General features: G+C 71.9%; 64 protein-coding genes (2 of these 64 running past the window's edge). 11 read left to right on the top strand and 53 right to left on the bottom strand.

Translation table 11 applies throughout. The annotated features are described in order from the left end of the window. The 22 genes from BLV05_RS08205 to BLV05_RS08105 all read right to left on the bottom strand — a co-directional run. On the bottom strand, positions 1-314 hold the 5' portion of the coding sequence (locus BLV05_RS08205; RefSeq protein ID WP_052762882.1) for a hypothetical protein. 106 nt of this gene lie to the left of the window's left edge; 314 of the gene's 420 nt are visible here — the first part of the coding sequence; it begins with the start codon at positions 312-314; its stop codon lies beyond the left edge, outside the window. Positions 315-316: 2 nt separating this feature from the next. Then, positions 317-1,204 (bottom strand): peptidoglycan recognition protein family protein, encoded by an 888-nt coding sequence (locus BLV05_RS08200; RefSeq protein ID WP_046771219.1) that lies wholly within the window; start codon positions 1,202-1,204, stop codon positions 317-319. A gap of 125 nt (positions 1,205-1,329) precedes the next feature. Beyond that, positions 1,330-2,016, bottom strand: coding sequence for a glycine-rich domain-containing protein (locus tag BLV05_RS08195; RefSeq protein ID WP_052762883.1), 687 nt, complete (start codon positions 2,014-2,016; stop codon positions 1,330-1,332). A gap of 7 nt (positions 2,017-2,023) precedes the next feature. After that, complete coding sequence (locus BLV05_RS08190) at positions 2,024-2,674, bottom strand: glycine-rich domain-containing protein (protein ID WP_052762884.1); 651 nt, start codon at positions 2,672-2,674, stop codon at positions 2,024-2,026. Positions 2,675-2,711: 37 nt separating this feature from the next. Beyond that, positions 2,712-3,392, bottom strand: coding sequence for a glycine-rich domain-containing protein (locus BLV05_RS08185; protein WP_052762885.1), 681 nt, complete (start codon positions 3,390-3,392; stop codon positions 2,712-2,714). After that, positions 3,389-5,377, bottom strand: a complete 1,989-nt coding sequence (locus BLV05_RS08180) for a hypothetical protein (RefSeq protein ID WP_152690950.1) — start codon at positions 5,375-5,377, stop codon at positions 3,389-3,391. Before BLV05_RS08180 ends, BLV05_RS08185 begins: the two co-directional genes overlap by 4 nt. A gap of 158 nt (positions 5,378-5,535) precedes the next feature. Then, on the bottom strand, positions 5,536-8,247 hold the full coding sequence (locus BLV05_RS08175) for a hypothetical protein (RefSeq protein ID WP_046771222.1): 2,712 nt from the start codon (positions 8,245-8,247) through the stop codon (positions 5,536-5,538). A 40-nt stretch (positions 8,248-8,287) separates the two neighbouring features. Then, positions 8,288-8,686, bottom strand: coding sequence for a hypothetical protein (locus tag BLV05_RS08170; RefSeq protein WP_046771223.1), 399 nt, complete (start codon positions 8,684-8,686; stop codon positions 8,288-8,290). 77 nt (positions 8,687-8,763) lie between these two features. After that, positions 8,764-9,177: a hypothetical protein gene (locus BLV05_RS08165; RefSeq protein ID WP_197683581.1), complete on the bottom strand. Its 414-nt coding sequence runs from the start codon at positions 9,175-9,177 to the stop codon at positions 8,764-8,766. Then, positions 9,174-9,692, bottom strand: coding sequence for a hypothetical protein (locus BLV05_RS08160; RefSeq protein WP_052762886.1), 519 nt, complete (start codon positions 9,690-9,692; stop codon positions 9,174-9,176). The genes BLV05_RS08165 and BLV05_RS08160 overlap by 4 nt, the downstream gene beginning before the upstream one ends. Positions 9,693-9,694: 2 nt before the next feature. Then, on the bottom strand, positions 9,695-10,150 hold the full coding sequence (locus tag BLV05_RS08155) for a hypothetical protein (RefSeq protein ID WP_046771224.1): 456 nt from the start codon (positions 10,148-10,150) through the stop codon (positions 9,695-9,697). Further along, complete coding sequence (locus BLV05_RS08150) at positions 10,150-10,887, bottom strand: hypothetical protein (protein WP_046771225.1); 738 nt, start codon at positions 10,885-10,887, stop codon at positions 10,150-10,152. The genes BLV05_RS08155 and BLV05_RS08150 overlap by 1 nt, the downstream gene beginning before the upstream one ends. A gap of 1 nt (position 10,888) precedes the next feature. Then, a complete protein-coding gene (locus tag BLV05_RS08145; RefSeq protein ID WP_046771226.1) occupies positions 10,889-11,341 on the bottom strand; it encodes a hypothetical protein in 453 nt (150 codons plus the stop codon). Beyond that, the gene (locus BLV05_RS08140; RefSeq protein WP_152690951.1) at positions 11,341-11,712 is read right to left on the bottom strand and encodes a hypothetical protein; all 372 of its coding nucleotides are present in this window, start codon (positions 11,710-11,712) and stop codon (positions 11,341-11,343) included. Before BLV05_RS08140 ends, BLV05_RS08145 begins: the two co-directional genes overlap by 1 nt. An 8-nt stretch (positions 11,713-11,720) precedes the next feature. Further along, on the bottom strand, positions 11,721-12,761 hold the full coding sequence (locus BLV05_RS08135; protein WP_046771228.1) for a hypothetical protein: 1,041 nt from the start codon (positions 12,759-12,761) through the stop codon (positions 11,721-11,723). Beyond that, positions 12,758-13,540 (bottom strand): hypothetical protein, encoded by a 783-nt coding sequence (locus BLV05_RS08130; protein ID WP_046771229.1) that lies wholly within the window; start codon positions 13,538-13,540, stop codon positions 12,758-12,760. Before BLV05_RS08130 ends, BLV05_RS08135 begins: the two co-directional genes overlap by 4 nt. Positions 13,541-13,549: 9 nt before the next feature. Further along, positions 13,550-13,915 carry a hypothetical protein gene (locus tag BLV05_RS08125; protein ID WP_046771230.1) on the bottom strand — a complete coding sequence of 122 codons (366 nt, stop codon included), beginning with the start codon at positions 13,913-13,915 and terminating at the stop codon, positions 13,550-13,552. 15 nt (positions 13,916-13,930) lie between these two features. Continuing rightward, positions 13,931-14,110, bottom strand: a complete 180-nt coding sequence (locus tag BLV05_RS35635) for a hypothetical protein (RefSeq protein WP_152690952.1) — start codon at positions 14,108-14,110, stop codon at positions 13,931-13,933. After that, a complete protein-coding gene (locus tag BLV05_RS08120) occupies positions 14,097-14,666 on the bottom strand; it encodes an SAP domain-containing protein (protein WP_046771231.1) in 570 nt (189 codons plus the stop codon). The genes BLV05_RS35635 and BLV05_RS08120 overlap by 14 nt, the downstream gene beginning before the upstream one ends. A 7-nt stretch (positions 14,667-14,673) precedes the next feature. After that, entirely contained in the window at positions 14,674-15,174 is a 501-nt protein-coding gene (locus BLV05_RS08115) for a hypothetical protein (RefSeq protein WP_046771232.1), read from the bottom strand. An 85-nt stretch (positions 15,175-15,259) separates the two neighbouring features. Further along, positions 15,260-16,663, bottom strand: a complete 1,404-nt coding sequence (locus tag BLV05_RS08110) for a phage major capsid protein (RefSeq protein ID WP_046771233.1) — start codon at positions 16,661-16,663, stop codon at positions 15,260-15,262. Further along, positions 16,660-17,574: a head maturation protease, ClpP-related gene (locus BLV05_RS08105; protein WP_152690953.1), complete on the bottom strand. Its 915-nt coding sequence runs from the start codon at positions 17,572-17,574 to the stop codon at positions 16,660-16,662. Before BLV05_RS08105 ends, BLV05_RS08110 begins: the two co-directional genes overlap by 4 nt. Before the next feature lie 29 nt (positions 17,575-17,603). Between BLV05_RS08105 and BLV05_RS08100 the strand changes: the two genes are divergently transcribed. Genes BLV05_RS08100 through BLV05_RS08090 form a run of 4 tightly spaced genes read left to right on the top strand, consistent with a single transcriptional unit; the run spans position 17,604 to position 20,989 of the window. Continuing rightward, complete coding sequence (locus BLV05_RS08100; protein WP_046771234.1) at positions 17,604-17,999, top strand: terminase small subunit; 396 nt, start codon at positions 17,604-17,606, stop codon at positions 17,997-17,999. Beyond that, positions 17,950-19,596 carry a hypothetical protein gene (locus BLV05_RS08095; RefSeq protein ID WP_052762888.1) on the top strand — a complete coding sequence of 549 codons (1,647 nt, stop codon included), beginning with the start codon at positions 17,950-17,952 and terminating at the stop codon, positions 19,594-19,596. Before BLV05_RS08100 ends, BLV05_RS08095 begins: the two co-directional genes overlap by 50 nt. Continuing rightward, positions 19,593-19,739: a hypothetical protein gene (locus BLV05_RS35630; RefSeq protein WP_157524218.1), complete on the top strand. Its 147-nt coding sequence runs from the start codon at positions 19,593-19,595 to the stop codon at positions 19,737-19,739. Before BLV05_RS08095 ends, BLV05_RS35630 begins: the two co-directional genes overlap by 4 nt. Next, a complete protein-coding gene (locus BLV05_RS08090; RefSeq protein WP_046771235.1) occupies positions 19,736-20,989 on the top strand; it encodes a phage portal protein in 1,254 nt (417 codons plus the stop codon). The genes BLV05_RS35630 and BLV05_RS08090 overlap by 4 nt, the downstream gene beginning before the upstream one ends. 429 nt (positions 20,990-21,418) lie before the next feature. On the opposite strand, the gene BLV05_RS08085 is transcribed toward BLV05_RS08090, so the two are convergent. The 18 genes from BLV05_RS08085 to BLV05_RS08010 all read right to left on the bottom strand — a co-directional run bounded on the left by BLV05_RS08085 (position 21,419) and on the right by BLV05_RS08010 (position 31,070). Then, positions 21,419-21,688, bottom strand: coding sequence for a hypothetical protein (locus BLV05_RS08085; protein WP_046771236.1), 270 nt, complete (start codon positions 21,686-21,688; stop codon positions 21,419-21,421). A 420-nt stretch (positions 21,689-22,108) separates the two neighbouring features. Next, on the bottom strand, positions 22,109-22,825 hold the full coding sequence (gene tas / locus BLV05_RS08075; RefSeq protein WP_046771238.1) for a TIGR-Tas system RNA-guided endonuclease: 717 nt from the start codon (positions 22,823-22,825) through the stop codon (positions 22,109-22,111). Positions 22,826-23,104: 279 nt separating this feature from the next. Beyond that, complete coding sequence (locus BLV05_RS08070; RefSeq protein ID WP_046771239.1) at positions 23,105-23,563, bottom strand: hypothetical protein; 459 nt, start codon at positions 23,561-23,563, stop codon at positions 23,105-23,107. Then, complete coding sequence (locus tag BLV05_RS08065; RefSeq protein WP_046771240.1) at positions 23,560-23,820, bottom strand: hypothetical protein; 261 nt, start codon at positions 23,818-23,820, stop codon at positions 23,560-23,562. Before BLV05_RS08065 ends, BLV05_RS08070 begins: the two co-directional genes overlap by 4 nt. Further along, entirely contained in the window at positions 23,820-24,029 is a 210-nt protein-coding gene (locus tag BLV05_RS08060) for a hypothetical protein (protein ID WP_046771241.1), read from the bottom strand. Before BLV05_RS08060 ends, BLV05_RS08065 begins: the two co-directional genes overlap by 1 nt. Further along, positions 24,022-25,212, bottom strand: a complete 1,191-nt coding sequence (locus BLV05_RS08055) for an HNH endonuclease (protein ID WP_083421288.1) — start codon at positions 25,210-25,212, stop codon at positions 24,022-24,024. Before BLV05_RS08055 ends, BLV05_RS08060 begins: the two co-directional genes overlap by 8 nt. 5 nt (positions 25,213-25,217) lie before the next feature. Further along, a complete protein-coding gene (locus BLV05_RS08050; RefSeq protein ID WP_046771242.1) occupies positions 25,218-25,850 on the bottom strand; it encodes an Lsr2 family DNA-binding protein in 633 nt (210 codons plus the stop codon). Next, positions 25,840-26,241: a putative metallopeptidase gene (locus BLV05_RS08045; protein WP_052762890.1), complete on the bottom strand. Its 402-nt coding sequence runs from the start codon at positions 26,239-26,241 to the stop codon at positions 25,840-25,842. The genes BLV05_RS08050 and BLV05_RS08045 overlap by 11 nt, the downstream gene beginning before the upstream one ends. Next, the gene (locus BLV05_RS08040; protein ID WP_046771243.1) at positions 26,241-26,816 is read right to left on the bottom strand and encodes a hypothetical protein; all 576 of its coding nucleotides are present in this window, start codon (positions 26,814-26,816) and stop codon (positions 26,241-26,243) included. Before BLV05_RS08040 ends, BLV05_RS08045 begins: the two co-directional genes overlap by 1 nt. Next, positions 26,813-27,166, bottom strand: coding sequence for a hypothetical protein (locus BLV05_RS08035; RefSeq protein WP_046771244.1), 354 nt, complete (start codon positions 27,164-27,166; stop codon positions 26,813-26,815). Before BLV05_RS08035 ends, BLV05_RS08040 begins: the two co-directional genes overlap by 4 nt. A 106-nt stretch (positions 27,167-27,272) precedes the next feature. Continuing rightward, positions 27,273-28,754: a ParB/RepB/Spo0J family partition protein gene (locus tag BLV05_RS08030; protein WP_052762892.1), complete on the bottom strand. Its 1,482-nt coding sequence runs from the start codon at positions 28,752-28,754 to the stop codon at positions 27,273-27,275. Continuing rightward, on the bottom strand, positions 28,751-28,948 hold the full coding sequence (locus BLV05_RS36480) for a hypothetical protein (protein ID WP_046771245.1): 198 nt from the start codon (positions 28,946-28,948) through the stop codon (positions 28,751-28,753). Before BLV05_RS36480 ends, BLV05_RS08030 begins: the two co-directional genes overlap by 4 nt. Continuing rightward, positions 28,945-29,499 carry a hypothetical protein gene (locus tag BLV05_RS36475; protein ID WP_046771246.1) on the bottom strand — a complete coding sequence of 185 codons (555 nt, stop codon included), beginning with the start codon at positions 29,497-29,499 and terminating at the stop codon, positions 28,945-28,947. Before BLV05_RS36475 ends, BLV05_RS36480 begins: the two co-directional genes overlap by 4 nt. Continuing rightward, positions 29,496-29,717 (bottom strand): hypothetical protein, encoded by a 222-nt coding sequence (locus BLV05_RS08025; RefSeq protein WP_046771247.1) that lies wholly within the window; start codon positions 29,715-29,717, stop codon positions 29,496-29,498. Before BLV05_RS08025 ends, BLV05_RS36475 begins: the two co-directional genes overlap by 4 nt. Beyond that, the gene (locus tag BLV05_RS35625; RefSeq protein WP_157524216.1) at positions 29,714-29,851 is read right to left on the bottom strand and encodes a hypothetical protein; all 138 of its coding nucleotides are present in this window, start codon (positions 29,849-29,851) and stop codon (positions 29,714-29,716) included. Before BLV05_RS35625 ends, BLV05_RS08025 begins: the two co-directional genes overlap by 4 nt. Next, positions 29,848-30,342, bottom strand: coding sequence for a hypothetical protein (locus BLV05_RS08020; protein ID WP_046771248.1), 495 nt, complete (start codon positions 30,340-30,342; stop codon positions 29,848-29,850). Before BLV05_RS08020 ends, BLV05_RS35625 begins: the two co-directional genes overlap by 4 nt. Positions 30,343-30,516: 174 nt before the next feature. Next, positions 30,517-30,831, bottom strand: a complete 315-nt coding sequence (locus BLV05_RS08015) for a hypothetical protein (protein ID WP_046771249.1) — start codon at positions 30,829-30,831, stop codon at positions 30,517-30,519. Then, positions 30,828-31,070: a MerR family transcriptional regulator gene (locus BLV05_RS08010; protein ID WP_046771250.1), complete on the bottom strand. Its 243-nt coding sequence runs from the start codon at positions 31,068-31,070 to the stop codon at positions 30,828-30,830. Before BLV05_RS08010 ends, BLV05_RS08015 begins: the two co-directional genes overlap by 4 nt. Before the next feature lie 100 nt (positions 31,071-31,170). Between BLV05_RS08010 and BLV05_RS08005 the strand changes: the two genes are divergently transcribed. After that, a complete protein-coding gene (locus BLV05_RS08005; protein WP_152690955.1) occupies positions 31,171-31,461 on the top strand; it encodes a helix-turn-helix domain-containing protein in 291 nt (96 codons plus the stop codon). A gap of 102 nt (positions 31,462-31,563) precedes the next feature. Then, the gene (locus tag BLV05_RS08000) at positions 31,564-32,703 is read left to right on the top strand and encodes a L,D-transpeptidase family protein (protein WP_197683580.1); all 1,140 of its coding nucleotides are present in this window, start codon (positions 31,564-31,566) and stop codon (positions 32,701-32,703) included. A gap of 262 nt (positions 32,704-32,965) precedes the next feature. Here BLV05_RS08000 and BLV05_RS07995 read toward each other — a convergent pair whose 3' ends face one another. The 8 genes from BLV05_RS07995 to BLV05_RS07960 all read right to left on the bottom strand — a co-directional run bounded on the left by BLV05_RS07995 (position 32,966) and on the right by BLV05_RS07960 (position 41,697). Beyond that, the gene (locus BLV05_RS07995) at positions 32,966-33,607 is read right to left on the bottom strand and encodes a sortase domain-containing protein (RefSeq protein WP_046771253.1); all 642 of its coding nucleotides are present in this window, start codon (positions 33,605-33,607) and stop codon (positions 32,966-32,968) included. Then, a complete protein-coding gene (locus tag BLV05_RS07990; RefSeq protein WP_046771254.1) occupies positions 33,604-34,428 on the bottom strand; it encodes a DUF4397 domain-containing protein in 825 nt (274 codons plus the stop codon). The genes BLV05_RS07995 and BLV05_RS07990 overlap by 4 nt, the downstream gene beginning before the upstream one ends. Positions 34,429-34,437: 9 nt before the next feature. Next, entirely contained in the window at positions 34,438-36,336 is a 1,899-nt protein-coding gene (locus BLV05_RS07985) for a hypothetical protein (protein ID WP_046771255.1), read from the bottom strand. A 219-nt stretch (positions 36,337-36,555) separates the two neighbouring features. Further along, a complete protein-coding gene (locus tag BLV05_RS07980; RefSeq protein ID WP_046771256.1) occupies positions 36,556-37,296 on the bottom strand; it encodes an anti-sigma factor in 741 nt (246 codons plus the stop codon). Further along, positions 37,293-37,886, bottom strand: a complete 594-nt coding sequence (sigK, locus tag BLV05_RS07975; RefSeq protein WP_082155611.1) for an ECF RNA polymerase sigma factor SigK — start codon at positions 37,884-37,886, stop codon at positions 37,293-37,295. The genes BLV05_RS07980 and sigK overlap by 4 nt, the downstream gene beginning before the upstream one ends. A 119-nt stretch (positions 37,887-38,005) precedes the next feature. Continuing rightward, positions 38,006-39,331, bottom strand: a complete 1,326-nt coding sequence (locus BLV05_RS07970) for a cryptochrome/photolyase family protein (RefSeq protein WP_046771257.1) — start codon at positions 39,329-39,331, stop codon at positions 38,006-38,008. Between the two features lie 14 nt (positions 39,332-39,345). Further along, positions 39,346-40,032 carry a fasciclin domain-containing protein gene (locus BLV05_RS07965; protein WP_083421287.1) on the bottom strand — a complete coding sequence of 229 codons (687 nt, stop codon included), beginning with the start codon at positions 40,030-40,032 and terminating at the stop codon, positions 39,346-39,348. Positions 40,033-40,086: 54 nt separating this feature from the next. Next, positions 40,087-41,697, bottom strand: a complete 1,611-nt coding sequence (locus tag BLV05_RS07960) for a molybdopterin-dependent oxidoreductase (RefSeq protein ID WP_231948778.1) — start codon at positions 41,695-41,697, stop codon at positions 40,087-40,089. A 182-nt stretch (positions 41,698-41,879) separates the two neighbouring features. On the opposite strand from BLV05_RS07960, the gene BLV05_RS07955 reads away from it, so the two are divergent. Then, positions 41,880-42,476, top strand: a complete 597-nt coding sequence (locus tag BLV05_RS07955; RefSeq protein WP_052762310.1) for a Uma2 family endonuclease — start codon at positions 41,880-41,882, stop codon at positions 42,474-42,476. A 46-nt stretch (positions 42,477-42,522) separates the two neighbouring features. Continuing rightward, on the top strand, positions 42,523-46,275 hold the full coding sequence (locus tag BLV05_RS07950) for an ABC transporter ATP-binding protein (protein ID WP_082155090.1): 3,753 nt from the start codon (positions 42,523-42,525) through the stop codon (positions 46,273-46,275). A 107-nt stretch (positions 46,276-46,382) separates the two neighbouring features. Here BLV05_RS07950 and BLV05_RS07945 read toward each other — a convergent pair whose 3' ends face one another. Next, a complete protein-coding gene (locus BLV05_RS07945; protein WP_046767953.1) occupies positions 46,383-47,669 on the bottom strand; it encodes an apurinic/apyrimidinic endonuclease family protein in 1,287 nt (428 codons plus the stop codon). Positions 47,670-47,899: 230 nt separating this feature from the next. On the opposite strand from BLV05_RS07945, the gene BLV05_RS07940 reads away from it, so the two are divergent. Continuing rightward, positions 47,900-48,265 carry a hypothetical protein gene (locus BLV05_RS07940; protein ID WP_152690665.1) on the top strand — a complete coding sequence of 122 codons (366 nt, stop codon included), beginning with the start codon at positions 47,900-47,902 and terminating at the stop codon, positions 48,263-48,265. A 30-nt stretch (positions 48,266-48,295) separates the two neighbouring features. Here the strand turns inward: BLV05_RS07940 and BLV05_RS07935 are convergent, their stop codons facing one another. Continuing rightward, on the bottom strand, positions 48,296-48,985 hold the full coding sequence (locus BLV05_RS07935; RefSeq protein WP_046767951.1) for a FadR/GntR family transcriptional regulator: 690 nt from the start codon (positions 48,983-48,985) through the stop codon (positions 48,296-48,298). A gap of 196 nt (positions 48,986-49,181) precedes the next feature. Here BLV05_RS07935 and BLV05_RS07930 point away from each other — a divergent pair, with 196 nt between their 5' ends. After that, the gene (locus BLV05_RS07930; RefSeq protein ID WP_046767950.1) at positions 49,182-50,393 is read left to right on the top strand and encodes an alpha-hydroxy acid oxidase; all 1,212 of its coding nucleotides are present in this window, start codon (positions 49,182-49,184) and stop codon (positions 50,391-50,393) included. Between the two features lie 29 nt (positions 50,394-50,422). After that, positions 50,423-51,271, top strand: a complete 849-nt coding sequence (locus BLV05_RS07925) for a fumarylacetoacetate hydrolase family protein (RefSeq protein ID WP_046767949.1) — start codon at positions 50,423-50,425, stop codon at positions 51,269-51,271. A gap of 118 nt (positions 51,272-51,389) precedes the next feature. Here BLV05_RS07925 and BLV05_RS07920 read toward each other — a convergent pair whose 3' ends face one another. From BLV05_RS07920 to lysS, 3 genes are all read right to left on the bottom strand, one after another. Then, positions 51,390-51,725: a histone-like nucleoid-structuring protein Lsr2 gene (locus BLV05_RS07920; RefSeq protein ID WP_046767948.1), complete on the bottom strand. Its 336-nt coding sequence runs from the start codon at positions 51,723-51,725 to the stop codon at positions 51,390-51,392. Positions 51,726-51,801: 76 nt separating this feature from the next. Further along, positions 51,802-52,386, bottom strand: a complete 585-nt coding sequence (locus tag BLV05_RS07915) for an amino-acid N-acetyltransferase (protein WP_231948777.1) — start codon at positions 52,384-52,386, stop codon at positions 51,802-51,804. Then, on the bottom strand, positions 52,386-53,578 hold the 3' portion of the coding sequence (lysS, locus tag BLV05_RS07910) for a lysine--tRNA ligase (protein WP_407716987.1). Its footprint extends 313 nt past the window's final position; the window shows 1,193 of its 1,506 coding nt (coding positions 314-1,506); its start codon lies beyond the right edge, outside the window; its stop codon occupies positions 52,386-52,388. Before lysS ends, BLV05_RS07915 begins: the two co-directional genes overlap by 1 nt.

Genomic DNA, 53,578 nt, shown 5'->3' with positions numbered 1-53,578 from the left:
TCGTCTCGCAGCGATGTGCCGCCGTTGGGGAGCACCTGGTGGTGCACGGTGTCGACCTTCCCGGCGGTGGTCTCGAGCTGCGCGGCGGTCGCCGACGTGGTCGCCTCGACACCGGCGACGCGCTCCATCAGCCCGGGCCGGGCCTCCACCCCTGGCCGGGCCGGCGTGCCGAGCAGGTCGTCGACGAGCGCGCCGAGCCGCCGCGTACCGCGCCACAGCTTGCGCCCGGCGAAGCTCGCGACGGACAGCGCGATCATCAGGCCGACGATCTGCTCGATCGTGATGCCGGCCAGCCAGTCGGGGAGGTCGGCCACGGTCAGCCCTCGTCGGGCAGGATCGCCCCGGTCTCGATGGCCGTCTTCTTGGCCATGGTGTACAGGGAGTACTCGTCGTCGCCCGCCTGGAACGCGTTGACCGCGTGGGCGACCAGCCCGTTGCGCCGGGCCTCGCGAAGCTCCTGCAACGCGATCAGGGTGCGGATGGCGTCGTTGGAGACGGCCGGGTCCTGGTGCGGGACCAGGCCGCGGGCGAGCACGCCGTAGGTGCCGGCCGAGATGATCTGGACGTCGCCGTTGACGATGTGCACGTACTGGCTGGAGCCGTACTTCTGGATCGTGCCTGTGGCCACTTCGTCCTCCATGGCGTCTGCGGTCGGTGGTGTCGTGGGTGGGGTGGGCTTCCCCGGCGGGGTCGGCCGGCCGTTGGTCAGCGCGATCACCGCGTTGCCGGGGCAGGAGGTCTGCGCGCCAGGCACCTCGCGGTGGCCGCGCACGTCGTTGCGGCCCGGCCACTTGGCCTGGAACACGTCGCGGCGGAAGTCCCAGAACGCCTGGGTCATCGCCGCGGTGGGCTGCTCCTGGTCGCCGAGCACGAACAGCACGCCGATGTACTCGTGGTTCGCGTCGGGGTTCCCGGCGCTCGCGCAGTGGGCGCCGACGCGGGACGAGCCGCGCAGGTCCCACACGCGGCCGGCCTGGTCGATCGCGAAGTTGTAGCCGATGTCCGCCCAGCCGCGATCCTCGACGTGGAACTGGCGCCAGCCGCGCAGACGCCCGGCCACCGCGGCGGCCGTCTCGACGCCGTAGGCGTTGGTGGTGGAGCCGGGCCAGTGGCAGGCCAGGCCGACCAGCTTCGATCCGGTCAGCTGGGCGCCGCCGCGGGCGGTCGGCGTCCACGCCGACCGCGGCATGTAGGTGGTGGTCACGACGCCTCGCCGGGGTCGTCGACGTCGGGGAGGGCCTGGTCGACGTCGTCGCCGCGGCCGTCCTCCTCCGTGAACGGGTCCTCGTCGTCGCCGAAGTCAGGGACGATGGTCATGCTGTGCTCCTCTCACAAGAACGCGACCACGACGACGAGGCCGGCCGCGCCGGCACCGCCGTCCTGGGCCGCTGCCTGGTTCTGGGCGTTGAAGGCGCCCGTGCCGCCGCCACCGCGCGGCGTTCCGGCGCCGCCGGCGCCGGTGATGCCGGACGCGGTCTCACGCTGCTCGCCGCCGAACACCGACGCGCCGCCGCGGCCGCCCTGCCAGATCGTGCCGTCGGCGCCGATACCCGGATAACCCGGACCACCGGCGACCAGCACGTCACCGGTCAGGCCCTCACCGCCGAGCCCGCCCGGCGAGATGTGGATGGGCGGTGAGGCGATGTCCGGGCCGTTGTTCCCGCCGCGGCCGCCACCGGCCACGGCGAACGAGCCGAACGAGGTGTTGCCGCCGGCGCTGCCCGGCGACACCCCGCCCACCCCGCCGGCGCCGCCCGCCCCGATGGTGACCGTGACGGTCGCGGTCAGCTTGTCCGCCGGGACGATCGACTCGGCGTACCCGCCGCCGCCACCGCCGCCACCGCAGGCGGACTCGCCGGCGCCGGTGATCTCCGCACCGCCGCCGCCTCCGCCGCCGCCGACGACCCGCACCCACACCGACCGCACACCGTCCGGCCGTGTCCATGTCCCGCTCGAGGTGAATACCTCGAAGGTCGGCTCGCCCGGCGCGTAGATGACGTTGCCCGCCTGGAACATCAGCGCCTCACATCCAGCTCATGACGATGACGACGCCGGGCGCGCCGGCGCCGCCGGCCTTGTCGTCGGCACCGGCGATCGCGCCGGCGTTCTGCGCGCCGGCGCCGCCGCCGCCGGGGAACATGCCGGGCGCACCCTCGGAGGTGGCGACGAAGAAGTCCGGGCCGTACACGGGCGGGGCGAGCTGGCTGTCGCCGCCGTAGCCGGGCTGGTTGATCACGTCGGCGGCGGAGCGGCCGTTCGCGCCGTCGCCGCCGTGACAGTTCACGTGCCCGCCGGACGCGCCGCCGCCGGCGCCGCCGGCACCAATCGTCGCGGTGGCCGACGCCGGGGACAGGCCACCGCCGCCGCCGTTGGCGGTGCAGAACGCGCCGAAGCTGGACGACTCACCGTCCCCGCCGGCGTTCTGCCCCGCAGCCCCGCCCGCGCCACCGACCCCGACCACGACCGACACCGCGTCCGGGAGCGACGCCGCGGTGATGAGCTCCTCGGAGTAGCCGCCGGCACCGCCGCCACCGGCGACCGCGGCCTGCCCCGCGATGGTCGACTCCGCACCACCGCCGCCGCCTCCGCCACCGATCACGCGCACCCACACGGCGCGCACACCGTTCGGCTTGTACCAGGTGCCGGTCGCGGTGATGGTCTCGATGCGGGGCATCCCCGGCGCCTTCACAACAGCCACGCGCAACCCCCTCTCAGAGGACCGAGATGACGATGACGACGCCGCCGGACCCGTCGCCGCCGGCGCGGGCGGTGCCCTGAGAGGCGGCGTTCAGGCCGCCCGTGCCGCCACCGCCGAAGTTGCCGGCATTCGCGCCGGCGGAGCCCACACCGCTCGCCGCGTCACGCGCCCGGCCAGTGAAGAACGACGACCCGCCCGCACCGCCAGTGCGGATGATCCCGGCCGCGCCCCGCCCGGACGTGCCGTCGGACCCCTGCGTCGACACCAGCGCGCCCGTCGTCGACCCGCCGGTGCCGCCGGCGCCGCCGCCAGAGCCGACCGAGGCGGAGCCGCTTCCGCCACCACCACCGGTCGCGGTGATGAACGAACCGAACGACGAGTCGCCGCCGGCGCTGCCCGCGTTGTTCCCCGCGGTGGCGCCGCCGCCGCCGGTGCCCACGGTCACGCTCTCAGTGGCGGACAGCAACGACGCCGGGATGAAGTCCTCGCCGTACCCGCCGCCACCTCCACCACCAGCGACCGCGGACTGCGCGGCCGCCGTCGTCGCGGCGCCGCCCCCGCCGCCGCCGGCGCCCTGCACCCGCACCCACGCGTAGCGGATCCCGGCCGGCTTGTTCCAGGTGCCGGAGCTGGTGAACACCTGGATGTTCACCGCCGGCGGGGCGGTGATCGGGTCGCCTGCGAGCCTGGTCATAGCGCGTACCTCGGGGTCTTCCAGAGCTGAACCTTGGCGCCGGTCGCGTGGCTCTTCACCACACCGTTGACCGACCGGGTGACGGTGAACGTCTGCGGGCTGGTGGTACCGGAGATGTCCGACACCGTCATCTGCTCACCGCCGATGCCGATGTCGAACGGGACCACGGCGTCGTCGGTGCTCCACAGCGAGACCCCGGCGTCCCAGTCGTCGGCCACCGACAGCGTGGTGGCGGTGCTGTTCACGCCGGACGCGAGCGCGCTGGCGATCGCGTCGTACCGGTCGACGTCGGTGTCGGCGACGGTGAACGCCGACCCGGGGCGGCCGTTGACCCGCACCTGCCACTCGAAGTTCGACAGCAGCTCGGCGTACCCGAGCACCAGCTGCAGCGCGTCGCCGGGCACCCACACCGGCAGGTTCACCAGCGACACCAGGTCACCGAAGCCGAGCTCGGCGATCGCCGCGGTCAACGCGTCGTCGCCGGCGATCAGTGGCCGCGCCAGGTTCAGCGCGATCGCCGGGAACCGCGGCTCGTCGATCGTGCCCAGGTGCAGCGCCCACCCCGCCTGGTCGGCGAGGGTGCCGTCGCTGAGGACGTTGCGGCTGATGCTCCCCTGGTAGCGGCTGACCCCGTCAGGCGGGTCCTGGACGGACATCGGCCCGGACTCCAGCACCGCCCGCGCCGACCCGCCCCCAGGCGACGACGCGGTCACGTCGTTGAGGGTGAACGAGTCGTCCTCGATCGCGGTCGGCACCTCCGACAGCACGCCGTCGGAGTAGTCCAGCTCGAGCGCGGCCGCCTGGTTGTACAGGTCCTCGCGGGTGCGGTAGGCGTAGCCGAGCGCGTCGGCCGGCTCGAACAGCAGGCCGCCGTCCGCGGTCGCGGCGTCGATGAGCGCCGCCGTCAGGCCGCCCGCGCCCTGGGGACCCATCACGACGGTCGCGTCGAGGTCGCCGACGGCGCTGAACGTCAGGCCGTGCTCACCGCACAGCCGCTCCATCCGGCGCCCGGCGGTCTCGCCGGCGTACTGCCGGAACGCCAGCATCGTCTCGTCGATGTCCGGCTCGGTGGCGAACACGAACACGCAGAAGTGGCCCAGCGCCAGCGGGGCGCCGCCGTAGTCCATCTCGTCCTGGTCGTAGTCGACCTTCACGTCGCCCGTGTCGGGCAGCACCTCGCTGCTGCGGGTGCCGGACAGCCGCGACACCCCGTCCACATACACGGTGTAGTCGACGTCGCTGCCGTCCTGGAAGAGCACCATGCGCACGTGGTGCACCGTGCCGTCAGACAGCTCGGGGAGCACACCGGAGTGGGCGAACGGGTTGACGTCGATGCCGAGCGCCAGGCCGACGTCGTTGTCGTTGGTGTTGCCGCGCAGCAGGATGCTCCAGCGCGTCGACGCGCCGGTCGACTTGCCGATGGAGATCCGCAGCCGGCCGAGCTTCTCGGACTTGAACACGAAGTCCATCGCGATCTGCGTGTTGTCGATGCCGACCGTGCAGGTGGCGCTGTACCCGGACGGCGACCCGCCGATCTCCGCACCGTTCGGCAGCGGGGCCAGGTCACCCTCACCGAAGCGGACGTAGCCCAGGCCGGCCGGGGCGAACGGCTTCACCCCGATGACGCCGTCGCTGGTGACGTTGAACGACCGGGTGATCCCGGACTCCGCATCGAGCGGCCAGTAGTTGTCCGGGAGCGACGACTGTGCGTCGATCATGAACTGGCGGAACGACGACAGCTGCACCTCGTTGCCGGCGCCGAGCCGGCGCGTCACGCCGGACGCCTCGATCGGCACCCACACGTCCGTGCCGGTGGTGTCCCACTCCTGCGGCCACGCCGCCACCTCGCCGGTGAACCGGATCCGCTCGGTCGTGTCAGGCGTGGTCACCGTCACCCGGATCCGCGAATTGCGCGCGATCTTCCCGTACAGCGGGCCGACCGGATTGCGCGGGCTGAATTGCCCGTCACGGTTGTTGATGCTCATCGTGCAGCGGGATTCGAGAATCCCGGAATTGTCCTCATTGGTGCGGCCGCGAGTAATGACGATCGAATCGCGCCGATACACCAGGCCCGGGTCGATCGCATTCCACACACCGTCGTAGAACAACTCGACCGTGATCGGCAACGGCGTATCCGGGAACGTCATCGCGCACGCCCCGTCCCCAGCACCAGCTGCACGTTCCCGCCCCGCACCCGGATGTACTTGCGCAGCAGCTCAACCACCAGGTCATCGACCGCCGACCCCGACGAGCGGAACTCCAGCACGATCCTCTGCGAGACGCCGCCCCCGCCACCACCTCCACCGCCGCCACCGCCGAGCGGCGGGCCCTCGTACTCCGGCAGGTCCTCGAGGTTCGTCCACTCCGCCTTCATCAAGGCGATCTGCTTCTTCAACCACGCCGCGTTGGCGTCCCGGTCCGACCAGTGCGCATTGAATCCCGAGAGGTCCATCAGGTGCATGATCTGGTCGTTCCAGGCGTTCATATTCCCGGACGCCTGTTTCCAGGTGAAGTCCTCGTAATAGGTGCCCTTCCCCAGCATCTTCGCCAGCAGCTCTTCCATCGCCATCAGCAGGCCGGCCTCACCCGGCGTGCTCCCCGGCCGCGGGTTGTAGCCCGGCGCGCCGCCGCTGCTGCGGGCCTGCGACTGCCCGGACGGCACCACCCGCGTACCGAACGGCAGCTCCACCAGCTCCGGCCCCAGCTCACCGACCATGACGTTGGCGCCGCCGCGCGCACCCCCGGTCGCCGCGGTCTGACGAGCGCCGACGCCGCCGACGTTGCCGCCGGTGGCGAGGTAGTCCGGGGACAGCGGCCCGCCGGCGAACGCGGTCTGCACGTAGATGGTCGACGACCGGTTGCGGGCGGCGTTGTTGATCGCGGCGTTGGCGTTGTTGATGGAGCGGCTGTCGGCGTGCGCCTGCGCGTTCGCCGTGTACGTGCCCTCGAAGTTGTCGAGGAACCGCTGCACCCCGGCGACACGATCCTGGGCCTCTTTCGTCTTCGCCGCCTCCACCCGCGCGACGTAGTCGCCCGGCACCTGCAGCAGGTCGGTGATGAGCCCCTCGACGTCCTCCTCCGTCATGCCCGCGGCGAGGCCGGCCTCACGCACCTGGGCACGCATGGTCTCCATCGCCGACGACACGTCCTCGGTCGGCTTCTTCTCGTCGATCAGCTTCTGGATCAGGCCCAGGTGCGCGCCGGCCAGGTTGTCGACGGCCTCCTGGTTGGCGCGGCCGGCCTCGGTGTTGATGTCCACCGTCTCGCCGTTCGCGGCGATCGTCTCGGTGGCGGTGGCGAACGCCTCAGCGACGCCGCGGTTGGCGTCACGCAGCGCGAGGATCCCCTCGGCCGCAGTGGTGGCCTGCCCGGCCAGCTCTTCGAGCTTCTCCGCCTGCATCGCGGCGTTGTCGCCGGCCAGCTTCGACGCCCCGGCCAGCTCGTCGGTGGCGGCCGCGGTGTTGACGGCCTGAGCCTCGGCGCCGGCGAGCGCGTCGATGACGGAGGAGAACGCCCGGTCGACGTCGTCGGCGTTCGCGCCGGCGTCGATCAGCTGCTCGCGGATCCGGCCGTAGGTCTCCTCCGCCTGGTCGGCCTGGCCGGCAGCGACCATCGCGGCCAGCGCGTCGGAGATGTTCCTGAAGTCCTGCTCGGCGCCACCGAGGGTGTCCTTCAGCCCGATCACACGCAACGCGTTCTGGTCCCACCCGCTGTTCAGGTTGTGGACATGCCCGACCAGGGCATCGATGTTCGCCGACCCGCCGGCGGTGTACTCGGCGAGCGCCTGCTGCGCCGCGCCCAGCCCGGACACCGACGCCTCGCCGGAGCGGCCGATGTTCTCGATCAGCCCGGCGGCGTCGTCGAGGAACGGCAGCGCGGCACTGATGACCATCAGCCCGCCGGCGGCCTTGGCTACCGCGCCGATCGCGCCGGCGGCCCGCGGGGACTCCGCCCTGAACGCGGCCAGAGCGGCCCGTGCGGCGATGACCCGGGGGGCCAGGAGCAGGAACGCCGCGCCGGCGGTGCCGACCGCCACAGCGACCGCCTGCGCCGGGCCGGGCAGGCTCCCCAGCCAGTCCGCGGCGGCAGCTCCGGCAGTGGCCAGCGCGTTCAGCGCGGGCAGCAGCAGCGCGCCGATGGACTCCTGCAGGTTCCCGTAGGCGACCTTGGCCTTGTCCGCGGCGGTGGCCTGAGCCTCTGCGGTGCCGCCGACCTGGGACTCGATCTCCTCCAGGATGATCTTCTGGGCGCCGAGCACGTCGCCCGACTCGACCATCGCCTTGATCTGTTCCTTCTGCTGCGCGGTGAACGTCACGCCCGCCTTGTTCAGCGCGGTGAGCCCGGCGACGGGGTCGTTGAGCGCCTTGCCCAGCATCTTCGAGGCGGAGTCGATGGAGCCGAAGCCGGCGGCGGACAGGTCGACCGCCGCCGCGGTGGCGCGGTCGAAGACGTCGGCGCCCTCGCCCGCCTCGTTCTTCACGTTCTTGAAGGTCAACAGCAGATTGGCGCCGGTCTGGATCGCCTCGTCGTCGACGCCGGTCTTCTTCGAGATCGCGCCGGCGAGGTTGGCCACCTCCTCTGCGGACACGCGGGCGGCACCACCGGTCGCCTCGATGATCTGCTTGGTGGTGGCCATCACCTTCTCCGACTCACGGGCGCCGGTGATGGCGCCCTTGAAGAAGTTGGTGACGGCCTGCCCGATGGCCTGGAAGGTGCCGGCGGCGAGGATGCCGGTGGCGATCTCCCCGACGCGCTTGGTCGACTGGCCGAGCTTGTCGGTGGTCTGGGTGGCCGACGTGACCGCGGCCTTGGAGTTGTCCTTGCCGGTGATCTCGATGTCGATGACGTTGGTCACGCCGCCCGCCTCCTCCCCGCCGTCGGTGTCGGTGTGCCGGTTACGGCTGGTGCGTCAGCGGCGCCACCTTCAGCGTGGACTCGAGCTCCGCCGCCTCCTGGCCGGCGGCCTTCAACGCCTCGAGCACCTCGCCGTAGGAGGACAGCCACGCCTTGACCAGCTCGAGCTGGAACAGGACGTCGAACTTGCGAAGACCGGCGCGGGTCGGGTTGACCCGGCGACCCTTGATCTCGAGGTTCCAATCGATCAGCGCGTCGGCGAACCCGTCGAGCAGCTGCTTGAGCATGTCCGGGCTGACCGTGGCGATGTCCACGTCCTTCAGCTCGGCGGCCGCAGCCAGGGTGTCGCCGTCGACCATGCGCACGGTGACCTGCGCACCGTCGAACGACGGGTCGGTGAACCGCAGCCGAAGCGTGGTCAGGTTGACCTCGAAGCCCATGGTGAGGCTCCCCTCTCAGGTACAGGCAGGGTCACGGCGGCCGGGATGCCCGGCCGGCCGCCGCGCCCGTCAGTGGGTCAGGCCGTCGCCCAGGTCGGGACCGCGCCGTTGGCGAGCACACCCGGCGCGGTCCAGGTGAGCGAGCCGTCGGCGTTGCGGGTCAGCGCGTAGTCGGTGTACAGCGCCTCGACGGGCAGCGACTGGCCCGAGATGACGATGGTCGTCGTCCGCGCCACCGACGTCGACGGCACCGTCCGCAGCACCATGTGCGAGGCGTCCGAGGCGGCGTCGTTGAACACCCCGTTCAGGGTGATCGAGAAGTCGGCGAGCAGCAGCAGCCGCTCGAACGCCGACTTGTCGATGCCGGTGACGTCCTGCACCCCCCGCGGGGTGGCGAAGTTGAAGTTCGTGACGTCGTTGCGGATGTCCTGCGGGGTGCCGGCGGCGTCGTCGACGTCGAGCGTGGTCCACCCCAGCCCGGTTTCCTTCATTGCGCCGTCTCCTTTTCCATGTTGCGGCGACGGGTGTTCCAGCCGCCGGGGTCGCGCTGGTTCGCGTTCTGTTCCTTCCTGGTGGCCCAGCGGCAGTTGCCGGGCGTGTAGTTCCCGTCGCTGTCGATGCGGTCGAGGGTCATCCCGGCGGGTCGCTCGCCCATGTCGGCGAGGAAGTTCTCGAAGGTGCGCCACCGGTCACAGACCGTGATGCCGCGGCCGCCGTACAGCGGATAGCTGGCGTTGCGCCGGTCGTCGACCCGGCCCAGCATCGACTGCCAGGTCTTGTAGGTGGGCGTCCGCGACCACCCGTGCTTGTAGGCCGACGCTCGCTCACCGGTGTACGACGCCAGCCGGGCCCTGACCTCTTCCGTGTGATGGCGTCCCGACATCGGGTGACTCAGCCGGGCGTTGTGGCCGCTGATGAATCGGCTGACGCGGTTGCGGCGCTGATCGACGGCGGCGTACTCGCCGCAGCCGCACGCGCAGAGTCGGGGCGTCAGGGCGTTGGCCATGGTCAGCCCCTTTCCAGTCGGTCGGCCAGCCCCTGCTGGTGGCTGGCGAAGTCGTCCACGAACGAGGCCGCGGACGTGTGCACCCGCGGGCGGGTGCCGCGCGGGTTGCCTCGGAAGTCGCCACCGCGGACGACGTACAGCGGCTCACGCTCCAGCCGGACCCGGTGCTCGGTGAAGCACGGCTGCCCGGGCAGGAACGTGAACGTCACCCGGCCCAGCGCGTCCACGTCCTCGGTGAACGCCCGACCCGACCGGGTGCGGATGTAGGCGGCCTGGCGCTGACCGAGCTCGGTGCGCTGGTCGACGGCCGTCGCCCAGCCGTGCCGGAACGCCAGACACCCGGCCTCCTCGCAGGTGCCCGCACGGAAGTGTGTCTGCGGGTTGGCGATGACGGCGTAGGTCTTCATCGCGGCCGCCGGCAGCTTCGGGTCGATGATGTTGATGGGCCGCTGCTGCATCAGAACACCACCGCCGTCTCGTTCACGACGACCACCACGGCCAGGTCGACCGAGGTGAAGGTGCCGGTGACCGCGGCGCGGATCCACTGCTCGACGGCCAGGTTCGCTGCCGTCGCGATGCGCTGCGCGCCAACATCGGTCGCCTCAGTGAACGCGCCCCCGGTGATCGCGGCGTAGGCGTCGCCGGCGCCGTCGTCGCTGGACCCCTCGAGCGTGACCGTGACGTCGTCGCCGTCGAGTGCGAGCACATGCAGGAACGCCTGCAACCCGAACGCGCCCGCCGCACCGAGGTTGAGGCCGTCGGTGTCCGCGGCCGCGGTGAACGTCTCCCGGCCGACGGTGAGCTGGCGCCCCCACTGGATGCCGAACTGGTTGGCCTGCGTCTGCAGCGCCGCGGTGAGCGAGCCGTCGGCGTTGCGGGTGGGGTCGTAGCCGATCTGCTTCGCCACCATGCACGCCGCCGGCGAGCCGAGCGCGGTACCGCGGAAGTAGCTGACGACCCGGTCGGCGCGGGGCAGCGTCGACACCGCGAGGTGCGCGTTCTCAGGGTTCCAGAACGCCGTCCAGTCGATGCCGCCGTCGCGCAGCCCGCCCTTGCGCTCGAACGCCGACTTGTCGATGCCGGTCAGGTCGAGCGGGGCCGGGCCGCCGGCGATGCGGCCCAGCGACTGGGTGTCGCCGGAGACGTCGAACCCGTCGACGTAGAGGTTGTCCCCCATGCCGGTCTGCTTGGCCATGTCAGCCCACCTGCTCCCAGACGTCGTTGATGATCATCGGCACGGTGATGGTCATGACCCGGTACTGGGCGTCGGCGATCTTCACGTAGCCGGCCTTCGCGCTCAGCGGCGTGCCGCTCTGGCCGAGCAGGTCGATGCTGCGGACCCGCCCGCCCAGGGTGAAGTCGCCGGAGTAGGCGCCCATCAGGTCGTCCGTGGCGCGCAGCATGTTCGGGTCGATCTCGTCCTCCGGCCGCTCGAGCTGGCGCCCGTAGATCCGGTCCATGAACACGGCCCGCACGCTGGTGCGGTTCAGCCCGGACTGGTTGCGGGCCGGCCCGATGTCGTCGGCCCAGATCGCGCAGTGCAGCCCGTTCCCCGGCGGCGACTGCGGCTCATGGGTGTTGACCCGCTCGAAGTGGCCCAGCGCCGCCGCGTGGGACACCAGGCCGTCGACGATCCCGGACACGTCCATCACCGCACCCCCGACAGGTGCTGACGCACCACCTGCTCGGCAGTCTCGGTGGCCTGCTGCCGCACCCGATCGGCGGCGCGGCGGAACTGGCCGTAGCCGGCGAACCCGGTCGACGCGTTGCGCGAGCTCACGCCCTCCAGCCACGGCCCGTACACGACGCCGGCGTCGCTCACCACCTGGCTGTCGCTCTGCCGTTCGGTCTGGATCTGCGACTCGTAGTAGCCGGTGGCGTTCTGCAGGTCGGCGCTGAGGATGGCCCGCACCTCGTCGACGGCGTCCCGGGCGACGGTGTCGACGGACTTGTCGACGGCGGCCGCGATGGCCTGCCCGGCGCGGCCGTCGAACAGCGGGCCCCTCGAGGTGACGATCACGCCGCCCATCAGATCGCCGCCGTCCTGGCGCGGCGGCCCCACTCGGCGGCGGCGTCCTCGCGCAGCTTGTGCAGCGCGCTGGTGTTCCACTCGTTCTGGTTGTCGACGGTGTCGGTGTAGCCGGTGTTCTCCTGACGCAACTGGTTGATCGACTCGGCGATCGCCAGCGAGTTGATCAGCGCCGGCGGCTCCCACCGGTAGATGGTGGCGCCGGAGTCGTGCGCAGCCGCGGCCGTGCCCAGCTGGCCGCGCACCAGGTCCAGCCCAGTGCGGGAGAAGATGCTGGAGCCGGTGTGGGCGGCCAGCACGGTGCCGTCCCACGACCGCTTCACCACGAGGTTGTTGCCGGCGACGTCGACGACCAGCATCCGCTCGGCGTCGAGCAGGATCGTCTGCCCGGCCGCGAACGCGTCGCCATCGGCGACGGCCACCAGCGTGCCGGCCGCGGACGCCGACAGCGGCGTCGCGAGGTCCTGCCCGGTGTCGACCATCGTGAGCTCACGCACCGACACGCGCTCGCTGCCGATGCGCAGCACGTCGCCGACACCGACCTGCGGCGTGGTCAGGGTGATGTTCGCCGACGCCATCGGGTCCGGCGACAGCGCCCCGGCCAGCACCCCGATCGGCACCTCGACCACCGGGGCGCCGGCCCACACGCCGGCGATCTCGACCGTGCGCTGGTAGGTCGGGCCGCCACCGAACGCGACACTGTTCGCGCGGTTCAGCTCGAGCCGGTCGTAGGGCGGGCCGTCGTTCACCGGCTCAAGGAAGTAGTCGGCCGGGTCCAGCAGCACGGCGGCGCTGTGCACCGTGGTCGCGGTCACCAGCAGGTTCTGGCCGAGCCACAGCCGCCACGGCGTCGGTTGGTCACGCGACGGCCAGTCGAAGTAGCGGGTGCCGGTCCACGGGTGGAACCGGCGCCGCGTCAGCGCGTCGACGGCGCCCACCGCATTCGCGGCCGCGCGGTCGACGTCGCGCTCGGCGCGCGCGGTCACCTTCACGTCCAGGGCGCCCATGACGTCCTGGCGGGTGCAGTACCAGGCGTTCACCGGACCACCCCCGGGATCCCCGCCGACGTGCCCGCCTGCACGGTCCCAGGGACCGCGGCCGCCGGCCCCGCGCCGATGGTGCCGGGCACACCCGTCTGCGTCGCCAGCGCCGGGCTGGAGGCGCGGTGAGCGTGCCGCGTCGACGACGGCGCCAGCAGGTGCGTCTGCGTCAGCGCCGGCGACCCGGCCCGGTGTCCGTGCCGCGCCGACACCGGCACGAGCAGCACGGCCGGCGACTCCTGGTCGTCGACGATGACGTCGACTCCGAACCCGTTGGCGCCGGCGCCCTCGGTCGCGCCGGCGCCGATGCGGAAGTACGCCCGGGACCCCAGGTCGATCATGGTCTGTTCGCCCAGCACCACGGTGGCGCCGTCGGCCGCCTGGATGAAGCCCGTCGACAGGTCGGTGGCGGCCAGGTAGTCGCCGCCGCCCAGGTCGTAGCCGATCCACCACGGCACACCCGGCGTCACCTCGACGCCCGTCCAGCGGACCTCGTTCCACCCGGTGACCGGGTCGGCGATGATGCCCTCGACGACAGGCTCGGCCGACAGGTCAGGCCCGTCGCTCGAGCCCGCGTAGGCCCACATGCCCACCGCCACCGGCCCGCCCAGGCTCACCGAGCCCGGCACGTACAGGCGGGCACCGACACACGTCCAGCCGTCCGCGCCGGCGGTGAACGTGTAGAAGCCGTTGCTGACGACGATGTTCGGGTCGCCGTCGGTGGCCAGCGCGAGCGTGCCAGGGTACGGGTCGGCGCCGAAGATCGTGTGCTCAGCCATCGGCGGACCTCACTGCGGGTCCTCGAACTCGATGTCCCACGCCGCCAGGCTGAGCGGGTTGTCCTCGGTGACGTTCTGCGCTTCGGCGAGTGTGGTGACGTACTTCAGCGTCGTGCCGTCGTCGAGCGCGACGTGTGTCGCCTGCCCGGTCGCGGACGCGTTGAACCCGGACTGCGCGGCCACCGTCAGGCGGCGGCCGGACACGGTGCCGTTGCTCTTGGTGAAGTCGCCGGCGTCGACGGTGGTCGAGGCCAGCAGCAGCGCGGCGATGCCGGCGAAGTTCGACGGCTGACCGGACAGGACCGTGTACCGGGTCGAGGACGCGACGTCGTCGATCGGCCGGTCCAGCACAGCGTCGGGCGCGAACTTCGCCATCTTGTCCTCCTCCGGTCAGTCGGTTCGGTTGTCCGGCCACCGCCAGCCGTCGAAGCGGCAGTGCAGCTCCCCTCGAGGGCCGGCCTCGAGGGGAGTCCCGTCGTTCGGGCACGCGGCCGGGCGCTGGGCCTGCTCTGCGCGCCGCTCGTCGGCGGCCTCGGCGTAGATGGCGAGAAGGTCCTCACCCATCACCATCGGAGCCGGCCTCCTTGGCGGCCTGCTCGGCGGCCTGGGCGGCGTCATGCTCGACCAGGCGGGCGACGAGCTGCGCCTTGTCGCCGTCGGTCGGCAGCTCGCGCTCGGCGCACTCGGCGCGCAGCACGTCCTCGTCGAAGACGTCGTACTCGGACGCGAGCTCGTCGACGACCTCGTCGGCGTCGCCGCCGGCGGTGACCTCGGCGCCCAGGTCGCCGGGGTGCTGGGCGTCGTGCTCGACCAGGCGGGCGATGAGCTTCGGCTTGGAGCCCGACTTCGCCAGGCCGCGAGCCTCGCACGCGGACTTCAGCTCGTCGGCGCTGAGAGTGTCGAACGGGGACGGCGCGGCCGAGGCGACCGCGGCCGCGGCGGCCTCGTCGACGGTGAAGTCGCCAGTGACGACCTCGAGGTTGGCGGTGGTGCCGCCTCCGTGGCGGGTGGTCTTGCCGGGCATGTCTGCCCCTTCCTCGTGGTGGATCACCGACCCGCACTGCGGGCACGCCGCCAGCCCCACCGCGAAGCGGGCGGTGCAGCGGCGGCACAGCCAGATCGTCATCGCTGGTCTACGCCTGCGGGTTGGCCAGGTTCTGCGGCGCCCGCTGGATGGCGAGGTCGTACATGATGTAGAGCGCGGCGCCGACCTGGGCCGTGCCGGGGTCGGTGATGGTGACCGAGATCCACTCGCAGTCCGCGGACAGCGCCGTCGCCTCGACCTCGGCGACGACCAGCACCTGGTTCGCGTCGTCCCAGTCGGCGTTCGTGATCTCCGACGCGGCCGCCTGCGTGACCTCGGTCCAGGTCTCGGTGCCCGCCAGCGTCGCCGCCGACTTGACGTAGTAGGTGGCCACGACGTCGAGGTCGCGGGTCGTGCCGGAGCTCGCGGCGGTGTGCTCCTGGACGTCGAAGACGGGCGCCTGCGCGGCGGTGCCGTTGTTGAGGAAGCCGACGATGGCGACGCCGCCGTAGTTCGTCAGGTGCAGCCGCTTGCCCGTGCTCGCCGCGGTGCCGAGGTCGACGGGGACGACGGCCACGCCGACGTCGAAGAGCCTGCCGAGAGCCTTCATGATCTGCCTTCCGTGCGGGGGTTGAGTGCCGGTTGGAACGGGCCGGGACGGGGGTGTGAATGCCCGCCCCGGCTGGCGTCGTCGGTCAGCTGGTGGCCGCGCTGAGCGCCACGTACGGGGAGAGGGTCGGGCCGCCGTTGCGGGGCGTGAGCGGGGTCGGCACCCAGGGCTTGCCGTCCACCCGCTCGACGATCTTGAAGGCGGTGACGTCGGAGCTGAACTTGAAGTGCGGCGAGCTCGACGCCTGCATGACCTGCCGGTCGCCGATCAGGTAGTGCGAGAAGTCGACCAGCGCGAGGTCACCGGTGGAGCCGAGGTTCGGCACCTTCTCCGACACGATCAGCGGCCGGCCGAGCAGCGTCACCGGCTTGTCGCCGATGGCCTGCCCGCCGGTCAGCCACAGCGGCGGCGACGCGATGCCGTCCGTGCCCCGGGTCAGCGCGAGCTGCAGCAGCTGCGCGATCACCGCCGGCGAGCACATCCACACCGCGTTCGAGTAGGAGCCGGGCAGCAGGCGCGTGAACATGTTCACCACGTCGGCGAACCCGACCAGGTTCAGCGTGGCCCGCGGCACCTTGATGAGGCCGCCGTTGCTCGAGTGCAGAACGCCCTTCGGCTGCCCGACACCGTTGCCGGTGATGAAGGCGTCGTCCTCCTCGAACGCCATCGCCTTCGGCATGTTGGCGCCGATGAACCCACCGAACGCCGGCGCGTCGGCGATCAGCTCGTCGGGCGCCTCGCTGTAGATGGTGAGCTTCTTCGCCTCGAGACGCACGCGCCCGAACTTGGCCTGCGACACCGTGGCCGCGGCGCCCTCCTCGGTCCAGTACGCGACCATGCCGCCGAACACCGTCGACGCCCGCGACGTCTCGTCGACGGTCGGGATCGGCACCGCGAGGCTGGACATCGGAATGATCTGCGCACGCGGGCGGACGATGCTCTCCTCGAGCGCCAGCTGCAGGATCTCCGAGCGCAGCACCTCGGGGATGAGGAACCCGCCGTCGGCCGGCACGGCCGACCCGTACGAGTTCTGGATCCGCTTCCACTCCGACTGCTTCATGCGCAGCTGCTCGCTGGCGTCGAGGTGGTTGAGGTTGTGCCAGATGCCCTGGAAGAACTCGGCCATGTCCGCCGGCGCGTGCTCGCTCGAGTCGATCGCCGCACCGGGCGCCTTCGCGTTGTACGTCTTCGCGCGCTGAGCCTTCGTCCGCACCTCGTCGGCCTGGTCGGGGGTGAGGTTCGGCCGGGCCAGCTTGCCGCCGGACTCCTTCACCCACTCCTGGATCGACGCCTGCACCTCCTCCCGCACCTGGGTGAGGACCTCCTGGTGGGTGCGGGTCTTGGCGTCGGCGTAGTCCTTGACGAACTCGCCGAACTTCTTCTCCGCCATCAGGGTCTTGATGTTGGCGTCGTCGGCCAGGACGGCCTCGAAGTCGGCGACGCTGGAGGTGGCGGTGATGTCCTCCAGCTTCACGGCGGTGGGGCTCATGCGAAGGCCTCCTTCAGGCCGCTGGTGATCACAGCGAGGTCCGGGTCGGCAGCGGCGGGCGCCGGCGCCGAGGTGGGGATGACGGGAGCGGGAGCGCCGGCACGGCCGGCGTAGGAGTAGATCGACAGGTCGAAGCTGTTCTTCGCGTCGCCGTCGCCAGCACCGTTGACCTCGTCGGCCAGGCCGGCCGCGACAGCCTCGTCCGCCGTGTACCAGGTCTCGGCCTTCATGGCGGCGCGCCACTCGTCGGCCGTGCCGCCGGCGCGGTCGGCGTAGATCCCGGCGACGTCGCCTGAGATGCGGTCGAGTAGCGCGACCATCTCGGTCATGTCTGCGGCGTTGCCGATGCAGAAGCCCCACGCGTCGTGGATCATCATCTCGCTGCTGCGGTTCATCACGACCCGGTCGCCGGCCTGAGCGATGAACGAGCCAGCCGACGCGGCCAGCCCGTCGACGATCACGGTCACCGATGCGGGGTGGTCACGCAGCCCGTTGTAGATGGCGATGCCGTCCCACGTGTCCCCGCCGGGCGTGTTCAGGTGCAGCTCGATCTCCGCCGCGTTGATCGCCCGCAGGTCGCGCACGAAGCTCTGGGCCGTGATGCCGAAGTAGCCGATCTCGTCGTAGATGTCCACGACAGCGACGTCGGCGTCGGCCCTGGTCGAGATGCGATACCAGTCGTTGCGGCCCGCGCGCAGCGCCGCCAGCGGCCGAGTGGTCTTCAGGTGCGACATGCCATGCGGGTTGCCATCGCCGTTGCCACCACGTGGCTCGTTGCCATCGCCGGGGGCACGGCTTCCCCAGCGGGCCTGCGCGCCGAGACGGCCGGCGCGGCGGCGCTTCTCACTGAGAACGGGGTCCACCACGACTGACACATTACCAGTCGTGTCCGATAATCGGACAGAGTGCACCGGTTATCGAACGTGGAGGAGGTCGGGTGATGGCGAGTAGGCGGCTGACGCCGGCAGATGACCTCCTGGCCCCGGCGATCGACGAGACCATCGCGAAGCTCGAACCCGACGACGTCGACGCCGGCGTGGTGCAGCTGGCGCGCCGGTACGCCGCGCTCGTCGACGACGCCCGCGAGGCGGCCGCGCTCGCCGACGACCTGGCCGACCGCATCGACCCCGAGGACTTCACCACCGGGCAGATGGTGGCCCGGCTCGGCGCGAAGGTGCAGGCCCAGACGGTCCTTGCCGAGCTCGGTCCGAAGCTGCTGGCCGCGCTCGAGCAGCTCGGCGCCACCCCGGCCGCCCGGGCCAAGCTGCGCGGGGGAGGTGCACCCGTTGCCGGCCCCAACCGACTCGCCGCCCTCCGCCAAGCACGGCAGGCGTAGGGGGCCGTCGCCGCTGCGCGGCCGGCAGCAGTGCGCCGACCGGTCCTGCCGACGCCTCGCCCGCCCCGGCGAGCTCTACTGCCCCGACCACCCGCAGCTGATCCTCGACCCGGCCACGCGGCTGCGCGGCTCGAAGCGCCTCGGCCGCACCGAGCCGCGGCTGTACACGCCGCCGCTGCGGCCACTCACCCGCGAGACCACCCGTGGCTTCGAGGTCATCGAGTTCGCCGAGCTCATCGGAGAGCCGCTGCTGCCGTGGCAGCAGTGGCTGGTCAAGCACGCCCTCGAGCTGAACGAGGACGGCACCTACCGGTTCCGCACCGTGCTCGTGCTCGTGGCCAGGCAGAACGGCAAGTCGTCGTTGAAGCGGATCGTGTCGCTGTGGCGGCTCTACATGGACAGCGCCCGCCTGGTGCTCGGCGTCGCCCAGGACGTGTCGCTCGCGCGTGAGCAGTGGAACTACTGCCAAGACACCATCCACGCCAGCCCCGACCTCGAGGCCGAGTTCGACGTCGCCCGCAACGTAAACGGCGACGAGTGGTTCCGCCTGACGAAGAGCGCCGGCGGCGGCCGCTACAAGATCGCCGCCTCGAACCGGAAGGCCGGCCGCGGCCTGTCCATCGACGAGCTCAACATCGACGAGCTGCGCGAACAGCGGAACTGGGCCGCCTGGTCCGCGCTGTCCAAGACCACCATGGCCAGGGCCTACTCGCAGATCTGGGCCATGAGCAACGCCGGCGACGACGAGTCCGTTGTGCTCAACCAGCTGCGCGAGGCGGCGCTCGCCGGGCGCGACCCGTCGCTCGGCCTGTCGCTCGGCCTGTTCGAGTGGTCCGGCCCCGACGGGTGCGAGCTCGACGACTGGGACGCCCTCGCCCAGGCCAACCCCGCCCTGGGCTACACGATCTCCGAGGGCGCGATCTTCGCCGCCCTCGGCACGGACCCACCCGACGTGTTCCGCACCGAGGTGCTGTGCCAGAAGGTCGACCAGCTCGACGGTGCGATCGACCTGGCCCGCTGGAACGCCAACGCCGACCCCTCCGGCGGAATGCCCACCGACGGCCTAGTCGCGTGCTTCGAGGTCGACGAGGACGGCCAGCACGCCACGCTGGGTGTCGCCGCGCACCTCGGCGACGGCCGCGTGCGAGGGGCGATCCGCAAGTCCTGGCCCTCGGCCGCGGCCGCGCGGGCCGAACTCGCGGACGTGCTCGACGACCTCGCACCCACAGCTGTTGCCTGGTTCCCCAGCGGACCGTCAGCCGAGTTCGCGCCGATCCTCCGCCCGGCCGGGATGATCAAGATGAAGGGACGTCACCTCCACCGCGGCCGCGAGTACGTCGAGCTCACCGGGCTCAAGGTCAGCGAGGCATGCATGGGGCTGGCTGGCCTCACCAAGGCCGGCCAGCTCATCCACCCCGCCGACCCGCTGCTCGACGCCCACATCACCGGCTCCAAGAAGCTCCCCACCGGCGACGGCTGGCGGTTCGTCCGCCGCGGCGCCGGCCACGTCAGCGCCGCCTACGCCATGGCCGGCGCCGCCCACGTCGCGCTCACCCTGCCACCCATCGCCCGACCCAACATCAGGATGGCCTCATGATCCGCAAGCTCGCCCACCCCTTCGTGCTGTCCGTCGCCGGCCTGGCGTGCCTCGCCGCCGCGGCGTTCACGCTCGCCGTCCCCGCAGGGCTCGCCGCCACCGGCGCCGCCCTGCTCCTGCTCGAGTGGAGGATCGACCGATGACCAGCCTGATCGGCAAGTTTCTCAACAAGGCACCCGTCCCGTACGTCGGCAAGGCCCTGACCAGCGCGTTTGCCGGTCAGCTCGACAACTCGGCGCGCTCGCAGATGGATTCCTACGGCCAAGTGTCGACGCTGTTCGCCATCGTGTCTCGCATCGCCGACGCCGTCGCCCAGGTCGAGTGGCACCTGTACAAGAAGAGCACCGACTCCCGCCGGGTCACCGCCACCGGCGACGAACCGCAGCGCACCGAGATCGTCCGTCACGCCGCGCTCAACCTGATCAACAACCCGAACCCGTTCATGACCAGGTTCGACCTGTTCGAGATCGGGCAGCAGCACCTCGACCTCACCGGCGAGGCCTGGCTCGTCGTCGTCCGCTACCCCGGCATCGACATCCCGATCGAGCTGTGGCCGGTCCGGCCTGACCGCATGCAGCCCGTGCCGCACCCCACCGAGTTCCTCCGCGGCTACCTCTACACCGGGCCCAACGGCGAGCGTGTCCCGCTGCGCGTCGACGAGGTCATCCACCTCAAGTACCCGAACCCGCTCGACGTCTACCGCGGCATGGGGCCGGTGCAGGCCGCCATGGTCGACCTGGACTCCGCCCGCTACGCCGCCGAGTGGAACCGCAACTTCTTCATCAACAGCGCCGAGCCCGGCGGCCACCTCGAGACCGAGGGCAACCTCAAGGACGGTGAGTTCGAGAAGCTCGTGCTGCGGTGGAGGGAGATGCACCAGGGCGTCCACAACGCCCACCGCGTCGCCGTCCTTGAGGGCGGCGTGAAGTGGGCCGAGCGCAAGTACACGATGAAGGACATGCAGTTCGCCGAGCTGCGAGGCATCTCCCGTGAGCTCCTGCGCGAGGCGTTCGGGATGCACGCCCACATCCTCGGCATCTCCGAGGACGTCAACAAGGCCAATGCCTTCGCCGGCGAGGTGCAGTTCGCCCGCTGGCTCGCGCGGCCGCGGGCGCGCCGCTGGAAGGAAGCGCTCAACCACCGGCTGCTGCCCATGTTCGGCAGCACCGCCGAAGGCCGCGAGTTCGACCACGACCGCATCGTCCCCGAGGACCGCGAGGCCGACGACCGCGAACGCGTCTCCAAGGCCCAGTCCGCGCAGCTGCTCACCGGCGTCGGCTACGACCCCGCCGGCGTGCTCCAGGCCGTCGGGCTCCCGGACATCCCCTTCGTCGGCAAGCCCGACAGCGGCGCGCCGGCGGCGAATCCGGACCAGCCGGATTCCGGCCTCTGACCTGCGGCATCGTGCCTGGTCAGAGGGGGGCACTCTCGGACTTGAACCGAGATCCTTGGTTTCCACCGGGAGTAGCTCCTGCGAGCTGGAGCCCGGGACTTGTTCGCCCTGTGCTTCCGCTTACACCAGTGCCCCCACCCTCGCGCCTCACCTTACCCCCATCTCAGCACCTGGACACGTTGGTGAGCGGCCTGTGGCCGCCAGCTGACTCAGGCCACGTTTGTGCTGGTCAGAACGTCGCTGGGGGATGATCTTGACCCCATTCGGGGAGAGGTCCGGGGGGAGGGAGGCCCGGCCAGAGACTGTCGGCGGCACGCCGATCCGAGGTAGTTCTCAGCATCGATCGTCGCTGGTCAGACCCCTGATGATCTTCGATCGGCCTCGATCTGCATGCACCGAGCGACGACGGCGTCGAGCGGCACAGCAACGTCAGCGCCGCTGAGGTCGCGCTGGTCGGCGGTGCGGATCGGATTTGTGGTTGGTGTCGACGTCGTGGACCTCGATCGGTGGCGTGACCAGTGGCAGCAGGTACTCACGCACCAGGGACTGGAGCACCACATGCCAGTCCACGGCGCGGGCCAGCTCGATGCCGTGCTCGTCCTCGAGCGCCTCCCACACCACGTCCGGCATGTCGCCATCACCGAAGCCGTACTTGCTCTGCAGGTCCTGACCGTGCAGCCACAGCACCCACGCGCCCACGTCCTCGCCTCCTCCTCACCGCGGATGACCACCAGCCCAGCGTGCCGCCCCTCAAGCCAGGGCCGCTCGTTCGGCACCCCCGGGCTGCACCCCCGGGTTCACCAGACCCCGGGTGTGCGGCTTACCCCGGGGCCGTTCGCCACGGGCGCGGGTCCGGATCCCCACCCCCGTCATTCGGCTTGCCCACGTCCTTGTTACACCCCAGGTGCGCGGCCACCAGCTGGGCCGGATCGTCACCGAACTCCTTGCCACGCGTGTGGTGCACCGACCCGTAGCCAGGATCCGGCCTCAGCGGATCCCACGGCAGCGTGCGGTCGATCAGCCCCCCGCACAGCTGGCACACCCAGCCGTCACGCTCGAGCACCTTCGCGCGGATCTTCCGCCACGCCCAGGTGCCACCAGAACCCCACGCGCCCGGCATCAGGGCCCCACGTCGTGGATCTCCCTGGCCGCCAGCCACAACGGCAGCAGCAGGCCCTGCTTGCCCAGCACCCTGAGTGCGTCGGCATGCCTGTGGCCCAGGCTCCACTCCGAACCCGCCGGCGCCGGCTTCCCCGACGGGCCACACCGGACACACGGTTCACGGTGGGTCCGGTCGAACGTGACGGCGCGGCGGTCGTCGTAGGCGGCACGATTGCCGGCCTTGAGCATCGACAATGCCACCAGGTGCACACGCGTCTTCGCCTCCGGCGAGTGCTCGATCGGTGAGCCGCGGCGCTTCCTGCTCCTGGCCGGGTCACCGTGACCGCAGTACTGCCACAGCTCACCTACGGTCCGGGGGCGGTCATGCAGATCGTTCCAGTACGGGTCACCCACCGCGGCCAGGAGCCGCGCGGCCTGCTTCTCACCGACACCCCTCTGGGCCGCAGCCCACGACCCCAGCGGATGCGTCCGCAGCTGACGCTGCACGTTCAGAGTGGCCTGGTGCTCCAGCTGGGCGATCGCGTCGACGATCCCGGCGAGTCGCTGCACGTCCGGGTGGGCGAGGTCCAGACCGAACCCCCGCTCCAAACCGTCGCTGTCGGCGTCGGTGCGGGTGAGCTGCCGTAACCGCGCCTCGTTGGCCACCCGGGTCCGTTCCAGATCGTCGAGGACGTCCGCCAGCAACTGCAGCGTCCGATCCGCCAGATCAACCATGCTCGTCTCCAGATCGTTCGTGCTCCCCCGCCGGCGCGGAGAAGTTGGGTATCGGGATCCCGTTGGCCGGCGGGGGAGCGGTTGAGCGGCAGCAGCGTGTCTGTCCTGGGCTTCGCTCTGGCCGTGGCCGCTGCCGTGCCTGTGGTCCCCCTCGCACCAGCGATTGCAAGTTGGGCTGCATCGACGATCTGGCTGGTGCGAGGGGAGTCCTTGGACCGGGCGCCGGCGCACGTTCATTGGGTTGCGACGCCCAGATGGCCGACGCCCGGTCGTCATGGGTCATGCCGCGGCGTCGAGCACCTCCGGATCGATGCTGGCGACCACACCATCGGCAGGTACGAGGGCAGCGAGCTGCTCCAGCCGCTCTGCGACGGCGACGTTGGCGGCCGCCATCGACCGCCTACGGGACGCAGCGAACAACAGATCGTCGCGCGTGCAGTCGCGCAACCGCTTCCACCCGTCCGGCGTCTCCCACCCGCCCGACAGCGGGAACCCCATCGCGTACTGCTCACGGATCCCGGACACCTTCCGAGACACCGGGCCGCCGTGGCCCGGGCGGCGCTGGGCGCCGATCTGCACCCGTGTGTAACCGCGTAGGGCCTGGGCGAGCGCGTCAGCGTAATGGCGTTTCGGGATGCGAGCCAGGAGCGCAGCAGCGACCACGCCCGGATCGGGATCGGCAGCCGCGGCCCACACCTCGTGGAACACGGTGCCCAGGTCGAACTCGTCAGTGCTCATGATCGTGCGTCCTCCATGGCGTGGTCGAGGTGTCCGAGAATTCGAGTCAGCTGGGCCGGCACCTTGCACTGTTCGCAGCGCGGCTCACCCCACGGCTCCAGCCCGGCGGCGGCGAACTCCCGGCCATGCACCGGGCACGACCGCGGCAGACCCCTCAGCGCCTTCCGCGTCCGCTCCAGGACATCGGTGAGCTTGCGCAGCGCGTGGTTCTCCTCTGCCCGTCGACGGGCGTACTCGCTGAGCTCCGTGCCCGCCATCAGGTGTTGCTGATCGCGCGCTCGACCTCGTCGTAGGTCGACGCGACCGGCTCGTCGGGCAGCAGGTCACCCATGATCTTGATGTAGGCCGCGACCCGGTACGCCTGCTGCTTGGTCGTGACCTGGACCGGTAGCAGCGGCACCAGCCCGTGGCCGGCGTTGTAGGCGATCGCGAAGTCGTTGTCGGTGCGGATCTCGGCGTCATCCATCGTTGGCTCCTTCGGTGAGTGGTGTGCACTTGCGGCATGGGTCGGGGAGGCCGTGCTCTGTGCAGGTGGCCTCGTCGTCGACGGTGGAGGCTGGCCCGGTCCAGCCATGCCATGGGGAGCCGAACCTGCCTGGTGTGGGGACCTCCGGTGCGGGCCCGGCATCCCAGCGGGGCTGTGCGGGCCGCTGTGGTCCTTCATCGCTGTCCGGGTCCGCACGGCCACCGCGGCCACGGCGGCGGCGCCGGCGGGCGGCAGGCGGCGGCTGGCCCTGTTCTACGGGCTTACCCCGCCCTGACCCTGACCAGCCCGCGGGCACGCCCGCGGCCCCGTACGCGTGCACGAGGACAGCGCCGGAGTGCTGGATATCCGGCGGATATCTGTTGGATCCGGCGCCGGTGGGCGGCACAGCGTCGGTCGTGGCCGGCGAACGCCCCTGAGAGGGTTCAGCGGCGGCCACGACCGGCGTGTCGTCCACCAGGGCGCGTGGGGCCGGTCTCAGGTCCATTTCGGCCTGCTCCGGCGTGCGGCGGCCCTTGCGCTGGTTGCACGGCTTGCAGCACAGCACCAGGTTGCGAGGGCCGAGCGCCAGCGTCGGGTCGACGTGGTCGATCGTCGGCTGGGTGTCGCCCTTGCGGTCGTTGCGGTTCAGGCGGCGGCCGCAGTACCGGCACGCGCCGATGTTCGGCTCGGCCGGGTCGAGGCAGTCGCGCGCCCACACCGCGTTGCGGATCCGGGGGCTCTGCAGCTCCTTCCGCTGCGCACGGGTGATCCGGACCGTCGCCGCGGGGTCGTACCCGAGGGCGAACCAGTCGTGGAACAGCCACGTCCCAGCGTCGACAGCGGGGCACCGCGAGCAGTCATGCCCAGCGGGGTGCCACAGCCCAGCGTCCACCAGCAGGTGGGCGAGCGCGTCGGCGAGAGGTGGGTTCAGCACGATCTGGAGCAGGCCGGCGCGGGTGACCACGCCGTCCGTTCCGCTGTCCTGGCACTTGGACCCGGCCAAGGTCCACACGCCCAGGGCAGCGAAGCCCATCGGGTCGTTCGACAACGCCAGCTCCGCCAACCGCATGGCCTTGCGGTTGACGTGAAGACGGTCGTCGACCTGGAAGAACGGCAACGTCAGACCCCCGTGGATCATGTAGGCCGTGGGCGGGCCCCGGCAGGCAGCGGTCGGCGGCGTCATGGGTCTCACCCGTCCGGCACCTCCACCGCGGCCTGGGCGTGGTCCTCGGCCAGATGGTCCAGGCCGACCTGCAGCGCGGCCTCCCACGTCGTCTTGAAGCCGTACTCGGTGCAGTCGCCGGTGAGGCATGCCCAGCGCCAGAAGCCGTCAGGGCGGCTCCTGACGCGGATCCGCGGCCGCGCGACGGCCCCCTCGCGGGAGGCCGCCCAGGCGTCGACGACGTGGTAGGCGATGGTGCCGCGGCTGGTGACCGGGATGCCGTTCGCGCGGGCCCACGCCCGCACGATGCGGGGCGTGCCGCCGAGCTTGCGCAGCCGCTCAGCGGCGGACGACGCCGGGTTCGCACGCGGCGTCGCGGCGACCACATCGGCCGATGGCGCGAGGTCGTTCGCCAAGGCGCGCGCCTCGTCGTCGACGGGGATGCCGGCATCGACAGCTTCCACGAAGGTGATGTGGCGGCGAGTGAAGAGTTCCCTGGCGCGGAGGGGCGCGCCCGGCGGTGGCCCGTCCGGGTTCGGCTTCGGCCACTGGAACCGCGGCCGCTCCGTGCGCGGGTCGCGGCCCGCGGACTCGCGCGGCAGATCTGGGCCGGCGTCGCCGTACACGCCGCCGCCGACCGCGGACCCCTCAGCCCGCATCGCTGCCGTCCCGCACGTCGGTCAGGGACAGCTCCAGCTGCGCGCCGATCGCGGCGCCGGCGAAGGCCTCGACCTCCGGGCGCCACAGGCCGTGCCGCTCGACCACGGCGGTGAACTCCTCAAGGTCGTGGCCGCGCGTTGCCAGGCGGCGGCCACCGTCGACCTCGTCGTCCTCGATGACCTCGAAGTGGCACAGCTCGTGATCCACCAGTGCGACACGCTGCTTCTCGTTCAGCAGCTCCCAGTACTTGACCTTCCCGGACCGTCTCGCCGCCGGCGCGCGGAACAGATAGTGGATCCGCATGTCGGTGAGGTCCTGGTGGTGCTCGGGGATCAGCAGCTCGGCGATCTCCTCGACCTCCGGTGCCCGCCAGTACGTGGTCCCGGCCATCAGCGATCTCCGTTCTCGCGGAGGACCTTGGCGGCCGCGGCGACGCGCCTGAACGCGTCTGCGTCGCCGCCGGTGTCCGGGTGGGTCGCGCGCATCGCGGCGCGCACCGTGCCGCCGTACTGGTCGATGACGGCCTTCGCCTCGGCCACCGTGGACACGCCGTTGCCGCCGGTGATGGCGCGGAAGCCGGTGTATTGCTGGCTCCGGCGCGTGATGCCGTACCGGTCGACGGCGCGCAGCGACTCGAGGCCGAGGGCGATGGACCGGACGTTGTGCTGCCAGAACGCGCACGAGTCGGTGGCGTACTGCAGCGGCCCGTGCCGGCTATCGAACGACAGCCGGACACCGGGGAACACCGGCTGGCGGGCGTTGCCCTTCGGCAGGCCGTCCAGGCGGATGTCCCGCTCGGTGAAATCGGCCTCGACGATCAGCGCCTCGGCGCCCAGCTCCCACAGCTCGCGGTCGAGCAGGGTGAGCGTGCTCTGCCACGACGCCTTGAAGGTGGCCCGGGACCGGCGGGCATCAGCGTGCGTGACCGGGTCGGTCCAGACCAGCGGGCGGAACGTCATCTTCATCGGCTCGTCCTCGCGGGGTCCGTCGGGCGGCGCCGCCGGTGCTGGGCGGCCTTGGGGCAGGTGGCGAAGTGGGCGTCATGGTGGGCGCCGCTGTAGTCGCCCTGGGTGATGCGGATCGCGGCGGCGGCCTCCGGCTCGTCGAACATGGCCGCGACGCGGGCGACCGCGGCGACGAAGCCGAACGCGACGCCACCGATCAGAACGAAAGCGCGCCCGTGGGTGGCCGGGTCGACCGGCGACGGGTTCAGCGGGATCGCCTTACCCGATGCCGCAGTGACCGCCCACAGCACCAGCTCGCCGCACGAGTCGCACGGCTTCGTGCCGTCAGCGCGGCGGATCGTCGAGCTCATGGTCGGTCACCTCCCGGTGGGGTGGTGGGGCGCGGCAGCTTCCCCGAGAAACGACAGGCGGCCGTCACCATGCGACGGAGTCGTCCCGCAGCCGCGCCCCACCGGCTCAGGTGCCGGCGTCCTCGCCGGCGTCGGCGTCGGTCGTCTGGTCGTCGGGGACGATGGGCTCGATCAGGGCGGCCTCGACCGAGGTGAGCTCGTAGCCGAGCTCCTGGAGCCGCGGCAGGTACCAGGCGGCCTGGGTCTCCACGTTCGAGCCCGGCCCGATCAGCGACGGCCGGTACAGGAACAGGCCCCAGAGCAGCTGCACGAGCGCCGGCGTGGACAACGTGTCGGCGTGCGCGCGCAGCCGCGCCGGGTCGCCCCAGTCGACGTCAGGGTCCAGACCCGCCAGCGCTGCATCCTCATCGTTGACCGACCCCGACGAAGCGAGGTCGGCGACGCACTGCCGCAGCATCGTCGCGACCTGGACCGGCGTGACCCGCTTGGTCAGCAGCTTCTCCAACCAGTCGTCGCGGATCTCGGACGCGGCCTCGAGGTCGGCCATGCGCTGCTCGCGCTCGGCACGCTCGCGCGCCTCGCGCTGCGCAGCGAGCTCGTCGTCCACGGACCGTTGCCCCGGCAGCACGTCGCCGTCGCTGGACACCGCGGGCGTGCCGTCACCCGTAGGCTCCGCCGGCGTCGGGGTCGCCGTGTACCAGTACGGGGTGCTGTACTGCCAGGTCTCTACGATCATCGCCTCAGGCGTTTCCTCGTCGCCGGCGTCGACCTTGGCGAGGAACTCGTCGATCTCGGGGCCGAGGAACCGGCCCCTCTCCCACCCCTCCGCCCGCTGGCCGGAGCTGACCCGCAGCACCGTCGCCACGCCGTAGCCGCCGAGCACGTCGATCTGCTCCTGCAGCCTCCCCTCGAACTCGGCGCGGCGGCGGAGCCGGTCCAGCTCGAGCTTCAGCTCGTTGTCGCCCTTCCCGACCGCCTTCGTCAGCTGCTTCACCGCCTCGTCGTCGTCGGGCTTGACGACCTGGGCGATCTCGTCGGCTTGGTGCAGGGTGATCTGGCCGGCGTGCAGGGCATCGCGGGCGCCGTCGGGCAGCGCGGCGAGCTGCAGTCGGCGCCGCACCGTCGTCTCGGACCGGCCGACCTTCTTCGCGATCTGGACCGGCGTGTAGTCGAACAGGGCGAGCCGCTGGTAGCCGTCGGCCTCCTCCACCGGGGTCAGCTGGTCGCGGTGCAGGTTCTCGGTCAGCATCGCCTCGATGACCTTGGCCTCGGTGTCGAGGTCGGGCCGCACGATCACCGGCACCTCGGCCTCAACGGCCTGCTGGGCGGCGGCGAGGCGGCGATGCCCGGCGACGACCACGAAGCCCGGGTCACCGTCGGGGTGGGGCGCGACGATCAGCGGCTCGATGATGCCCTGCTCGAGGATCGAGGCGACGAGGTCGGTGAGGTCGCCGAGCTCGCGGCGCACGTTCGCCTCGTGCGGTGCGATGAGTTCGAGGTCGACCCAGGCCTGCCCGGTGTCGGCGCTGATGCGCAGCGCGGTCCGCGCCTGCCACGGTGGCGTGGTGGTTGTCGGTGTCCTGGTCACGGTGTGGTGCCTTCCTGATCGGGCTGTTCCGGGGGAGTGATTGCCGCTGCGGGCCGGGCCGGCAGCGCGGGCGGCAGCACCTGCATGCCGAGGTAGCGGCCGAACCCGCCGGCACGGCGACGGCCACCGCGTCGGGCCCGCTTGCGGCGGATCAGCTCGGCCTGCCGCCACCGCGCGAGCTGCTCTTCGGTCATGGCGCGTCACCCGCCCGGCGCATGATCGAGCGGGCCAGCGCGATCGCGTGCTGGTGGTCGCCGACCTTGCCGTCCAGGCGGATGCACCGGGCGGCGTGCTCGAGCAGTGCCGCGACGGCGACGGCGGTCGCCGGGTCCCACGTCGACCAGTACGACGCCAGGTCAGGGTGGAGGTCGCTGGCGACGACGGTGTCGCGGCCCTCGACCACGACGCAGGCGAGCACGTCGATCTGGGCGTCTGGGTACCAGTACGACACCTTCGCGGCGCGCCGGCGGACCACCTGCGCGGCCCGGGTCAGCAGGACCTCGAGGTCCTTCGGCCGCGCGCCAGGGGTGACCGGCGGCGCCTCGATCGTGAAGCCGTCGCGCACCACCGGCGCCGCGGCGAGCAGGCGCGCGCTCGCCAGGACCTCGGTCACGTGCCCGGCGTGCGAGTGGCCGAGCTCGGACCAGCCGCACAAGCACGAGCCCGCGGTGTTGCGCTGGTGCGCCACCAGGACTGCCGCGACGACGGCCTCGATCGACGGCGTCTGCTCCACCGGCGTCGTCATGGTGCCTCCGGTCCGGCGTAGACGCGGACGGTCGAGCACGGCCAGCAGCCGCCGCAGTAGCAGCAGTGCCCCAGCTGCGTCGTCTTCCCCGTCACCGGGTGCGTGTCGATCGCCTGCTCGTGGGTGAGGCGGTCGCCGCCCTCGCCCTGCACCGTCAGCACGGTGAGGCCGGTGATCGGGCGCCGCCGGGGCCGCTTGTACCGGGTGCCGGCGCTCACCGGTCGCCCCGTTCGTGCGAGTGCAGCCACATCCGCTGCTGCCGCTTCGCCTTGTAGTACGGGCCGGCGGCCAGCATCACCGAGCACCCCGCGAAGAAGGCGGTGAACACGATCGTGAGGACGGTGTTGATCATCGGGGCACCGTCACCTTCAGCGTCTTCACGCTGGCCGTCTTCACGTCGGTCTCGTCGCGGTCCGCCGGGCCGCCGCAGGTCGAGCACAGGTCCGGCTCCACCCAGCTGCAGCCGCCCTCACAGGCGTCATCGTCAGTGCAGCCGCACTCGCGGCAGCTGCGCTTCTTCACCTGCGCGGCGGGCTGGTCGGGGTACCGGGTCACCCGCGGGTCGTCGAGCGGAGGCAGCCAGCCGCCCACCCGGGTCGCGCCGGGCTCGCGGCGCGGCAGCGGGGTCACGCCGGCCACGACGGCCAGGTCCGGCGGGGTCGGCTCGACGTCCGGGGCGCGGCGCACCGTGGTGTCCCACCACGCCTCGTCCTCGTCGCGGGCGATGGCCTCGTCGCGGCGGCCGTTGCGGTACAGGGCCCAGCCGCACAACGCGCCGAACGCGAGCAGGGCGGCCGCGAAGCCCGCCACGGCGAGGATCTGCCACAGGGTGTCGGTGTCCATCGGTAGGATCTCCTTCTCGGTGGTCAGCGGGTCCCGGTCACATTCGGCGTGACCGGGGCCCGTCCATTTGCGGGCTGGCTGCCCGCGGCGACGTCGTTGATGTCCGGGGGCTCGCAGGCTGGAGCTGGGTGGGGTGTGCGGGGTTCCCCCGGGGGCGAAGGTCCGCCGCACACCTCACCCAGCGGCTCGGTGACGCCCGTGACGCGGGCGACGATGGGCGTGCACGAGAGCACCGGCGAACGCCAGCAGCACGAAGGCGGCGAAGGCCCACGGCGCGGCGTCGACGGCGAAGTCGAGGGGCTTCTTCCACGCCTCGCCGATGTGGTGCGGCGTGCCGTTCATGCCGCCACCACCGCCGCCGCTACTCGACGACGACTGGCAGCCCGCCAGCACCAGGGCGAGGACGACGAGCGCCAGGGCGGCCCGTGCGATCAAGTTGAAGCAGCCGTCGGTCGGGCCGTAGTCCAGGCCCTTCTCCGCCCTGCTCATCGGCCGGCCGCCTTCGCGGCCGCCGCCGCGGCCTTCTCGGCGTCGAGCCGGGCGCGCAGGGCGTGCACGTCGTTGACGTCGAAGAGCCTGGCGCCGGACTGCCCGGGCAGCTGCTTGGCGACGTGGAGCTTGCGCGCCTCCGGCTTGAGGCGGTCGTCAGACCAGCGGGACACCGTCGCGCGGTCGACGCCGAGAATCTCGGCGGCCTGCGTGCTGGTGATGAGGTCATCGCTTCCCATGCGGAGAAGATTTGTCGATGCACAAGCTGTTGTCAAGCATCCGTGCTGAAGTTCCTGCAACCTCTTGCGCCGTGCACGGATCTGTGCGTAAGGTCGGTGCATGAGCGAAGCGACGACGACTGGTCAGGCGACAGTCCCTGTGTGGGACTTCACCGACCGCATGCTCAAGGCGCTACGCCACGCCGGCATCGGGCCCGGCGAGATGGCCGCCTACCTCGAGGTCTCCCGCAACACCGTGACCAACTGGACGAGCGGGCGCACCAAGCCGCCGGCCACTGCGGTCCGGTTGTGGGCGATGCGCTGCGGCGTCCCCTACGAGTGGCTGGCCCACGGAATCCACCCCGGACACGACCACGACGCGCCTTCTCTGAAGCGTGTAACCGAGTCGTAATGGAGATTGCCGTGTCACTACGGCAACCTGGTCCCTGTTTGATGAGTCTTTGAAGGTGGGAGCGGCGTCGCGGGGACGCCGTCAGATGGGGGAGGAACCAACGTGACGCGTCGTAGGAAGGCCGGCATGGGCGCGCTCATCGCCGTGCTCGCCGTCGCCGTGGTGTCGGCCGTGCTCATCGGCCTGAACCAGTTCGGCGGCGACGAGCCGGCGTCGGCCAGCCCACAGACGTCCGGCCAGACCGCGACGCAGCCGGCCGAGGAGACGCCTTCGGACACCCCGACCCCGACGGCGACACCCACCCCCACCCCGACGGCCACCCCGACGCCGACTCCCACCACACCACCGGCGCTGATGGCCGCCGGCGCCACCGGCGACCAGGTGCGTGAGCTGCAGGCGCGGCTCAAGCAGCTGCAGTGGTACGCACCCGACATCAACGGCGAGTTCGACGACGTCACGATCGCCGCCGTCACCGGGTTCCAGGAGAAGCGCGAGCTGCCGGTCACCGGCGAGGTCGACCAGGTCACCTGGGACACCCTCGTCGGGATGACCGAGACACCGACCGAGGACGAACTGAACAACGTCCTGACGCCCGGCCCGACGATCCTCGGCCCCGGCGACACCGGCGACCAGGTCCGCGAGCTGCAGGCCCGGCTCAAGCAGATCGACTGGTACAGCGGCGACGTCACCGACACCTACGGCGACACCACCACCGCCGCGGTCAAGGGCTTCCAGGAACGGCGCGAGTTCCCCACCACCGGCGAGGTCGACCAGCGCACCTGGGACAAGATCGTCGAGATGACCAGCACGCCCACCGACGACGAGCTGCACAACCGCGAGCCCGAGAACAACGGCGGCGACACCGCCGGCCTCGACGAACGCTGCCTCACCGGCCGGGTGCTGTGCATCGACAAGTCGAACAACTCGCTGCGATGGGTCGTCGACGGCGAGGTGCGCATGTCCTTCGACGTCCGGTTCGGCACCGACGAGACGCCGACCCGCGAGGGCGAGTTCCAGGTCAACTCGAAGTCCCGCGACCACGTGTCGTCGCTGTACGACACGCCGATGCCGTTCGCGATGTTCTTCAGCCGCGGCCAGGCGGTGCACTACTCGCCCGACTTCGCCGCCAACGGCTACAACGGCGGGTCGCACGGCTGCGTCAACGTCCGCGACCGCGACGCCATCGAGTCGCTGTTCGACCAGGTCAACATCGGCGACAAGGTCATCGTCTACTGGTCGTGATCGGCGCCGTCCCCGCCCGCTCGGGCGGGGACGCTGGGCCGGCCCCGGCCCCGGCCCCGGCCCCTTGCCCCCGGCCGATCCGTCCGCGCCGTTGGAGCTCTGCCGTCGCATCCGATGGCAGAGCTCGATCGCGCGCGATGGCGCTCTGCAGTCCTGTCCGATGGCAGAGCTCGATCGCGCGCGATGGCGCTCTGCAGTCTTTCCGATGGCAGAGCCCCAGCGGGAACACCACCACGCGCCGGGCCGCGGTTCCGCGGGCGGGTCAGCCGGTCGCGGTGGCGAAGACCACCAGGTTGTCCGTGTAGTGGCCGGCGGCCTCGTCGAACGTGTGGCAGGTGATCAGCCGCAGCTGCCGGTCCGGCACCGGCCCGTAGACCTCGTCGGTCGGGAAGTCCGCCTGCGGCACCGTGCGGCTGCCGTCCACCTCGAACACGCTGACCGAGCCGTCGCTGAGCTCGACCTCGACCTGGTCGCCGGGGCGCAGCCGGGCCAGGCCGGCGAAGACCGCGGCGCCGCTCGGCGAGTCCACATGGCCGGCGATGACGGCCGGGCCGGGCGCGCCGGGCACCGGTCCGCCGGCGAACCACCCGGCCGACTGCCAGTCCGCAGGCGCGGCCAGCCGGCCGTCGTCCTCGCGGTACAGGGTCTCCAGGGCGCTGTCGATGCCGATCGCCGGGATCCGCACCCGCACCGGCACGGTGTCGTCGACGGGTATCGGCCGCGGCCCGGTCGTCGCGTCCGGCGACGGCGTCTGGCCGGCCTGTGCGGGTGCGGCGGTCGCGGCGCCGGGGGGCTGCGTCACCCCGGCGCCGCCGCCTGCGGCGGACACCGTCGCCTCGTCGCCCGCGCACCCGCCGGCGACCGCGACGGCGAGGATCACCAGCGCCGTCGTGATCCGCCTCATGCCACCCGTCGGCGGCGCGCCAGGACTGCGGTGACGACGGTCAGCCCGGCGACCAGCGCCACCGCTCCGAGCGGCGTCGACCAGCCCGGCTCGTCGGCCAGGCCGCGGCCGCCGGTCTCCACGCCGCCGGCCGGCGACTCCGGCGTGCCGGTGCTGTCCACGACGCCGACGACCTCCAGCTCACCGTCGACGTCGAGGACGAAGAGGGTGTCGACGCTGCCGGCGGCGAGGTCGACGTCGGTGCTGCCGGTCCCGGCATCGCTGGCGAGGTTCAGGGTCCAGCGGCCGCCGGGCACCTCGGTGTAGCCGGTCGCCGTCCCGAACTCGGCGTTGTCGGCCAGCACCGTGCCGGTGTCGGTGGTGACGGACACCGCCGGCGACGAGACGGCGGCCGAGATCAGCCGTACCCGCGCCTGGCCGGCCGCAGGCGCCGTCAGGTCGTCGACGAGGATGCGGCCGGAGAGGTCGGCGTTCATGCCGACGGCGGCCACGGTGATAGCGACGCCGTCCTCGATCTCGACGGCCGCGGTGATCACCGGCTCGGACTCGGCCGGAGCGCCGGCCGGACGCATCGCCGCGGTGTACGTCCCGGCGGGCAGCCGCGCGTAGTTGGACACGTCGCCGTAGCCGACGTCCTGCAACTCCAGCACGGACGCGCCGTCGAGGCCGGTCAGGCTGACGTCGACCTCAGGGGTGTCGGGCGACAGGTGCGCGAGCCGGGCCCAGCCCTCGGCCGCCGGCGCCTCGGCGCCGACGGCTGTACCGGCGACCAGCGCGACCACTCCTGCGGCCGTGGCCAGGGACATCATGATGCGCTTCATAAGGATCTCCTAGGGACTGTCGTGCTGCGGTGGATCGGGGAGCAGACCGCGCGGCGCGGTCAGCGAGTACGTGGCGGTGACGGTGGTCCCGTCGGTGTCGACCTGCGACGGCGTGAACGGCGGCGGCTGGCCCAGCAGCCAGAGCGCGACCCGGGCGGCTTCGTCCTCCGTAGGCAGCCCGCTGAGGACCACCTGGCGGCGCACCCCGGCGTCCTCGCCCGGCAGCGCCGGCAGCGCGACGTCCACCTCGTGCGTGCCGGACAGCTTGCCCAGGATGATCACCAGCCGCGGGTCGACCCGCCCGGCCTCCGCCACGGCGCGCGCGTCGGCGTCGAACCTCAGCGCGTCGTTGCGCAGCAGCTGCCCGGTCGCGTAGCCGACGGTGCGCCGGTCGTCGGCGGCGACGGCCTCGGCGACGTCGCGGCCGAGCGGGTGGATCGCGCGGATCTCGACCCGGCCGTCGCCGCTGCCGAACTCCGCGACGACGGTCGACTCGGCCAGCGCGGCCCGGACGTCGGGGCGGTCGGTGTCGTCGTCGCGCAGCGCTGCCGTCGACACGATGTAGTCGTAGTGGGTCCAGCCCGGCGGCCGCGGATCGAAGGCCGGCGGCGCCGCGACGGTGGCACCGAGCGGCAGCAGCTCGCCCGGCGACTCGGCCGCCGGGTAGCTGGTGAACGGCAGCACGCCGCCGGCGGAGAACCCGGACCGCAGCAGATCGGCCCGGATGGTGTGGTCGACCACGAGCCGGCCCTCGCGGGGCACGTTCGCCTCGAGCCAGCGCTCGGCCTGCTCGACCGGCGCGACCGGGTCCTCGCGCAGCAGCGGCCGCAGCTCGCCCGGCCAGGTCGCGGCCACCGCGACGACCAGCGCGGCGGCCGCGGTCGTCGACATGATCGCGAGCGGCGTCGCCTCCGGCCGGCCACGCATCGACAGCATCCGGACGACCAGGCGGTGCGCGGCCGCGGGCACCAACAACGCCGCCAGCGGCACCGCCGCGATCAGCAGGGCGACCGGCGCCGACCCGCCCGGCACGACGATCAGCAGCACCAGCGTGAGCAGCGCGCCCGCCACGGGGCGCAGCGGCCGGAACAGCAGTGCCGCTCCCGCCGCGACCGGCCCGACGACGAGCAGCACCGGGTCCAGCGTCCACCACCGCTCCGGCGTGCCGCCGCCGAGATCGCCCAGCGACATCAGGACGTACGCGTACCCGCCGGCGCCCGCGGCGGTGGCCACGCCGGCCAGCACCAGCCGCCACGCCCGGGCCGTCACCTGCTGCCACATCATCCACACGACGAACGGCGCGACCACGAGGAAGGTGGTCTGTGTCAGCGCGGCGACGACCATCGCGGCCGCGGCGGCAGGGAACGCGACCGGCTGCCGGCGGCGCGCCGTCGCGAGCGCGAACGCGAGCAGCGTCCACAGCACGGCGACGTTCTCGGCCAGCACCATCCGGTGCAGGTGCAGCGCGAGCGGCGAGACGGCGAAGAGGACGACGGCGACCGCGGCGGCCGGCCGTGCCACACCCAGCCGGCGGGCCAGTATCCAGAGCAGGACCACGCCCAGCAGCAGCACGACCAGCATCGCCTCACGCCCGCCGGCGACGGCCTGCGACGCCCGGTCCAGCGCGCCGGACGGGCCGATCCAGGCGGCCAGCTGGGCCAGGCCGAGGTCGCCGGAGAACGACCAGGCGCCGTCGGCGATCCGGGCCACCGCCTCGCCCTCGACCTCGGCGAACGCGGGTGCGCGGGCCATACCGGCGGCGTGCACGAAGCCGGTCAGCGTCAGTAGCGGGGCCAGCCAGGCGAAGTCCGGCCCGTTGCGGCGGAACCACTCGCGCACCGGGCGGGGCCGCGGCGGGCGCGGCTGCACCGGGATCGGCAGCCGCAGCTCGTCGAGGTCCCGCGGCAACGCAGGAAGTGTGGACACGGTGTCGCGCAACGCCGACGCCTCCCCCCGAGGTGTCGCACAGACCTGCGCGCCGGCCCATGGTCAGGCATGACGCCGAACCATGATCGCCAGGCAGGTCAGGCTCGCGGTTTCCTGACCATCAGTCTTCGGCGGGAGTGTATACCGAAATATGACTAAGTGAACCGAATTGTCATGATCCATTCCGAGAACGGGGAATGATCAAGCCGGCAGTTCGATCACCATGACGGGGTCCGTGGTCGGCTGCGGCGACCCGCCGTCGGGTTCGACGGTGATGCCGAGCCGGTCGACGCCGGCCAGTCCGCGGGCGGTATGCGGGCCGACGTGGCCGTCCGGCGGACTGCCCAGCAGGCCCGCGGCCACCATGCCGCCGTCGGCGTGCATGAGCCACAGCTGGTACTCGTGCCCCTCCGGCGCCGGCTCCATGCCGTCGCCGATGAACACCGCGACGTCCAGCGACCGCGCGACCAGCACCGTGCCCTGGCTGTCGCCCGCTCCGACCCGCACCAGCTCCATGTCGTCGGCCTCGACCAGCTGCCGCATCTGGGCGCCGATCTGCTGCGACCGGTCCAGCTCGCCCTGCGTGTCGTCGAGCCGGATCCCCAGTACGACGATGCCGGCCACCAGCGCCGCGACCAGGCCCGTCGATACCCGCGGCCACCAGCGGCGCAGCACCGGCGCCCGGCCGGCGGCCACCCGCGGCGGCAGCGGCCGCACTTCGGCGACCCGCGTCAGCACAGCTTCGCGCAGGCGCGGCGGCGGGGTGACGGCGGTGGCCGCGCCCAGCCGGGCGGCGGTCTCGCGCAGCTCGTCGACCTCGATGCGGCAGTCGGCGCACCGCTCCAGGTGCTCCTCGAACCGGCGCGCCTCGTCCGGCGGCAGTGCGTGCAGCGCGTACGGCGCGGCCAGCGTGTGGATGCCGGCGTCCACGGGCTTGTTCATCGCCCCACCCCCATGCAGTCGCGCAGCCGGACCAGACCGTCGCGCAGCCGTGTCTTGACCGTACCGAGGGGAGCATGCAGCAGCTGCGCGACCTCGCGATAGGTGTAGCCGTCGTAGTAGGCCAGCGCGATCGACTCGCGCTGCAGGTCGGTCAGCGAGTCGAGGCAGCGGCGCACCTGCTCGCGCTCGACGTTCGCCTCGACCTCCTCGGCCACGCGGTCGTACGGCCGCTCGTCGTCGCGGCGGGCCACCCGGTCGTCGCGGTCGGTGTCGGCCTGCTCGCGGCGTACGCGGTCGACGGCGCGGCGGTGCGCGATGGTCAGGATCCAGCCGCGGGCGGTGCCCCGCTCCGGCCGGAACCGCGACGACGTCCGCCACACCTCGACCAGCACCTCCTGCGCGACCTCCTCGGCCAGCGCCCGGTTGCGGACCACGGCCGTGGCGATGCCCAGCACCGGCCCGGCCATGGCGTCGTAGACCTGCTCGAACGCGACGGCGTCGCCGCGGGCGCAGTGGTCGAGCAGCCGGCCGAGCCGGTCCCCCGGCTCGGGCTCCGGCTCACCGGCCGGCACCGATCGCAGCGTCACCATCGAGCATCCTCCACCGTCATCGTGCACCCTGACTATGGAGTGTTCGGCGCCGCGGGGCGAGCGGATTGGTCCGACGGGAAACGGCGCACCTCCAGCTGGGTATACCTGTGCCGACGGCGTCAGAGGTCGATCAGCGGGTCCGGATAGTCCAGCTCCTTGCGGCGGTCGTCCGGCAGCGTCCACGGCGTGTGCACTGCCGGTCCGTCGAGCCCGGCCAGTTCGGGAATGTGGCGGCGCACGTAGGCGCCGCCGGGATCGAACCGCCTGGCCTGGCGCAGCGGGTTGAGCACCCGGTTGGGCCGGGTGTCGTTGCCGGTGCCGGCCACCCACTGCCAGTTGCCCGCGTTGTTCGCGACGTCGCCGTCGACCAGCCAGCCGAAGAAGTGCGCGGCGCCGGCCCGCCAGTCGATCCGCAGCGTTTTGGTGAGGAACGACGCCGTGACCAGCCGGGCGCGGTTGTGCATCCAGCCCTCGCGCAGCAGCTGCCGCATCCCGGCGTCGACGATCGGCACGCCGGTCTGGCCGCGCCGCCAGGCGTCGAGGGCGTCCGGGTCGTCGCGCCAGACGATGTCGCGGTCGCGGTAGTCGCGGTGGGCGATCGCGGGGACCGCCGCCGTCACCTGATGGTGGAAGTCGCGCCAGGCCAGCTGCCTGACCTGCTCCGGCGCTCGGTCGGCCAGCCGGTTCGCCACCTCCAGCGGCGACACGCAGCCGAAGTGCAGGTACGGGCTCAGCCGCGACGTGTGGTCGCCGGCCAGGTCGTCGAGATCCGGCCCGCCTGCGCCGGCCCGCTCGGCGGCGGCGTCCAGCAGGCTCCGTCCGGCCGTCTCCCCACCCGCGGGCAGGTCGGGCGAGGTGGCGCCGTCGGCTACCAGCTCGTCCACCGACGGGAGCCGGCCGATCCGGTCGAGGCCGGCGGCGGGGACGGCCCGCGGCGCCGGCAGCTGGTCGCGCCAGGCGGCCTTGTCCCAGGCGCGCCAGAACGGGGTGAACACGCGGTAATGGTCGCCGCCGGCGGGGACCAGCTCGCCGGGCGGCACCACCGTCACGCCGGGGTAGGCACGGAACCGGACCCGCCGCTGCGCACAGGCGGCGGCCAGCCGGTGCTCGCGGCGCTGTGCGTAGCCGCTGACGTCGGCGCTGCACAGGAGTGACGTCGCGCCGGTCGCGGTCACCACCGCCATCGTCTCGGCGACCACGTCGCCGCGGCGCAACACCAGGTCGCCGCCCCGGCGGCGCAGCTGCTCACGCAGGTCGGCCAGCGCACCGGCGAGGAACGCCGCGCGGTTGGGCGCGGCGTTCCGGCCGGTGAGGATCGCGTCGTCGAGCACGAACAGCGGCACCACCCGGCCGGCCTGCTCGACGGCGGCGGCCAGCGCCGGGTGGTCGTGCACGCGCAGGTCGCGGGTGAACAGCACCACCGCGGTGTGGCGATCCTCCGTCATGGCTCCAGCGTGGATCACATCGGCGGCATGAGCACGCCGTCGATCAGATAGACGGTCGCGTTGGCCGTCGTGACGCCGCCGCAGATGACGTTGGCGCCGTTGACCGTCAGCGCGTCCGCCGTGCCGGCGACGGTGACCGGTGCACCCTGGACCGTGGCCTGCTCGCCGACCACCTGGTCGGGCGAGAGCTGGCCGGGCACCACGTGGTACGTCAGCACCGTCGTCAGCAGGTCCGCGTCGGTGGCGAGGGTGTCCAGCGTGCCCTGGTCGACCGCGGCGAACGCGTCGTCCACCGGCGCGAAGACGGTGAACTCGGCGCCGTTGAGCGTGTCGACCAGGTTGACCTGCGGGTTCAGCTGGCCGGACACCGCGGAGACCAGCGTCGTGAGGATCGGGTTGTTCGACGCGGCCACGGCGACCGGGTCGTCGGACATGCCCTCGACCGAGCCCTCGCCGTCGGGGACCTGGGAGGCGTAGTCGGCGCAGCCCGGACCGACCGGGCCGGCCATCGGCTCCTCCGTCATCTCGTCGGCCGGCTCGTCGGCCGGTTCGGTGGTCTCCTCCTCGGGTGCGGAGGTGCTGTCGCCGTTGCCGCTCGCCGTCGAGTCGTCTCCGTCGTCGTCGCTACAGGCGGACAGGGTCAGGGTGAGTGCGGCCGCCGTCGCCAGCAGGACGGGGACTCGCCTGGTCAGGAGCTTCATGGTGGTTCCTTTCGTGGTGTCGGTTCGGTGTGCTGTGCTGGTGGTGCCCTGGAGTCAGGTCACGCGCACCACCACCGAATGCCAGCCGCTGGACCCCTCCGGGAACGGCGGCGCCTGCTCGTCGGTCTGCCGGTCGCCCGCGCCGTCGGTGGCGCGGACCCGGAGGGTGTGGTTGCCCGGCTCGGCGTCCCACTCCCACGACCACTGCCGCCAGGTGTCCACCGACGCCTCGTCGGCGAGCCGCGCGGCCCGCCAGTCGCCGTCGTCCACCTGCACCTCGACACCGGTGACGCCGCGGTGCTGCGCCCACGCGACACCGGCGACGACGGTGCGGCCGGCCGCCACCTCGGCGAACGACCCCGGGACGTCGATGCGCGAGGCCGTCTTGATCGGCGCCTCGGCGGCCCAGCCACGGTCGGTCCAGTAGGCGGAGGCGCGGTCGAACCGGGTCAGCTCCAGCTCCGTCACCCACTTGGTGGCCGAGACGTAGCCGTAGAGGCCGGGGACGACCAGCCGGGCCGGGAACCCGTGCGCGATCGGCAGCGGCTCGCCGTTCATGCCGACCGCCAGCAGCGCGTCGCGCCCGTCCCTGACGACGTCCAGCGGTGTGCCCGCCGTGAACCCGTCGACGCTGGTCGACAGCAGCATGTCGGCGTCGGGGCTCGGGTCGGCGCGGTCCAGCAGGTCGTTCAAGGGGTAGCCGAGCCAGACCGCGTTGCCGGCCAGCTCGCCACCGACCTCGTTGGAGACGCAGGTGAGCGTGATCATCCGCTCCACCAGGTCCAACCCGAGGAGGTCCTCGAAGTCCAGCTCCACCTCCTGGCCGACCATGCCGTGGATCCGCAGCCGCCACTCCTCCGGCACCACTCGCGGCAGGTCGAGCGCGGTGTCGACGCGGTAGAAGTCGCGGTTCGGGGTCGTGAACGGCGTCATCCCGGCGACGTCGAGCTCGGCGCCGGCCGGGACCGGTGCCGCCGTGTCGGCCGGCGCCGGCAGTCGCAGCGCGTCCCTCGCCTCGCGCACCTCGGCCAGCGTCCGCCCGAACCGCCGCCCGCCGATCGCCGTCAGGACCGCCATCCCGGCCACGGCCGCGGTGAGCAGCAGCACCTGCCGCCGCGGCGGCCGCGCGGCAGATGCGGACTCCCCCGACGTGCTCGGGTCCGCATCCACCGCGCGAGTCTGGTCGGCCGCCGGAGCGCGGTCGCGGAGCCGGCCCACCATCAACGTGAGCGCGGCGGCGCCCGCGACGACGCCGGCGAGGCTCGGCAGCGCCCAGGCGGCCGTGGCCGTAGGCCGGCCGAGCGCGGCGGCGACCGCCACCCCGCCCAGCAGCAGCAGCACCGCCACCCCGGCCCGGCGCCGCCACCGCTCCAGCACACCGCCGATCGCCGACAGCACCAGCAGCACCCCGGCCATCCCGCCCAGCAGGACCTGCTTGTCGTTCTCGCCGAACGTCCGGATGGCGAAGCTCTTCAACCACTCCGGTGTCAGGTCGACGAAGGTGTTGCCGACCGCCAGGAACGGCGCCGCCGCCGGCTCCACCACCAGCGCCGCGACCAGCTCGCCGACGCCCAGGGTGAGGCCGCCGGCCGCGATCCCGGCCAGCGCGGCCAGGCCGCGGGTCCCCACCGGTGCGTCGTCGCGATCATGCCCCGTGTTCGACACGGTCCACGCCGCGGATTGGTGCGATCCGAGGAATCAGCCGTTCGGCCCGTTGTCCACAGGCCCGGCCGGTTCGCCGAGTTGTCCACATTTCGCGATTCGCCGGTGGATCCCGGCCGCGGCCGGCGCAAGAGTGGCGACATGCCGAACAGCAGTGCGAGACTGACGAGAGGAGAAGAACCCAGATGGTGGTGGTCGACATGCCGGCGGTCGAAAGGGCGAAGCTCGAGGTTCCGATCGGGCCTGGGCGATGGACTTTCGACGATCTGCTCGCACTGCCCGAGTCAGACTGGCGGTTCGAGATCATCGACGGCGGCCTGCTCATGACACCGCCGCCTGGGCTCTACCACGAAGGTCTCTGGCTGAAGCTGCGTGATCTCATCAAGGACGCCGTGCCCGCCGATCATCTGGTCCTCGGATCGCCGGGCATCGACATGGATCCCAGTTACCTGATCCCAGACGTCACGGTCGTGCGACGCGATGCCGTCCGGCGGGGTCGCCGCCTCGCCCATCCGTCCGAGCTGTTGCTCGTAGTCGAGGTGGTGTCGCCGGGGTCGAAGTCGACCGACCGGTTCCTCAAGCCCGCCAAGTACGCCGAAGCCGGCATCCCACACTTCTGGCGGGTCGAGTTCCAGCCCGAGCTCAGCCTGACCGCCTACGCGCTGCCCCACGGCGGCGACGCATACACCGAAGCGGGCACGTGGACGGCCGGTCAGACGGCGACGATCAGGGCGCCGTTCCGGGTCGACATCGACGTCGCGGAGTTGGCGCCGGACCGTTGATCCGCCCGGCCAACCGGGCGTAGGCATTTCTGCGGCCCCAGTCGGGGTGTTCACATCCAACCCGCTGCTACGGGAGATCCCTGTGCCCAGCCGCACCGCGTCCGCGCGCCCCTCAGCCCAGACCGCCACACCGTCAACGCCCTCGGCCGCCGTCGCGTCAGCCGAACCCTCACAGCCGCCCGGCACGTTCCGTCGGCTCGCTCCGTACCTCCTCCGCCACCGCGGCACCCTGATCGTCTCCGTCGTCGTGGCCTTGGCCTGGGCGGTCACCGTCGCCGCCGTCCCGGTCACCCAGGGCCGGGTGGTCGACGACGCCATCGACACCCGGTCCGCGCCGCTGCTGCCGATGATCGTGCTGCTCATCGGGCTGGCGGTGGCCCGCTTCTTCCTGTCCGCCTGGTGGCGCCACATCGGTGGCACCACCGCATTCCGCATCCAGGACGACCTGCGCCGCGACGTCTACGACACGTTGCAGCGTCTGGACTTCACCGGCCACGCCCAGCTGCAGAGCGGGCAGCTGGTGTCGCGCATCAGCGGCGACCTGCGCTACGTGCACATGCTGCTGTCCTGGATCCCGCAGGTCGCCGCGACCCTGCTGTCCTCGCTGCTGGCCGTCATCGTCATGTTCACCCTGTCCCCGCTCATCGCCGCCCTCGTGGTCGCCGTCATCGCCGTCGTGTTCGCCGTCACCAACCGGCAACGCCGGCAGGTCTACGCCGCCGGCTGGGACGCGCAGGACCGCGAAGCCGAGATGACCTCACGGGTCGAAGAGGCCGTCACCGGGGTCCGGGTGGTCCGCGCGTTCGGGCAGCAGCCGGCCGAGACCGCGCGGCTGCACGGCGCCCTGCTCGACATGTTCCGCGCCCGGGTCCGGGCGGTCCGGCTGCGGGCGCCGTTCATCGCGTCGTTGCAGGGCGCGCCGCTGTTCGGGCAGGTGCTGGTGCTGCTGGCCGGTGGGCTGCTGGTCATCCAGGGCCAGCTCACCATCGGCGTGTTCCTGGCCTGCACCGGCTACCTCGCCGAACTGATCGGCGCCGCCCGGGTCGCCGGCATGGTCCTCACCAACGCACCCCTGTGCAAGGCCGCCACCGAGCGGGTCGGCGAACTGCTCGACCTGCAGGCGGAGATCACCGAGCCGCTGCGCCCGATCCCCGCCGACGAGCGCGGCGGCGCGGTGTCGTTCCACCGGCTCCGCTTCGCCTACGCCGACGGCGACGGCCACCAGGTGCTGCGCGGCTTCACCCTCGACGTCCAGCCCGGCGAGACCGTCGCGCTGGTCGGACCGTCCGGCTGCGGCAAGTCCACAGCCCTGTCGATGCTGCCGCGCTTCTTCGACGCCGACGCCGGCACCGTCACCGTCGACGGCATCGACGTGCGCCGCTGGTCGCTGCCGGAGCTGCGCCGCCGCATCGGGGTGGTGTTCGAGAACAGCTTCCTGTTCTCCGACACCATCGCCGCCAACATCGCCTACGGCAAACCCGACGCCACCCCCGACCAGATCCAGGCCGCCGCCCGCGCCGCGATGGCCGACGAGTTCATCGACACACTCCCCGACGGCTACCAGACCGTGGTCGGCGAGCAGGGCATCACCCTGTCCGGCGGGCAACGCCAACGTGTCGCGCTGGCCCGGGCGCTGCTGGCCGAGCCCGACATCCTGCTGCTCGACGACGCCACCTCCTCGGTCGACGTCAAGGTCGAGGAACGCATCCACGCCAACCTCGAACCGTTCCTCGCCAGCCGCACCGTCCTGCTGGTCGCCTACCGCGAGTCCACCCTGCGCCTGGCCGACCGCGTCGTCCTCGTCGACGACGGCCGGGTCGTCGACCAGGGCGGCCACGCCGAACTGCTGGAACGCAACGCCCTCTACCGCGACCTGTTCGGCGACGGCCCGGGCAGCGACGAGCGTCCCGACGACCTGATGTCGCACGCCCAGGCAGGACGGTTCGAGGCGACGGCGTCGGCCTGGGAGTCGCGGCAGGACGCCACCGGCTCGCTGCCCGGCCTGCAGCTCGCGGTACCGGCCGAGGTGGCCGAACGCATCGCCGCACTGCCGCCGCCGCAGGACCCGCCCAACGTCGACCTCGACCGTGAGGGCGGCACCCGAGGCGTCCTGCGGCTGGCGTCGTTCCTGCGCCCGTACGTCGGCGGCCTGCTGGTCGGCCTCGCGCTGGTCGTCCTGGAGGCGGCGATCACGCTGGTCAACCCGATGCTGGTGCAGGAGGCGGTCGACGACGGCATGCGCGCGGGCTCGACGTCGGTGCTGCTGTGGGTGTGCCTCGCCGCGGCGGTGCTGGTCGGGCTGCTCTGGGCCGACCAGCGCACCGGTTACCTGTGGACGACGCGCAGCACCGAGCGGCTGCTGCTGGCGATGCGGGTGCGCATCTTCGGTCAGCTGCAACGGCTGGGCATCGACTACTACGACCGCACCCAGGCCGGCCGGGTGATGACCCGCATGACGTCCGACGTCGACGCGATCGCCCAGCTGTTCCAGGTCGGGCTGATCAACGCCGTCGTCAGCGTGGCCACCTTCGCCGGCATGACGATGGTCGTCGTCGCGCTCGATCCGATGCTGGCACTGGTCGTGCTGGGGGTCGTGCCGTTCGCCGGCGCCGTCACCTGGTGGTACCGGCGGCGCGCCTCGGTCGCCTACGACGACGCCCGCGAGCTGCTGTCGACGATCAACGCCGACGTGCAGGAGAGCATGGCCGGCATCCGCGTCACCCACGCGTTCCGCCGCGAGGCCGTGAACCTCGAGCGGTTCGCCGTGCTCGGCCGCCAGTACGTCGCGGCCAGCCTGCGCGGGCTGTACGCGACCTCGGTCTACGTGGCCGCGATCGAGCTGCTGTCGGTGCTGGCCATCGCGGCGGTGCTCTGGGTCGGTGCGCAGCGCATCGAGGCCGGCACCCTGGCGCTCGGCACGCTGATTGCGTTCCTGCTCTACCTCGCCCAGGTGTTCGCCCCGATCCAGCAGCTGTCGTCGGTGTTCGACGTGTACCAGCGGGCGCGGACGGGGCTGGTCCGGGTCCGTGCGCTGCTGGCGCTGGAGACGTCGACGCCGGTGCGGCCCGACGCCGTCCCGGTCGACGCGATCGCCGGTGACCTCCGGTTCGAGCAGGTCCGGCTGCGCTACGCCAGCGCCGCCACCGACGCCGTCCGCGACGTCGACCTGCACGTGCCGGCCGGCCAGCGGGTCGCGTTCGTCGGGCGGACCGGCGCCGGCAAGTCCACGCTGTCGAAGCTGGTCGCCCGGTTCTACGACCCCACCGACGGCCGCGTGCTGGTCGACGGCCGGCCGCTCGACGACCTGGACGTCACCAGCTATCGGCGGCACCTCGGGTACGTGCCGCAGGAGCCGTTCCTGTTCTCACGCACCATCCGCGACAACATCGCCTACGCCCGGCCCGACGCCAGCGACGCCGAGGTCGAGGCCGCCGCCCGCGCCGTCGGGGCGCACGAGTTCATCACCCGGCTGCCGGGCGGCTACCACCACGTGGTGGCCGAACGGGGCCGGTCGCTGTCGGCCGGTCAACGGCAGCTGGTGTGCCTGGCCCGGGCGCTGCTCGGCGACCCGTCCATCCTCATCCTCGACGAGGCGACGTCGAACCTCGACCTCGCCAGCGAACGCAAGGTCAACCAGGCCATGCGCGTGGCGTCGGCCGGCCGCACGACGATCGTCGTCACGCACCGGCCGCAGTCGCTGCACTGGGTCGACCGCGTCGTCGAAGTGGCGGACGGGCGCATCGCCACCGACGAGCCCGCCCCGACCTACGTCGAACGGGTCCTGAGCCGGGCGAGCTGAGCACGTTGGGGTGGGGCGGTGGCTGCGGAGCCGGCGCAGCAGCCACCGCCCCACCAACGGGGCTGATCACCCGGCCGGCCGGGGGACACCCGGCCGGCCGGGGAGTCTCAGCGCGCCATGTTCGACATGTTGGTGCCGCTGATGACGGCGTGCCGCAGCGACCGGCCCTGGTCGGCCGCGCCACCGGGAGCGGTGTCGTCCTCGTAGTTGGGGTTGTGGTAGCCGCGCGGGCGGTGCCGGCGGAAGATCGCGTCGTAGTCGATGTCGCTGCGCGGGTCGCCGAACGGGATCATCCGGTAGCCCTCGCCGACGCCGGGCGGCTGCTCCTCACGGCGTTCGCCGTCCTTGGCGTGGTACAGCGGGTACCGCAGCGGCTGCGCCGCGATCTGGTCGATCGGGCTGAAGATGTTCTCGCGGCGCTGGCCGTCCCAGTCGTAGTACCAGCGGAACCGGTGCTGCGCCGAGGTCGCCCAGTAGATGTCGATCTCGCAGAAGCACTTCGTGCTGGGGGTGATGTCCAAGTAGTACTGCATCTTGCGGATGCCGGACTCGCCGCGCACCATCTGCGGCTGCGGCAGCGGGTTGCCGGTCACCCGGTCGACCGTCACCTGCACCATCGGGCCGTCCTGCAGGAAGCCGTAGGCGTCGGCGTGGTTGTGCGGGTAGATCGAGATGCGCCACGGGCGGCCGAGGTCGTTGAGCGCCTCCCACTTCTGCCCGGCGACGTCCCACGACTCCTTGGCCGAGCTGCCGGTCGGGTCGCCACCGGTGCCCATGTACGGCATGCCCATGATCGAGGCGAACTCGAGCTCGATCTGGAAGCGGTCGTAGTCGTCGGCCGTCATGCCGCCGTTCGGGCCGCCCGGGTAGCTGTTCGGGATGAAGCCGTGGTTGCCGATCGCCTCGAGGCCGGCCTCGTCGAGGAAGCCGCGCAGCGTCCGGGCGTAGTTCAGGTAGGCCGGGAAGTTCTGCCGCAGCAGCGTGCTGCCCTGGGTGAGCGGCGGGACGTTGCCGCCCTGGTTCTCGGCATGCTGGCTGTACCCGGCGAACTCGACCTGCTTGAAGCCGGCGTTCGCGAGGAACAGGAAGACCTCGCGGAAGCCGCCCGGCAGCGGCACCGTCGGGCCGAGGTCGTTCGGGTCGGCCGGGAAGTTCGGGCCGCCGAGCTGGCCCATGGTGGGTGCGGGGTTGTTCCAGATGCCGCGCCGCGCCGTGGCGTCGCGCTGGGTGTAGAGGATGGTGCCGCGCTTGCCCGGAGGCAGCAGTGGGTTGGGCACGTTGCTCGCCAGCGGACCGGCCAGTGCCGGCACGGCCGGCACGATGGTGGCTGCGGCGAGCGTGCCGGCGCTGATCGTCAGCAGCCGGCGCCGGCTCAACCTGTGGTCCTGAGCCATGGTCGTCTCCTCGCTCCGTCGAAAGTGCGGGACCGTTGCTCGAGATGCTTGTTGCACCGGGAGCCGGCTGCGACCGGCACTTTCTACGAGAGGTGTGGAAAGCCGCCCCGATGTTGGGGAAACACTAGCGGCATCTACCCGTAACTTCGACCCATCTAGATCGATATTGTCCGATTTGCGCCATGGCCTAGCGGTGACGGCCGATCGCTGTGCCAGAGTGAGGCATGCCGGTGCCCGCGCCCATCCGCCGCCGCTGCCAGGACCTCCTCGAGCCGGGCGAGCAGCTCGGCTACCTCATCCCGGTCACGGCCGTCTGGCTCGGCGCCGTGATGGCCGGCATCGACTGCTACGTCGCGGTCACCGACCGGCGCATCGCCGTGCTCACCGGCAGCCCGGTGCGTCGCGGCGGACCGACCGAGGTGAACCTGCAGTACCCGCGCACCACGCGACTCGGCCCGGTCGATTTCGCCCCGACGCCGACGTTCCGGCTCGGCAAGCGCAGCTACGAGATCGAGGACGAGTACGTCGCGGCCGTCCACGCGGCCGACGCCGAGCTGGCCGGCCTGCTGCCCGAGGACCCCTTCCCCGACATCTGACCGCCCGGCCGCGACGGCGCCGGCCGCGGGTCAGCCCAGGCGGGACGCCTTGTAGAAGCCCTCGATGTGCTCGGCCACGAGCCGGGCCGCGCCGTCGCCGTCACCGTCGGCGACGGCGGCCAGGACGGCGCGGTGCTGGGCGCGGAGCAGGGTCGCGACCGGCGCCCAGTCGGGCACGTTGGGCGCGGCGGCGATGACGTAGCCGTGGATCGCCTCGCGCAGCGACGCCATGATGGTCGAGACCAGCACGTTCCCGGCCAGCGTCGCGAGCGCCACGTGGAACTCGGCGTCGAGCAGGTGGAACCGCTCGCGCGGCAGATCGGGCTCGTCCATCGCGTCGAGCAGCTGCCGCGCCGCGGCGACCTGCTCCGGTGTGGCACGGTCGGCCGCCTCGCGCACCGCCCACGACTCGAGCAGCACGCGGGTCTGGACGATGTCGCCCATCGGCAGGTGGCTGGTGGCCAGGTGCAGCCGCAGCGTGGCGGTCAGCGGCGAGCCGGGGTCGGCGACGATGACGGCGCCGGCGTCGGGGCCGGAGCCGACCGCGGTCCGCACGACCCCCATGGCCTCGAGGACCCGGATCGCCTCGCGGACGGATGGACGGCTGACGCCGAGCTGGCCGGCCAGCGCGCGTTCGCCGGGCAGGCGATCGCCCAGCCGCAGCTTCCCCGCCGACAGGTCGGCCTCCACCTGGCGGAGCACCAGCTCATGGGTCCTCACGCAACCATCCTCTACGTGTCGGGTCGCACACGCGCCTTACCGCCGCATGCGCCCTCCGCCTGCCATCTGTCCTCCGACCGACGACTCGTGGGAGCCTCCGGCCCCCAGTCGTCGCCGGTATGCACGCCCCTCCACGGACAGACCCTACTGATATCTTGTGGTCTGACCACATGGCTGACGTCCACGGAGCCGCTCCATGACCGACCGACAACTCCCCCGCTGGTCCGAGCTCAAGCCACTGCTGCGCACGAAACGGCCCACGCTGAACCCGACCGACCGCCGGCTCGCGAGCGCGCTGACCATCGCCGACCTGCGTCGCATCGCGCGCATGCGCACGCCGCGCTCGGTGTTCGACTACACCGACGGCGCGGCCGAGGCCGAGATCAGCCTGCGCCGGGCCAGGTCGCTGTTCGCGCAGCTGGAGTTCCGGCCGTCGATCCTGCGGGACGTCTCCGAGGTCGACACCACGACGACCATGCTGGGGACGCCAGCCGCCCAGCCGTACGCGTTCGCGCCCACCGGCTTCACCCGGATGATGAACTACCAGGGCGAGAGCGCCGTGGCCCGGGTCGCCGAACGGGCCGGCATCCCCTACTCGCTGTCCACCATGGGCACGACGTCCATCGAGGACGTCGCCGCCGCGGCGCCGCGGGCGCGCAAGTGGTTCCAGCTGTACGTGTGGAAGGACCGCTCGGCCGGCGAGGACCTGGTGAAGCGGGCCGCGAACGCCGGCTTCGAGGCGCTGATGCTCACCGTCGACGTGCCCGTGGCGGGCGCCCGGCTGCGCGACGTCCGCAACGGCTTCACCATCCCGCCGACGCTGACGGCGAAGACGGTGCTCGACGCGGCCGTGCACCCGGCGTGGTGGATGAACCTGCTGACCACGAAGCCGCTGCAGTTCGCGTCGCTGACGTCGTGGAAGGGCACCATCGCGGAGCTGCTGGACCTGCTCTTCGACCCGTCGATGACCGTCGACGACCTCGCGTGGCTGCGCTCGATCTGGACCGGGCCGCTCATCGTCAAAGGCATCCAGACCGTCGACGACGCCCGGCGGGTGGTCGACGCCGGCGCCGACGCGATCGTGCTGTCCAACCACGGCGGCCGCCAGCTGGACCGCGCACCCGTGCCGCTGCGGCTGCTGCCCGAGGTGGCCGCGGCGGTCGGCGAGCGCGCCGAGATCTACCTCGACACCGGCATCACCAGCGGCGCCGACATCGTCGCGGCCAAGGCGCTGGGCGCCGACGCCTGCCTGGTCGGCCGCGCCTACCTGTACGGCCTGATGGCCGGTGGCGAGCGCGGCGTCGCCCGCGCCGCCGAGATCCTGACCACCGAGGTCCGGCGCACCATGCAGCTGCTCGGTGCCCGTACCGTGGACGAGCTGAATCCTGGCCACGTCCGGCTCCCCTGACCCGCACCCACTCACGACGAGGAGACGACATGCAACTGATGCGCATCGGTGACCGGGGCGCGGAACGTCCCGCCGTCCGCGCCGACGACGGCACGGTCTACGACCTGAGCGCGGTCACCGGCGACATCGACGGCGCGTTCCTGGCCGGCGACGGCATCGCGCGGGCCCGCGCCGCGCTGGCCGGGGGCGGGCTGCCGGCGCTTCCGGACGGCGCCCGGGTCGGCGCGCCGATCGCCCGGCCCGGCAAGGTCGTGTGCATCGGGCTGAACTACCGCGACCACGCCGCCGAGACCGGCGCGGCGCTGCCTGACGAGCCGATCATCTTCATGAAGGCGGCGAACACCGTCGTCGGCCCGAACGACACCGTGCTGGTGCCGCGGGGCAGCGTGAAGACCGACTGGGAGGTCGAGCTGGGCGTCGTCATCGGCAAGGAGGCCCGCTACCTGGACTCCCCCGACGACGCGCTGGGCGTCATCGCCGGCTACGTCGTCTCGAACGACGTCTCGGAGCGGGAGTTCCAGCTCGAGCGCGGCGGCCAGTGGGACAAGGGCAAGTCGTGCGAGACGTTCAACCCGCTCGGGCCGTGGCTGGTGCCGGCCGACGAGGTGGACGACGCCGGCAAGCTGGGGCTCCGGCTGTGGGTGAACGGCGAGCAGCGGCAGGACGGCACCACGGCCGACCTCATCTTCGGCATCGGGCACGTCGTCTGGTACCTGAGCCAGTTCATGGTGCTCGAGCCGGGCGACCTGGTGAACACCGGCACCCCGGCCGGCGTGGCGATGGGCATGCCGGGCCAGCCCTATCTGCGGGCCGGCGACGTCGTGGAGCTGGAGATCGACGGGCTCGGCCGGCAGCGCCAGGTCTTCGCCGACGCCTGACCCGTCACCGTTCCCGTTCCCCGGACACGCGAGGGGCCGGCCGCCTGAACCAGGCGCCGGCCCCTTCCCGCGTCAAAACCCCCGTGCAGCTCCGCGGTGATGCGATGACACCACGCCGTCACCCGTGAGCGGTCTCGTACTTCGCGAGGATGTCGGACGGGATGCGTCCCCGGTCGGACACCTTCAGGCCCTGGTCGCGGGCCCATTCCCGGATGGCCGTGGTGTCGGTGCGGCTGGCCCGCCCACCGGTCGCGGCGGCTCGTCCACGCCCCCGCCTGGCCGACGCACGGCGGGCCGAGCCGACGTACGGCGACAGGGCATCACGGAGCTTGCCGGCGTTCTTGGCCGACAGATCGATCTCGTACGAGGCTCCGTCCAAGGCGAAGCTCACGGTCTCGGTGGCTTCACCACCGTCGAGATCGTCGAGCAGAATCACCTGAACCTTTTGCGCCATCGTTGATCCTTCCTGCTGGGGGTGCAGTCGAAGATTAGTGTGACAAGGCTATTGTTACGCCCTAGAACACTGAATTTCAATTCGTCTGGCGCGAGTCGTCCAGGTCGATTTGTGACGTGGTACCCATTCGACGAAGCATCCGCACGTTACCCAGAGTATTCGGCTTCACTCGGTCGAGGTCGAGGAACTCGGCTACGCCTTCGTCGGCCGACCGCAACAACTGTGCGTAGACGTCGGTGTCTACCGGCGCGCCTTCCACTCGCTGGAAACCGTGCCGGACGAAGAAGTCGACCTCGAACGTGAGGCAGAACACTCGCACGACGCCGAGTTCCTCGGCCACGTGCAGCAATCGGGAGAGCAGGGCGTGACCGACACCGTGCCGGCGCCATTCCGGGGCGACGGCGAGGGTGCGGACCTCGGCCAGATCCTCCCACATGACATGCAACGCGCCACAACCGACGACAGTGCCCGGACCACTGGGCGAGACGGTTTCGGCCACCCAGAACTCCTGGATGTCCTCATATAGGGTGACCGTCTCTTTGGATAGCAGGATCCGCTGCGCAGCGTAACCGTCGAGCAGGCCGCGGATGTACCGTACATCGGCGGTACGTGCCCGCCGCACCCGATAGCGCTGATCCGGCTCGATTTCGGCCGGTGCCATCATTCCGGCTTCACCAGCGGGAACAAGATCGTCTCGCGAATGCCCGAGTCGGTGAGCAGGATCATCAGCCGGTCGATTCCCAGTCCCATGCCACCGGTGGGCGGCATGCCGTATTCGAGCGCGCGCAGGAAGTCCTCGTCCAGCTGCATGGCCTCGGGGTCGCCGGCGGCCGCCCTGAGCGACTGCGCGGTCAGCCGCTCGCGCTGCACCACGGGGTCGACCAGTTCGGAGTAGGCGACGCCCATCTCGACACCGCGGATGATGAGGTCCCACGCCTCGGCGAGGCGCGGGTCGTCGCGGTGCGGCCGGGCCAGCGGCCGGACCTCCTCCGGATAGTCGCGGATGAACGTGGGCGTCATGAAGGTGTGCTCGGCCAGCTTCTCGAACAGCTCGAGCACGACCTCGCCGTGGCCCCACGACGCGTCCAGTCCGACCTCGTGCTTCTCGGCCAGCTCGCGCAGCCGCTCGACCGGGGTGTCGATGGTGACCTGCTCGCCGACGGCCCGCGAGACGGCCTCGTGCAGGGTGACGTGCTGCCAGGGCGCCTCGAGGTCGATCTCGCCGCCGCGGCCGTCGGGCACCACCGTCCGGCCGACGGCGTGGGCGGCGTCGACGACGATCTCGCGGGTGAGCGCGGCCTGGGTGTCGTAGTCGCCGTAGGCCTCATAGGACTCGAGCATGGTGAACTCGGGGCTGTGCGTGGAATCGATACCCTCGTTTCGAAAAACGCGGCCGATCTCGTACACCTTGTCGACGCCGCCGACGATGGCGCGCTTGAGGTACAGCTCGATGGCGATACGCAACGTCATCGGAATGTCGAACGCATTGAGGTGCGTCTGGAATGGACGCGCCGTCGCGCCGCCGTGGACGAGCTGCAGAACCGGCGTCTCGACCTCGATGTAGCCGAGCCGATGCAACGTTTCGCGCACCGACCGCGTGACGACGGCGCGAGTTCGCACCATGGTCCGGGCGTCCGGATTGACGATCAGGTCGACGTAACGCTGCCGGACCCGGGTTTCCTCATTCAAATCCTTGTGCGCGACCGGCAGCGGGCGCAGCGCCTTGGAAAGCATGGTCCAGCGGTCGGCCGACACCGACAGCTCGCCCCGCTTACTGACGATGACCTCGCCCTCGACGCCCACGTGATCGCCGATGTCGACCAGGTGCTTCCAGGACGCCAGGCTCTCCTCGC

The organism is Jiangella alkaliphila (genome assembly GCF_900105925.1).
Lineage (GTDB): Bacteria > Actinomycetota > Actinomycetes > Jiangellales > Jiangellaceae > Jiangella > Jiangella alkaliphila.
The sequence above is the reverse complement of the archived record's forward strand: the minus strand, read 5'-3'. Positions and strand labels throughout refer to the sequence as shown.

Coding starts and splice junctions, on each gene's coding strand:
- BLV05_RS08195 (WP_052762883.1), bottom strand. CDS start 2,016: ATGTTCCAGGCGGGCAACGTCATCTACGCGCCGGGCGAGCCGACCTTC.
- BLV05_RS08190 (WP_052762884.1), bottom strand. CDS start 2,674: ATGCCCCGCATCGAGACCATCACCGCGACCGGCACCTGGTACAAGCCG.
- BLV05_RS08185 (WP_052762885.1), bottom strand. CDS start 3,392: ATGACCAGGCTCGCAGGCGACCCGATCACCGCCCCGCCGGCGGTGAAC.
- BLV05_RS08180 (WP_152690950.1), bottom strand. CDS start 5,377: ATGAGCATCAACAACCGTGACGGGCAATTCAGCCCGCGCAATCCGGTC.
- BLV05_RS08170 (WP_046771223.1), bottom strand. CDS start 8,686: ATGGGCTTCGAGGTCAACCTGACCACGCTTCGGCTGCGGTTCACCGAC.
- BLV05_RS08165 (WP_197683581.1), bottom strand. CDS start 9,177: ATGAAGGAAACCGGGCTGGGGTGGACCACGCTCGACGTCGACGACGCC.
- BLV05_RS08160 (WP_052762886.1), bottom strand. CDS start 9,692: ATGGCCAACGCCCTGACGCCCCGACTCTGCGCGTGCGGCTGCGGCGAG.
- BLV05_RS08155 (WP_046771224.1), bottom strand. CDS start 10,150: ATGCAGCAGCGGCCCATCAACATCATCGACCCGAAGCTGCCGGCGGCC.
- BLV05_RS08150 (WP_046771225.1), bottom strand. CDS start 10,887: ATGGCCAAGCAGACCGGCATGGGGGACAACCTCTACGTCGACGGGTTC.
- BLV05_RS08145 (WP_046771226.1), bottom strand. CDS start 11,341: ATGGACGTGTCCGGGATCGTCGACGGCCTGGTGTCCCACGCGGCGGCG.
- BLV05_RS08130 (WP_046771229.1), bottom strand. CDS start 13,540: ATGGCTGAGCACACGATCTTCGGCGCCGACCCGTACCCTGGCACGCTC.
- BLV05_RS08125 (WP_046771230.1), bottom strand. CDS start 13,915: ATGGCGAAGTTCGCGCCCGACGCTGTGCTGGACCGGCCGATCGACGAC.
- BLV05_RS35635 (WP_152690952.1), bottom strand. CDS start 14,110: ATGGTGATGGGTGAGGACCTTCTCGCCATCTACGCCGAGGCCGCCGAC.
- BLV05_RS08120 (WP_046771231.1), bottom strand. CDS start 14,666: ATGACGATCTGGCTGTGCCGCCGCTGCACCGCCCGCTTCGCGGTGGGG.
- BLV05_RS08115 (WP_046771232.1), bottom strand. CDS start 15,174: ATGAAGGCTCTCGGCAGGCTCTTCGACGTCGGCGTGGCCGTCGTCCCC.
- BLV05_RS08110 (WP_046771233.1), bottom strand. CDS start 16,663: ATGAGCCCCACCGCCGTGAAGCTGGAGGACATCACCGCCACCTCCAGC.
- BLV05_RS08100 (WP_046771234.1), top strand. CDS start 17,604: ATGGCGAGTAGGCGGCTGACGCCGGCAGATGACCTCCTGGCCCCGGCG.
- BLV05_RS35630 (WP_157524218.1), top strand. CDS start 19,593: ATGATCCGCAAGCTCGCCCACCCCTTCGTGCTGTCCGTCGCCGGCCTG.
- BLV05_RS08090 (WP_046771235.1), top strand. CDS start 19,736: ATGACCAGCCTGATCGGCAAGTTTCTCAACAAGGCACCCGTCCCGTAC.
- tas (WP_046771238.1), bottom strand. CDS start 22,825: ATGGTTGATCTGGCGGATCGGACGCTGCAGTTGCTGGCGGACGTCCTC.
- BLV05_RS08070 (WP_046771239.1), bottom strand. CDS start 23,563: ATGAGCACTGACGAGTTCGACCTGGGCACCGTGTTCCACGAGGTGTGG.
- BLV05_RS08065 (WP_046771240.1), bottom strand. CDS start 23,820: ATGGCGGGCACGGAGCTCAGCGAGTACGCCCGTCGACGGGCAGAGGAG.
- BLV05_RS08060 (WP_046771241.1), bottom strand. CDS start 24,029: ATGGATGACGCCGAGATCCGCACCGACAACGACTTCGCGATCGCCTAC.
- BLV05_RS08055 (WP_083421288.1), bottom strand. CDS start 25,212: ATGACGCCGCCGACCGCTGCCTGCCGGGGCCCGCCCACGGCCTACATG.
- BLV05_RS08050 (WP_046771242.1), bottom strand. CDS start 25,850: ATGCGGGCTGAGGGGTCCGCGGTCGGCGGCGGCGTGTACGGCGACGCC.
- BLV05_RS08045 (WP_052762890.1), bottom strand. CDS start 26,241: ATGGCCGGGACCACGTACTGGCGGGCACCGGAGGTCGAGGAGATCGCC.
- BLV05_RS08040 (WP_046771243.1), bottom strand. CDS start 26,816: ATGAAGATGACGTTCCGCCCGCTGGTCTGGACCGACCCGGTCACGCAC.
- BLV05_RS08035 (WP_046771244.1), bottom strand. CDS start 27,166: ATGAGCTCGACGATCCGCCGCGCTGACGGCACGAAGCCGTGCGACTCG.
- BLV05_RS36480 (WP_046771245.1), bottom strand. CDS start 28,948: ATGACCGAAGAGCAGCTCGCGCGGTGGCGGCAGGCCGAGCTGATCCGC.
- BLV05_RS36475 (WP_046771246.1), bottom strand. CDS start 29,499: ATGACGACGCCGGTGGAGCAGACGCCGTCGATCGAGGCCGTCGTCGCG.
- BLV05_RS35625 (WP_157524216.1), bottom strand. CDS start 29,851: ATGATCAACACCGTCCTCACGATCGTGTTCACCGCCTTCTTCGCGGGG.
- BLV05_RS08020 (WP_046771248.1), bottom strand. CDS start 30,342: ATGGACACCGACACCCTGTGGCAGATCCTCGCCGTGGCGGGCTTCGCG.
- BLV05_RS08015 (WP_046771249.1), bottom strand. CDS start 30,831: ATGAGCAGGGCGGAGAAGGGCCTGGACTACGGCCCGACCGACGGCTGC.
- BLV05_RS08010 (WP_046771250.1), bottom strand. CDS start 31,070: ATGGGAAGCGATGACCTCATCACCAGCACGCAGGCCGCCGAGATTCTC.
- BLV05_RS08005 (WP_152690955.1), top strand. CDS start 31,171: ATGAGCGAAGCGACGACGACTGGTCAGGCGACAGTCCCTGTGTGGGAC.
- BLV05_RS07995 (WP_046771253.1), bottom strand. CDS start 33,607: ATGAGGCGGATCACGACGGCGCTGGTGATCCTCGCCGTCGCGGTCGCC.
- BLV05_RS07990 (WP_046771254.1), bottom strand. CDS start 34,428: ATGAAGCGCATCATGATGTCCCTGGCCACGGCCGCAGGAGTGGTCGCG.
- BLV05_RS07980 (WP_046771256.1), bottom strand. CDS start 37,296: ATGAACAAGCCCGTGGACGCCGGCATCCACACGCTGGCCGCGCCGTAC.
- sigK (WP_082155611.1), bottom strand. CDS start 37,886: ATGGTGACGCTGCGATCGGTGCCGGCCGGTGAGCCGGAGCCCGAGCCG.
- BLV05_RS07970 (WP_046771257.1), bottom strand. CDS start 39,331: ATGACGGAGGATCGCCACACCGCGGTGGTGCTGTTCACCCGCGACCTG.
- BLV05_RS07965 (WP_083421287.1), bottom strand. CDS start 40,032: ATGAAGCTCCTGACCAGGCGAGTCCCCGTCCTGCTGGCGACGGCGGCC.
- BLV05_RS07955 (WP_052762310.1), top strand. CDS start 41,880: ATGGTGGTGGTCGACATGCCGGCGGTCGAAAGGGCGAAGCTCGAGGTT.
- BLV05_RS07945 (WP_046767953.1), bottom strand. CDS start 47,669: ATGGCTCAGGACCACAGGTTGAGCCGGCGCCGGCTGCTGACGATCAGC.
- BLV05_RS07930 (WP_046767950.1), top strand. CDS start 49,182: ATGACCGACCGACAACTCCCCCGCTGGTCCGAGCTCAAGCCACTGCTG.
- BLV05_RS07925 (WP_046767949.1), top strand. CDS start 50,423: ATGCAACTGATGCGCATCGGTGACCGGGGCGCGGAACGTCCCGCCGTC.
- BLV05_RS07920 (WP_046767948.1), bottom strand. CDS start 51,725: ATGGCGCAAAAGGTTCAGGTGATTCTGCTCGACGATCTCGACGGTGGT.
- BLV05_RS07915 (WP_231948777.1), bottom strand. CDS start 52,386: ATGGCACCGGCCGAAATCGAGCCGGATCAGCGCTATCGGGTGCGGCGG.